The sequence below is a fragment of the Rhizobium etli CFN 42 genome, assembly GCF_000092045.1.
Classification (GTDB): Bacteria; Pseudomonadota; Alphaproteobacteria; order Rhizobiales; family Rhizobiaceae; genus Rhizobium; species Rhizobium etli.
The window spans coordinates 3637672-3694160 of sequence record NC_007761.1 but is presented as its reverse complement, the minus strand read 5'-3'; the positions used below and the strand labels follow the sequence as shown (position 1 = coordinate 3694160).

Here is a 56489-nt window from a genome sequence, read left to right as displayed (position 1 = left end):
TGTATAGGCACGCCATCCTAATGGGAAGCCGTAGCCATCACGACTGCGGCTTCATTTATTCAATCGGTTCGGTGGCCGCAACTGCATGCGGCAAATTGAACTCGGGTATCGCAGGAAGATTGTTATGAAGGCAGGCATCCATCCCGACTATCACATGATCAAGGTAGTCATGACCGATGGCACCGAATACGAAACCCGCTCGACCTGGGGTTCGGAAGGCGCTGTAATGAATCTCGAAATCGATTCCAAGTCGCACCCGGCCTGGACCGGCGGCAACCAGCAGCTCATGGACCGCGGCGGCCGCGTCTCCAAGTTCAACAAGCGTTTCGGCGGCCTCGGCCTCTAATCGCTTCTGCTCGACGGAATTTGAAAGAGCTCGGCTTTGCCGGGCTTTTTTGCGTTGTGCGAATGCTGAGGCACATCGGCAACAAAAAACCGGCCGCGTGGAGCAGCCGGTTTCATATAAAATTCTCTCGGGAACCGGTCAGTTGTTGCCGAAGGCCGTCTGCAGCAGGGAAAGCTGAGCCTGGACGCTATTCTGATTATCATGAACGATCACGGCTTCGGCCGGACGATAGATTTCGCGATCCAGCAGCGCGATGCGGTTCTGCAGGCGCAAGGAGCGCTCGACGAGGTCGCGGAAGGATTCCGGCAGATCGCCCCAGCCGGGTGCTGCGCGATCGACGTTGAAGCCGTCGAGGCGAACCTTGTTCTTCTCGGCCAGCACCTGGTCGCGGGACATCTCGCCATTGTTGACGGCGCGCTGCAGCAGCAGCCAAGAGGCCATCTGCATCAGGCGGGTGGTCAGCCGCATCGATTCAGCGGCGTAGAGGACGGACGCCATGCGCGGCAGAACCTTGGAGGCTGCGCGGCCCTGGCCGTCGAGATAGGCGGCGGTCTCTTCGACCAGCGACATGCCTTCGGCATAGAGTGCCTTGAACTGCGAAGATGCAGCCGCGCGGCCCGCAAAACTGATCGTGTTCAATCCAACTTCCGACATCGCAATAGTCCCTGTTGCACGCAGCTACTTATGGTCAGGTAACGCCGGGGCCGACGGAAAAGTTTCCGTGTCCCGTCTTTATGACTTTAAGATGGTATCATTAGCGCAAATGCGCAAGCCGTTTCTTAAGAAAGGGTTAATCTCCACAGTTTCATGGAAATATGCCGACGGCAGCAAAAAGAAGAGCCGCAAAAGCGGCTCTCAAGGTAAAACAGGGAGAAAAATCAGACCAATTCACCGCTTGGAAAACTGTCTGAGATCCAGAGAAAGCCTGGATGAGTACAGTAATATCTTATAAAGCTTAATATTTTATTACCATTGTGCCGAATGAAGACTTGAGGCTGGCTTCATTTTGCCTGCCTATGGTCTTGTTTCGAAGGCTTTTAGCGGATCACGAGCGGAAGAAGCTTTCAGCGGCCTGCCGCCCGGATGCCTTGCGGGTAGCTTCGGCTTCGAGCCGGGCGATCTCGGTTTTCAGCAATTCCACTCGCGCCTTCAGTTCATCCACCGAAAGCATGGAGAGATCGGCGCCGATCTCGTGGGCGGTTTTCTTCTGCGGTCGGTCGTCATCAATAAAGCTCATCGGTTCTCCTCCTTGCTGCCGGCAACATAATGCCGAAAAATGCGGCTGATAGGGAATCGGAATCTAGGCCGATCCGGCCCAAATCCAGCCTCGCCTCCCATTTTCGTTTTTCGCGAGCCAAGGCAAACACCGCAGCGCGGTTCTCGTAGGAAGGCCTAACCGAACTTTACAGCAGGATCGCCGCTTTCGGGAGACTTGCCGGTGCCGCGATCGGCCAGCGACATGCTTTGCGGTGTCAGCATCGGCGACGTTCCGGTCGGGATCGTCGTATAGGCGTCGCGGTCGCTGGCCGGAACGGCGGCGCGGATGCGGCTTCTGATAATCGCATAAACGGTGATCAGCACATGGGCGACGGCGGTGACCAGGAAAAGCGCGTGCGGGGTGATTGCCGACATGACGGGGCCGCCGAGCGTCGGGCCGATGACTGTGCCGATGCCGTAGAGCAGCAGCAGGCCGCCTGAGACCTTGACGAAATCCTCCGATGCCGCGAAGTCGTTGGCGTGAGCAACCGCGATCGGATAGAGCGTATTGGCCACCGCGCCGTAAAGGACAACGAGCCCGATCAGCAAGGCTGGGGATGTCGGGTGAAGCAGAAAGATCAGCAAGCCGGCGAGGGCGGCGATCGCCGACAAGGCAGCGAGCACGTAACGCCGATCGATACGATCAGAAAGCCGGCCGGCCGGCAACTGCATCATGGCGCCGGCGAAAATCGTAGAGCTCATCATGACGGCGATGCTCGTATCGGAAAGGCCGGCGCCGGCGCCGAAGACGGCGCCGAGAGTGCCGTAAGCGCCGTTGGCGATGCCGACGAGCAGGATGCCGAGGCAGGAGACGGGGGAGTTGCGATAGAGCGCCGGCAGGTCGAGGCGCACGGCCTTCAGCGGCTGCGGCGACGCCGCTGTCGAAAGCGTCGTCGGCAGCATGGCGATGCAATAGAAGATGCCGCAGATCATGAAGAGCACCGGCGTGCGCACGTCCTCCAGCGGGATCATCATCTGGCCGCCGACGACGCCAAGCAGTGTGATGCCGATATAAAGCGAGAAGATCGCACCGCGGCTCTCGTTGCTGGCGCGCTCGTTCAGCCAGCTTTCGATGATCATCGACGTGCCGGCGGTGGAGAAGCCGGTGACGGCGCGCAGGATCACCCACCAGAACGGATCGATGATGATGCCGCTGACCAGCGCGATGATGGCGATGATCGAGATGAAACCGGAGAAGGCTCTGACATGGCCGACGCGGCGCACCAGTTTCGGCGCCACCAGGCAGCCGACGACGAAGCCGCCGGCCCACGAGGTGCCAAGCAGGCCGAGCGTCGTCGTGGCGTAGCCTTCGAGATTGCCGCGCACGGGAAGCAGGATGCCCTGCAGACCATTGCCCATGAAAAGGAAGAGCGTGCCAAAGAGCAACGCAGCGACGGACAGCAGATTTCTCTTCATTTCCCCAGACTCGGTCTCAGCGATTGTAAACGGACATAAGGCGAGACCTGCGCCTGCCCAGTCTCAAGATGATTGATTGTGCCCCGGAATGCCTTTACGGCGTGTGTGATCCTCTTGTTCGCGCGGAAAAATGTCCGTCCTGTGGCATTCCGAAAAACGGAAAAAATAAAGCATGACAAAGCTGATAGCCTTGCCGCTCATCCTTGCCATGGCGATACAGGTGATCAAGCCGCTCGGGCTTCCCGGCCTCAGACGGCGGGTGGATTTCTGGAAGATCGCGCTGATCGCCTTCGGCATATGGGCAGTGGCGCTGCTGTCGCGCGACTTCCTGATGTAGATCCGGGATCCAAGTCCCGGTCGTGATCGTCAGTCCTGCAGGATGATTTCGCCGCGCATGACGGCAACGCAGCTTCCCGAGATGACGACGTCGGTAACGGTGCCGCCGGATTTCGCCACATCAAGAGCAATAATGCTGCGGCGGCCCATTTCGACGCCCTGTTCGATGGAGACGCGAACGTTCATGTCAGTCTCCGGCGCAAGCGTGACGAGATAGGCGGCCAGCGCTGCCGAGGCGCTGCCGGTCGCCGGATCTTCGGGCACGTTGTCGAGGGGCGCGAACATGCGGGCACGAATCTTCCATGGATCGTCGGATGAACGGACATACAGGAAGAGCGAGAAATCGTGACCCCTTGTCGTCTGCGTGCCGGCGGCTTGCTGGAAGCCGGCAAGGTTCGGGCGGGCGGCGGCCAAGGTTTCGATGCCGTTCAACTCTGCGACGGCGAAGTTGAGGCCGACGGAGGCAAAGACCGGGGCGTGGGTGGCCACGGCGACGGCGCCGGGATCGAGAGAAACGCAGCGGGCGATGGTTTCTGCGGCGATGGCATCGCCGACCGTCAGCGGTTGCGGCGCGCGGATGGCAGTGGCCGTAACACGTCCACCGCTGCGCTGTAGGCTGACCTCGACAATGCCGGCCTGTTCCTCGAAGCGCAGCCTGTCGCCGACCGGCTTGCCGAAGATCTCAGTCCGCTGGCCGAGAACATAGGCGGTGCCGACATTCGGATGGCCGGCGAATGGTATTTCCATCGTCGGCGTGAAGATGCGCACGCGGGCCGAATTCCGCGGATCTTCCGGCGGCAGGACGAAGGTGACTTCGGAATAGTTGAACTCGGTGGCAATCTTCTGCATCGCCGCATCGCTCAAGCCCTGGGCATCGGAAATGACGGCAAGCGGATTGCCCTCGAAACGGGTGGAGGTGAAGACGTCGACGGTGACGTAGGAGAGGGTGTTCATGGCGGCTCCTGTTGTGGCGGGCCGCTATGAGTAAGCATGGTTTTTGGGGAATGAAGCGGTTTCTTGTCGCCGTGACAATGAGAGGGTGAGCGTCTTACGCGCCGTATTTATCCACCGGTTCGTTGGTGAAGAAAGCGTCTCCACGAACTCCCTCATTGCTATGCCTGTCACAGGAATCCAGCCACGGCGCGTCTGCGCCGTGAATGAATCAATACATGAGGAGAAGAGTCTATCACGCCCAAGGACTTGGGCGCGCTGGATTCCTGTGACGAGCACAGGAATGAGGGAGAGAGGGAGGGGCAGGAGTGACTACGCTGCGGTTGCCGCCCCCACCCGAATCCCAAGCCCGAAATCAGGCGGCCTGTTCCAGGTCCTTCTTCCAGCTACCCTTCGCGGCAAGGCTGTTCATCTCCGCGCGGTGGGTGAACTCGCGCTGTCCGGCCGCGACGTTCTCCGGCTTGCCATTCCAGGCCTTGAGCGCGCTGTCCTGCAGGGCGCGTCCATAGGAGAAGGTGACGAGCCAGGGCAGGTCAAAACCATTGATGGCGGAAAGATGCGCGGTCGCTTCTTCGGTGGTTTGACCGCCGGAGAGGAAGGCGATGCCGGGAACGGCCGACGGAACCGTGCGCTTCAGCACCTGGACGGTGCGCTCGGCGACTTCGGCGACGGAAGCCTTGCGGGCGTTCTTGCCGTCGATGACCATGTTCGGCTTCAGGATCATGCCTTCGAGGCTGACGCGGGCTTCGGCCAGTTCCTCGAAAACGATTTGAAGCGTGGATTCGGTCACTTCGGCGCAGCGGTCGATGTTATGGTCGCCCGGCTTGCCGTCCATCAGGCATTCCGGCTCGACGATCGGTACGATCTTGGCTTCCTGGCAGAGAGCCGCATAGCGGGCGAGCGCCTGAGCGTTGGCACGGACCGAACCGCGGGTCGGCAGCGACGACGAGATGGCAATGACGCCGCGCCATTTGGCGAATCGGGCGCCGGCCTCATAATATTTGGCCAGGCGTTCGCCGAGGCCGTCGAGGCCTTCGGTAATGGTTTCGCCCGGGAATTTGGCCATCGGCTTGGCGCCGGTATCGACCTTGATGCCTGGAATGGAACCGGCAGCGCGGATGATATCGACGAAAGGCGTACCGTCGGCGGCCTTCTGATAAAGCGTCTCTTCGAACAGGATGACGCCGGAGATATATTTCTTCATCGCCTCGTCGGAGCGGAAGAGCATCTCGCGGTAGTCGCGACGGCTGGTTTCGGTCGATTCGAGATTGATCGTGTCGAAACGCTTCTTGATGGTGGAGGTCGATTCGTCAGCCGCAAGCAGTCCCCGGCCGCCCGCAACCATCTGCACTGCAATGTCTTCCAGTCGTTCGCTCATTCGATCTCTCCACAGCGTTAAACATCGTCGGTTTAAGAATATAGGACGGCGATAACAGAAGTTTATAGTGAGGAAAATGGAAGGCTAAGTCATTGAAACGATTGAAATCAATTCAATCGTTTGAAAGGATGGGATTTTTTTCGACCCCTGGGCAAAAGACCGCGGAAGGCTTCTCGCCAGCGCGGTCTATCCACATGTAAAGCCTGCTAAATTGCCTTTGCGGCGCCGCACCCGCCCGTTGCAAGGTGCGACGCCGAATGCTTTTTTTCGCGCCAAGGCGCTCGGTCTTATCTGGCGGCGTTGAGGACGGCGACGCCGGGAAGTTCCTTGCCTTCCATCCATTCCAGGAAGGCGCCGCCGGCGGTCGAGACATAGGTGAAATCGTCGGCAACGCCGGCATGGTTGAGCGCCGAGACGGTGTCGCCGCCGCCGGCAACAGAGGTGAGCTTTCCGGCTGCAGTGCGCTCAGCGGCGTATTTCGCGGCCGCGACCGTTGCGGTATCGAAGGGCTCAATTTCGAAGGCGCCGAGCGGACCGTTCCAGACGAGCGTTGCGGCGCGCTCGATCCAGGCGTTGATAGCCTCGACCGATTTCGGCCCAACGTCGAGCACCATGGCATCGGCGGGAATGGCGTTAATATCAACCGTCTCGTTGGCGGCACCGGCTCTGAATTCGCGCGCAACGACGCCGTCTTCCGGCAGTATGATGGCGCAGCCTGATGTCGCGGCCTCGATCATGATCTGCTTGGCGGTTTCAGCAAGATCATGCTCGCAGAGCGACTTGCCGACATTGGTGCCCCGGGCGGCGATAAAGGTATTGGCCATGCCGCCGCCGATGACCAGCGCGTCGACCTTCTTCACCAGGTTCATCAGGAGGTCGATCTTGGTCGAGACCTTGGCGCCGCCGACAATGGCGACCACCGGGCGGGCCGGCGCGCCGAGGCCCTTTTCCAGTGCTTCCAGCTCGGCCTGCATGGTACGGCCGGCATAGGCCGGCAGGTGGTGGGCCAGGCCTTCGGTCGAAGCATGGGCGCGGTGGGCGGCGGAGAAGGCGTCGTTGACGTAAATATCGCCATTGGCGGCCAGCGCCTTGGTGAAATCGGGATCGTTCTTTTCCTCGCCCTTGTGGAAGCGGGTGTTCTCCAGCAGCAGGATATCGCCGTTATTCATCCCGGCGACGGCGGCGGTGGCGGCCTCGCCGATGCAGTCGGAGGCGGTCAGCACGGCATGATCAAGCACTTCCTCGACGGAAGGGGCGATCAGCGACAGCGACAGATCCGGCGACGGGCCGTCCTTCGGCCGGCCGAAATGGGCAAGCAGGATCACCTTGGCCCCCTTATCGGAGAGTTCGAGGATCGTCGGTGCCACGCGCTCGATGCGTGTCGTATCGGTGACCTTGCCGTCCTTGACCGGAACGTTGAGGTCGACGCGGACGAGAACGCGCTTGCCGCTGATGTCGGAAAGATCGTCGAGGGTCTTGAAAGAAGGCATGGGGAAGATCCAGTCTTGGTTGGCGGAAGTCGCGCCGACCATAGCAAGGATCATTCGAGACGCAAGGCGTTCAACGGCCGTTTTCGCGTCTGGCTTCGTCGCCTCCGGCCGATGCTTTCGGCATGGTTTCGGAGGCCGCCGCTTCGCGGTTGCGACGTCCGTTCAACCTGTCGCGGATGCGCTGGATAATGTCCTTGAGATTGATGAAGATCGGCAGCGTCGTGGCCGGTTCGACCGCTTCGAGCGACATGCCGACCGAGGTGACGTGGTCGTGCTCGTCGAGATCACGGACGATGAGGATGATCGAGCCGAGACGGACGCGATCGGCATAATCGGCCTTGCCGCCGAGGCGCTGGCGCATCAGTTCGGCGATCGTCAGGCCTTTTTCGGATTCGTTGAGCAGGCCGGGACCGTAAGCTGCATCGAGATCGGCGGCGGGGCGGGCAGGCGAGAGCGCGAAGGCCCCGAAGAATTCGGCATCGTCCTCGTCGACAGGGGCGCGGCTGGCGAAGAGCCGGTCGAGCAGGCGGGAATAGCTCGGCACGATGAAGAGATAGACGAGATCATTTTCGCGCAGCCGTCCGGCATATTGGTAGCGCATCGACTTGCCGTCGCGGATGACGAGCGAAGGGGTTGCCCAGCGCGGGATGCGCTCACCGCGCAGCACCGGACTATCCTTGATCACGCGGTAGGAGAGCAGTTCGTGGTTGGCGGCACCCGGAAGGTCGACCTCGACCTTATCGACGGCGCCGATGCGTGGGGGAATGATCAGGCCGAGCTTCTTGGCGACCGGCTTGATCGTCCAGCCCTGGATGAGCAGCGAGACCAGCACGATGATGAAGGCAGTGTTGAAAAAGATCTGGCCGTTTTCCAGCCGGCCGAGGATCGGCATGATGGCGAGCAGAATGGAGACGGCGCCGCGTAGGCCGACCCAGGCGACGAAACCGATCTCCTGCTGGGTGTAATCGAAGGGAAGCAGCGACAGCCAGACCGCCAGCGGCCGTGCGACGAAGATCAGGAAGAGGGCGAGCAGGATGGCCGGCACGATGATGACGGGAAATTGCGACGGCGTGGCGAGCAGGCCGAGCACCAGGAACATGATGATCTGCGCCAGCCAGGTCATGCCGTCCTGGAATCGCTTGATGGTGCCGATCGCCTGCATCTTGCGATTTCCGGCGTAGATGCCGGCGACGTAAACGGCAAGGAAACCACTGCCACCGACCGCGCCGGTGAAGGAGAAGACGAGAAGGGCGAGAGCCAGCACGAAGATCGGCGTCAGGCCGCGGTCGGTGTCAAGCTTGCTGACGATCAACACGATCATCATGCCGCCGAGCAGGCCGAGGATGACGCCAAGCCCCATCTGCTGGATGAACATGGCGAGCATGCCGATGTTGATGCCGGCATAACGCTCCCCACTCGCCAGGACTTCGACGAGGGCGATGGTGAGGAAGATCGCCATCGGATCATTGGTGCCGGATTCGACCTCGAGCGTCGAGCGCACCTTGTCGCGGATGTTGATGCCGCCGATGCGCAGCAGGAAGAAGACGGCGGCGGCATCCGTCGATGCGACGATCGAACCGAGCAGCAGGCCTTCGAGCCAGGTGAAGTTCAATAGCCACATGGCAGCGACGGCAAAGAGCGAGGCGGTGATCAGAACGCCGACCGAGGCGAGCGTCAAAGAAGGCACTGCCGCGAGCCGGAAAGCCTGCATCGGCGTGCCGAAGCCGGAATCGAACAGGATGACGGCGAGCGCGATGGAGCCCAGGATATAGGCGAGATAGTTGTTGCTGAACTCGATTCCGAGGCCATCGACGCCGGCGGCAAGGCCGATCATCAGGAAGAGCAGCAGCAGCGGCGCGCCGAAGCGGAAGGCGAGCAGGCTGGAAAAAGCGGCCATAAGCACGAGCGCCGTCGCAACCAGCACCACGATATAGAACGCTTCCATGCCCGCCCCTTTCCACCGACTGCTTCGCGGATATGCCACCCTCCGGCCGATCCATTTGTTTCAACCCTCCACCGCCCGCGTCGGTCCATCACTAAACGGCAAAACGGCACAGAAGGGTAGGCCTTGCGGCTTAACCTCGCCTCGTGCTGCATCATGCTGCTGAGCGGCCGCCGGGACGACGCCCGACACGGAAATGCTACGGGAGAAACTCTCTACAAGGAATGTATAGGAAAATCAGGCAAGAGCAGGGCGAAAGGCAGGAAGATGGATTTTTCCTGCCGGGATCTGCAACCGCGACAGGATAAGGCACGCTCCTTCGTTCACGCGGGCCGTTCATCCTGGCAACGACGGGAAGAGGGGATTGCAGCGGCGGATCGGCGCTATCCCAGCACTGCCTGAAGTATGATGACGGCGAGAAACGAAACGCCGATTGCCGCGGCTACCCGGATCACCAGACGATCAGCCTTTGCCAGCACGGCGGGTCGGACGTCCCGCTTGGGATGAAACCGTTGCCGCCGCTTAAGGGTGGTATGGGACAAGCGTTTCTGCGGCCCTGCCATTTATCGCCTCCGCTACGATCATTTCAGCCTTTGTGCAGCGCTATGCATTTCCCAATCTATCACGTTTGGCTGGCGGATTGCCAACCGCGATTTCATCCTTGCGGCCACACGGAACTCGTCGCTTCGAAGCGGCTTTCAAAGCGGGAGACGATGCGGATCGACTGTCAATCTTCGGTGTCTTCGCCGTCGTCGGTCAGATCCTCGACCGGAACCAGGAAAACGACGAATTCGTCGTCGATGGTCCTTTGCGGATCGTCGTCGAATTCATAGGCGTGCTCGACTTCGCTGGCTTCCTCGGCGGTCGCCTTGCGCAGGCTGAGCGTCGCCTTGCGGTCCCACAGGGGCTTGCCTTCGGATTCCAGGATGGTCAGGTCGTCGCGAAAATCTTCCGCCTCGAAGAAATGCGTCGCTTCCTCATGGTTTTTGGAGCGAAAGCTGGCAACGGCGCGGCCGGCGATCTCAACGGTAAAGTAATCCATCGATCTCTCTCTATCCCCCGGCGGTGATGCCGTTCGGGCTTGGTGCACCGTATCAGGTTTCGCAATCGATTTGGCGCAGTAATCATAGCAAAACGGCCCGGTTTCCCGGGCCGCTTGCGAATATTCAGTCGTCAGGCCCTCAGATGAGCTTGGCGAGGGCGACGGCCGTGTCGGACATGCGGCTGGAGAAGCCCCATTCGTTGTCATACCAGGACAGGACGCGCACGAAGTTGCCTTCCATGACCTTGGTCTGATCGGTCGCGAAGATCGAGGAGTGGCTGTCGTGGTTGAAGTCGCGGGAGACGAGCGGCTCGTCGGTGTAGCCGAGGATGCCCTTCAGCTTGCCGTTGGAGGCAGCCTTGATGGCTTCGTTGATTTCGCCGACCGTGGTGGCCTTCTTGGAGACGAATTTGAAGTCGACGACCGAAACGTTCGGGGTGGGAACGCGGATCGAGGTGCCGTCGAGCTTGCCCTTGAGATGCGGCAGGACGAGGCCGACGGCCTTGGCTGCGCCCGTCGAGGTCGGGATCATCGAGAGGGCGGCTGCGCGGGCGCGATACAGGTCCTTGTGCATCGTGTCGAGCGTCGGCTGGTCGCCGGTGTAGGAGTGGATGGTCGTCATGAAGCCGTGGTCGATGCCGACGGCGTCGTCGAGAACCTTGACAACGGGCACCAGGCAGTTGGTGGTGCAGGAGGCGTTGGAGATGACCGTATGCTCCTTGGTGAGCTGGTCATGGTTGACGCCGTAGACGACGGTGAGATCTGCGCCATCGGCGGGAGCCGAGACGATGACGCGCTTGGCGCCGGCCGTCAGGTGGGCGGCGGCCTTGTCGCGGGCGGTGAAGATGCCGGTGCATTCCATGGCGATGTCAACGCCGAGCTCGCGGTGCGGCAGCGTTGCCGGATCCTTGATCGCGGTAACCTTAATCGGCTTGCCGCCGCCAACGATGATCGTGTCACCTTCGACCTTCACTTCGGCCGGGAACTTGCCGTGGATCGAGTCGTAACGCAGGAGATGGGCATTGGTCTCGACCGGGCCGAGGTCGTTGATGGCGACGACCTCGATGTCGGTGCGGCCGGATTCGACGATAGCGCGCAGGACGTTACGGCCGATGCGGCCGAAACCATTGATGGCAACCTTGACTGTCATGTTCATTCACTCCCGATAGAATAGGGCCCGATAGAGAGGGCCTGGAATTGAGGAGATGGAGAGCGCCTCAAGGCGCCCTCTTTAAAGCTTTGCTTCGGCAGCCGCAACGACGGCGTCGGCGGTGATGCCGAAATGCTTGTAAACGTCCTTCACCGGACCGGAAGCGCCGAAGCTCTTCATGCCGATGAAAGTGCCTTCCGGTCCGATGAAGGCGTCCCAGCCCTCGCGGACGGCGGCTTCGACGGCGATCTTGACCGGGGAGTTGCCGAGCACTTGCTTGCGATAGGCTTCCGGCTGTTCGAAGAACAGTTCGGTGCAGGGCACCGAGACGACGCGGACCGAAACCCCCTTGGCTTCAAGAGCGGCGCGAGCGGCCACGGCGATTTCGACTTCCGAGCCGGAAGCGAAGATCGTCACCTTGGCGTCGGCATTACCGGCGAGCGTATAGGCGCCCTGTTCGCAGAGGTTCTTTTCGCTGTATTCGGTGCGGGCCGGGCTGAGGTTCTGACGCGTCAGGGCAAGGCCCGACGGACGGTTGTGAGTCTTGATGGCGATTTGCCAGCATTCCGCCGTTTCCGTGGCGTCGGCCGGACGGAAGACCAGCAGGTTGGGGATGGCGCGCAAGCCGGCGAGCTGTTCGACGGGCTGGTGCGTCGGGCCGTCTTCTCCGACGCCAATCGAGTCATGCGTCAGAACGTGGATGACGCGGATGCCCATCAGTGCAGCGAGGCGGATCGGCGGGCGGCAGTAATCCGAGAAAATCAGGAAGCCGCCGCTATAGGGAATGAGGCCGCCATGCAGCGCAATGCCGTTCATGGCTGACGCCATGCCGTGCTCGCGGATGCCCCAGTGCACGTAACGGCCGGCGAAATCCGTCGGCGTGATCGAGTGCATCTGGCTGGTCTTGGTGTTGTTCGACGGCGTCAGGTCGGCGGAACCGCCAAGCGTCTCCGGCACGAAGCCGTTGATGATCTCCAGCGCGTCTTCGGATGCCTTGCGGGTTGCGACCGTCGGCCTGGTCTCGGCCAGCTTCTTCTTATATGCGCTGATCGCGGCATCGAAACCTTCCGGCAGGTCGCCTGCCATACGGCGGGAGAATTCCGCTCTGGCCGGCGATCTGGACAGAGTTTCTTCCCATGCCTTGACGAGATTGTCGGAACGGGTGCCGGCTGCGCGCCATGCATCGAGAACGTCCGAGGGAACGACGAAGGGCTCGTAATCCCAGTTCAGCGCCCTACGGGTGGCGGCGATCTCGTCGGCGCCGAGCGGGCTGCCGTGAACCTTGTGGCTGCCGGCCTTGTTCGGGGCGCCGAAGCCGATCACCGTCTTGCAGGCGATGAAGGTCGGGCGATCAGACTTGTGGGCGGCCTCGATTGCATCGGCGATGGCGGCCTGATCGTGGCCATCGATCTCAATCGTGTTCCAGTGAACGGCCTTGAAGCGGGCGATCTGATCGGTCGAGTCCGACAGCGAAACGGCGCCGTCGATGGTGATCGAGTTGTTGTCCCAGAAGAGGATCAGCTTGTTGAGCTTAAGGTGGCCGGCAAGGGCGATGGCTTCATGGCTGATGCCCTCCATCAGGCAGCCGTCGCCATTGATCACATAGGTGTAGTGGTCCTGGAGGTCCGCGCCGAATTCGTCGCGCAGCTTGCGTTCCGCGATCGCCATGCCGACGGCATTGGCGATGCCCTGACCGAGGGGGCCGGTGGTGGTCTCGATGCCGGTTGCGTGGCCGTATTCAGGGTGTCCGGCGGTCTTGGAGCCGACCTGACGGAACTGCTTGAGGTCCTCGATCGTCATGTCGGGATAACCCGTCAGATACAGCAGCGAATAGAGCAGCATCGAGCCATGGCCGGCCGACAGCACGAAGCGGTCGCGGTTCGGCCAATGCGGCTTCTTGGGGTCGAAGCGCAGATATTTGGTGAACAGGACCGTCGCCACGTCAGCCATGCCCATCGGCATACCAGGGTGGCCGGAATTCGCCTTTTCAACGGCGTCCATGGCGAGGAAACGGATCGCGTTCGCCATCCGGTCGTTTTGTTGGAGAGAGGTCATAGCTTTTCTGCAAGCTCCGGGTGTCGGGGGATGGCCTCGAGCCTCCAAGACCATCGGGTGAAAGCGGCTGACACATAGCAGTTGGGGCTGGCGAGTCAATCAATGGCGGGCCAAATCCCAGCGGCTTGCGGCAATTTTTTGACATTTGATCGTGTGACTTTACAAAAGACCAAACCGGCGCGGCGGGCCTGTCCAACACGTTCATCCACAGATAGGCAGGCTGCCGGGTGACGGGATTTATTGACGGGCCGTTGGCGAGCTGCATATCCTCTTGAAATCACAAGATCGGCAGATGTGGCCGATTCGCAGGTCCTGCACGGGAATCGGAAAGGCATGATGCCCACAGGCAAAACCATGGAAGCAGCGCTCGACGAATTGAGACAAGCGATTTCGAGCCTCGAAAACGCCGTCGACATGCGCATTGAGCGACAGCGAGAGCAGGGTGAGATCGAGGGCGAGGTGCGACGTGTGCATGCCGACCGCTCCCGTCTGGCCCAGGAGCTCGACCAGGCCGAATTTCGCGCCAACCGGCTGGAAGAGGTCAATCGTGAGGTATCGCGGCGGCTGGTGACGGCCATGGAGACGATCCGCGCGGTTCTGGATCGCTGATGAGAGAGAATTTGATATGGCGCAGGTGACGGTAACGATCGACGGCAAAGCCTATCGCATGGCCTGTGAAGAAGGGCAGGAGGATCATCTGACTGATCTCGCCACCCGTTTCGACCGCTATGTCGGCCATCTCAAGGGCCAGTTCGGCGAGATCGGCGATCTCAGGATCACCGTCATGGCCGGCATCATGATCATGGACGAGATTGCCGAGCTGACGCGCCGCATCGCGGGGCTGGAGTCCGAGCTCGAGTCGCTGCGCGGCAACCGCGACACCGTGCTTGCCGCGACCGCCCGCACCGAGGAAACGCTGGCGGCGGCGCTCGGCGAGGTTTCGAGCCGCATTCGCGGCATCACCGACAAGCTGAATGGCCGGGCCGCTCCCGAACTCAATTGATGTCAATTAAATAAAAACGGGCTGTCGTCGCCACTGGCGCGTCGATGCAAACGACCTTATATATCGCGATGCGGTCTGCGCCTCTCGACAGGAACCACAATCCCTGGGGCCATACTCGATCCAAAGGGAGCTGTCCCTGTCTGGGCTCGTGGGCCTGGACACACGGTGCCCACCTACGTTTGTAGGCGCCCAGGATCGTAAACATCCATCGGTCGTCGTGGATCGCACCTTTTTCGTTCATCGTTGAGAAGAAGCCCTCTGCCGGGCGAACGCGACTTGTGCGTCCGGCGTCTGCCCGCCCACAATCTGTTCCCCTATTCCGGTCAACCGTCCAGGATCGGATCGTGATAACTGGATGAGAGCCTACAACCAGCTCATTGTCCTAATCGACCGGATAGGGTCCTTCGGCGAACACCTCCTCGTGGTAGCCCTTGGAGCCGACATCGAGCGCCAACGGGCTTCGCCATTCGCGACGCTCGCGCAGGCGATCGAGCACAAAGCGGAAGTCATAACGCGGCTGCCAGCCAAGTTCGCGTCTTGCGCGTTCGTTGACATAGACGCGATCGAGCGTCGGGAACATCTTCCAGCCGCGTTCGGCGTAAAGGGCGTTCGCAGCTGGAAACAGCCGCTCGACGACAGCAGGCGCATCACGTCTGAGCTCGGCGAGATCACCCGGCAGAAAAGGCGTCGTGGCCGAGACGATATAGCGGCCGAAGCCGATCGCCGGCGCCTTTTCGAGCGCCAGCAAATGCGCGCCGACCACGTCGCTGACGTCGACGCGGCGATGAAGCAACTCGTTGGCCTGCGCGTTTTCCGCCGAATAGCCGTTGCGAATGTCCGGATCGTCATCGCTTTCGGGAAAGAAGCGCGACGTCCTGAGGATGACAACAGGCAGGCGGGATTTGCGGGCGAACAGTTCCGACATTCCTTCGGCAGCGAGCTTTGTCACGCCGTAGATATTCTTCGGGACAGGAAGCACGTCCTCGGTGACCCACGCCGCGGGTTCGCCGATGGCCGGCGTCAATGCCGCGCCGAAAGCGCTGGTGGTGCTGGTGAAGACGAAGCTCGCAACACCCGCCGCGATCGCCTCTTCGAGCAGGTTCAGCGTGCCGCCGACATTGGTGTCAAGGAAATCGCGATTGCCATGGGTCGCCACATGCGGCTTGTGCAGCGTGGCGGCATGGATGACGTGGCTGATGCCCGACATCGCCTGCCGGATGAAGCCGCGGTCACCGATGGAGCCGACCATATCGGTAAAAGCCGATGGCTTGATGTCAATGCCGCGCGCCCACCGGCTCTGAGCTCTCAAGCTGCGCATCAGCGCCTCGCCGAGATGGCCGGCGCTTCCCGTCACCAGTATCGTCATCGCATCGTCTCCTGACCATGTCGGCGGTGGACGCTATAAAGACCGGTATCTTGGCACAACGCATAAATTATGCATGGGCATGCAGGAAAGCTGAAGGCTCAGCGGATTGTGGTGACGAGGCGGCCGGCGCTGCCGTCGGAAAGCCTGATCCGCTCCCAGGTGACGCGGCCGGGGGCAATCGGCAGGCGCACATTGCCGTTGGCGCCGGTATCGAAGGTCAACGTCAGGAGCCTGCCCTCATGCCAGCCGCACTCCTCCAGAGACTGCTCGGCGGCAGCGATTTCGGCGGAGGCGTAGGAAAAAAGAGAGCGGCCGAGAAAGGCGCCGAGCGGTGCGCGCCATTCCGCCTGCCGCGGTCGGGAAGCAGACATAAGCTGATGGGTGCTATCGCAGATCAGATGCACAGGCCGGACGGAATCCTCGACCAGCCGCTTTAAAGCCGCATCGGCCGCAGCATATTGCGGCGAGGCGAAAATCCGTTCCAGCTTGACGGCTTGGTCGGGCGAGGGAGCAAGCTGGCCGCGCTCCCAGCGCGAAACGGTCGCCTGGTTGAGGCCGAGGAGCTCCGCGAGGTGCTGCTGCTTCATGCTGCGCAACAACCGCATGCGGCGTATGCCGGCTCCTGATATCGTCATCTGTCCTGAGCTCCCGCGCTTCTTTTGCCAGGATAGGAGTTCGGCGGGCCGGAAGGCAAGCCGATCCTCGCGCCGCATCATTGTTCCGGCTGGCCCTCGAGATCGCTTCTCAGCCGATCGAGGATCGACAGGGCATGACCTGCATAGGCGCTGATCCAGCGGTCGTAGATGTGCTTGATCGGCAGGCTGTTCAAGTGGTTCCAGCGTTCGCGGCCCTCCTTTCTGGCGACGATCAGATCCGCTTCCTCCAGCACCTTCAGATGCTGCATCACCGTGCAGCGGTCCATCCCGGGAAACATCTCGCAGAGCGCGCCCGTGGTGCGGGGCGCGTCCTTGAGCAGATCGAGAATCTCGCGGCGGCGATGATGCGCCAGCGCCTTGAAGACAGGGTCGTCGGTTGATTTGCTTGACATGTTATATTTTTATAACATAATGATATCGGACACAATGGAGAAGAGGAGAAGTACCATGTCTCTCGGAATCCGCGTTTCCGGCCGTATCGGCCGCCCCGTTGCCGAAGTATTCGACGCCGTCGTCAATCCGAAGAAGCTCAGCAGCTATTTCACCACGATCGGCGGGGCGAGCGCGCCGCTCGTTCAAGGCACGACAGTAACCTGGTGGAAGGATGCGCCGGTCGAGGTTGTCGAGCTTGTGCCGGAAAGCCGCATCGTGCTTCGCTGGGACGGCGGCACTGCTGAGGACAAGACAAGGTATAAGACGCTAGTGGAAATGAATTTCAAGCCGCTGGAGGATGGCGGCACGCTGGTGACGATTGCCGAGAACGGCTGGCGCGAGGACGAGGCCGGCCGGCGCGGCACCTATCTCAACTGCGAAGGCTGGACGCAGATGCTTTGCAGCATGAAGGCTTTCGTCGAATACGGGATCAACTTGCGCGAGGGCATGTATCTCAGCGAGATGAAGGGCGAGCCGGCCAGCGCCCCGGATATCTGACGAGGCCTGCCCTCGAAGGAGATCGGCGGCCCATCGCCAGACTTTGCTTGCCTGTCACACTGCGGGTGCTAGTTTCCGGAGTCGATACTTCATCTCGGTTTCCAGGAGATTCATTATGCAGCTTGGTATGGTCGGTTTGGGCCGCATGGGCAACTATATGGTCCAGCGCCTGATGCGGGGCGGTCACGAATGCGTCGTTTACGACACCAGGCCGGAAAGCGTTGCCGATCTCGCAGGTCTCGGCGCAACCGGCACCGCTTCGCTGGAGGAATTCGTCTCCAAGCTCACGCATCCGCGTGCGATCTGGCTGATGCTGCCGGCGGCGATCGTCGACAAGGTGCTGGCGAGCCTGGTGCCGCTGCTGCAGAACGGCGATATCGTCATCGACGGCGGCAATTCCTACTACCATGACGACATCCGCCGCGGCGCTGAGCTCATCACCAAGGGCATCCATTATGTCGACGTCGGCACCAGCGGCGGCGTCTTCGGCCTCGAGCGCGGCTATTGCCTGATGATCGGCGGCGAGAAGGGCATCGTCCAGCACCTTTCGCCGATTTTCGCAACGCTGGCGCCTGGGGCCGGCACGACGGAAGCCTCGCCGAACCGCAGCGCCGAGGCGGCTGCGGCCAGCACCGCCGAGCAGGGTTATTTGCATTGCGGCCCGCATGGCGCCGGTCACTTCGTCAAGATGGTGCATAACGGCATCGAATACGGCCTGATGGCCGCCTATGCCGAGGGCCTCAACATCTTGAAACGCGCCAATATCGGCGCTGCCTCGCATGAGGCCGATGCGGAAACCGCGCCGCTCGCACATCCCGAACATTTCCAATACGACTTCAATCTGCAGGATGTCGCGGAAGTCTGGCGCCGCGGCAGTGTCATCACCTCCTGGCTGCTCGATCTCACCGCCGATGCCCTGCATGTTGACCCCGCACTTTCGAAATTTGCGGGCCGCGTCTCGGACAGCGGCGAGGGCCGCTGGACGATCATGGCGGCTATCGACGAAAGCGTGCCGACGCCGGTGCTGAGTGCGGCGCTCTATGGCCGCTTCTCCTCGCGCGACAATGACGAGTTTGCCAATAAGGTGCTGTCGGCAATGCGCGCTGGTTTTGGGGGCCACGTGGAAAAGCCGGCGCCGAAATCTTGAAGGCCAAATTATTCCCTTCATTGAGCAGAATGGGACCTTCACCCCGTAATTGGAAGGCGGTCGGCATGGCTCGAGCAGGCGGCGAAAAGCGGTCCTTCCTAGCCGTCGGTATGGTTTTCCTACCGCTTGCTGGCGGCGGCAGTCGCGAGTATCCATTGCAAGATGTCGGCCTGGTTTAGTGCAGGCGTCGACACTTCGTTGGAGGGCGGTCGTGAAGCGTGACAGGGCAGGAGGCTTGACGGCCGCCATATCAGGCATATTGGCATTCATTGCGCTTCTTTCCGTGGCTTGGCCCAGCTTTGCCCAGACGCAGCCGGCACAAGCGCCGGCCGTGGCTAGCCCGCCGGCGCAGGTGCGCGAGATGATGCAGCTCATGCAGACGCCCGAGGTCAAGCAATGGATGTCGACCCAGATGGCGGCGACATCTGCGGGCGATACAGCGGCGGAAAACCAGATGTCCGTCTTGTCGGGTTTGCTCCAGCATTCCCGTCGTCATGTCTCGATGGTTTCCGATGCCGCGATGACGCTGCCCTTGCAGATCGGCAATGCATCCTCGCTGCTTTTCGGTGAAATCGCCGCCACTGGGCGGGTTCGCATGATCGTCCAATACCTGGCGATCTTTCTGCTGGGCGCGATCGTCGAAAGCATTGCCCGCTATGCCTTCCGCCGCCGCCGTCGCCGTCTGGCTGCGATGGCAGGCATGCATCTGGCGCCACGCGTCATCCCGGCGCTGATCTTCGCGGCGGCGACAGTGCTGACGCTTCTCAGTCTCAATTGGCCGCCGCTCAGCCAGAGTATCGCGATCGTCTGTGTCGTTGCGCTGATCGTCCAGCGTTTTACAATCTGCCTCGGCGGTGTGCTGGTCGATCTCATCGGACTCTCGCGAGCCGAGGAGGAGCGGCAGGGTGTCTCCGCTCCAATCATGCCGGGACGCTCCGTCGCGCTCTTCTGGTATCGCCGTTGCGCGATCTTCGTTATCTATTTCGCTTTCGGCTGGGCAGTGATCCAGTCGATGGCGCCGCTCGGCTATACACCGAGCGCTCGGCTTCTCGTCGGCTACATCCTCGGTATCGGCCTGCTGCTGATCGCGGTCGAGGCGGTCTGGTCGCGGCCGCATAAGGACGAGAAGCGTGGTTATGGAATCTCCTGGGCACTCACCATTTATTTCCTGCTGCTTTGGGGACTGTGGGTCGCGGGCTTCAACGGGCTGCTCTGGCTCGGCATCTATGTGCTGCTGCTGCCGCGCGTGCTCGCGGTTTCGACGCTTGCGGTGAAATCGCTGCAGCAGACCGAAGCGAGCTTCCTTGCCAGTCGCCGTATCGCGACAGTGCTGCTCGACCGTGGCGTGCGGGCGCTGATTATCGCCTTTGCCGCCATCTGGCTCGGGCGGATGCTCGGCGTCGGCGCCGATACGATGGCTGCTGGCGATCGGATGACTGACAAGATCGCGCGGGGGGTCATCGGCGGGATTGTCATCCTGCTCGCTGCTGATTTGCTCTGGCACGTCGTCAAGGCCTATATCGACGGCAAGCTGCTCGATTCACCCCTGGACGTTACCGCGACGGACGAGGAGAAGGCCAAACATGCGCGGATCCAGACGCTGCTGCCGATCTTCCGCAATATCCTCGCCGTCGTGATCGCGGTCATCGCCGTTCTGATGGTGCTCTCGGGCCTCGGTATCGAGATCGGGCCGCTGATCGCGGGTGCCGGCGTCGTCGGCGTTGCGGTGGGCTTCGGCGCCCAGACGATCGTCAAGGATGTCATCAGCGGCATGTTCTACCTCTGGGACGATGCTTTCCGTGTCGGCGAATATATCGAAAGCGGCAGCCACAAGGGTGTCGTCGAAGCGTTCAGCCTGCGATCGGTGAAGCTCAGGCATCATCGCGGGCCGTTGACGACCGTGCCGTTCGGCGAACTCGGCGCGGTGAAGAACTTGAATCGCGACTGGACGATCGACAAGATCAGCCTCAACGTCAAATACGACACCGATCTCGTCAAGGCCAAGAAGGTGATCAAGCAGATCGGCCAGACGTTGCTCGAAAACCCGGAATTCGGCCCGCACATCATCGAGACGCTGAAGATGAAGGGTGTCGAGCAGTTCGGCGAATTCGCGATTGAGATCCGGCTGTCGATGATGACGAAGCCCGGCGAGCAATTCGTCATCCGACGCAATGCACTGGCAATGATCCGCAACGCCTTCAAGGAAAACGGCATCGAGTTCGCCGTGCCGACGGTGCAGGTGGCGGGCGATCGCGAGGCCGATTTGGAGGCTGCCGTCGCGCGTTATGCTTCTCATATGCGAGCCAACGGCGAACCGGCTGCATGAATGCCGCCACCTGAATCTCATTATCGCGACAAGGCATTCGCAAGCTTACGAAAATGCAATGTGCGATCACATATTCCTGCGCAAATTCGCCCCAATTGAGGATGATTGAGGCGCAGACGGCAGGGTTGGTAGCGTCGGGCACGGCTTCATAGAGCTTATATGCCTGTCGTGTTACGTCTTCGAAAAATGATTCCCGTCGAATTGGAAGCTGCGCAGGTACGAGATGTCGGGTCACGGCAATTTGGAAGAGATCGAGGCGACGGACGGGTTTTCTTTTCGCACGCTTTTCAGACGTTACAGGACGCCGCTCACTGCAGCCGCGACGCTCATCGTCTTCTGTCTTGTCGGTTACGCCATCATGCAGCTCACCAACGAGGTGCGCTATGACGATGTCGTCGCAGCACTAGCGGCTACCGGGCCGAGCGCGATCCTGCTTGCTCTGTTCTTCACGGCGCTGAGTTTCCTTTCGCTGGTCTTCTACGATCTCAATGCGATCGAATATATCGGCAAGAAGCTTCCCTTTCCGCATGTGGCGCTAACGGCATTCAGCGCCTATGCGGTCGGCAACACCGCCGGCTTCGGTGCGCTGTCGGGCGGCGCAATCCGCTACCGCGCCTATACGCGTCTGGGGCTCTCACCCGAGGATATCGGCCGCATTATCGCCTTCGTCACGCTCTCCTTCGGCCTCGGGCTCGCGGCCGTCGCGTCGATCGCCCTCATCATCATCGCCAGCGAGATCGGCCCGCTGATCGGTGTCAGTCCATTCCTCCTCCGGCTGATTGCCGGCTCGATCATCGCCATTCTCGGGGCTGTAATGATCATAGGCCGCGAGGGTCGTGTGCTCAATTTCGGCGCCGTGGCGATCCGCCTGCCGGATTCGCGCACCTGGTCACGCCAATTCCTCGTCACTGCGTTCGACATTGCCGCCTCCGCGTCGGTGCTCTACGTGCTCTTGCCGCAGACGGCCATCGGCTGGCCGGTCTTCCTCGCCGTCTATGCGATCGCCGTCGGTCTCGGCGTGCTCAGCCACGTTCCGGCCGGGCTCGGCGTGTTCGAGACCGTGATCATCGCTTCGCTCGGCAGCGCGGTAAATATCGACGCGGTGCTGGGATCGCTGGTGCTCTACCGGCTGATCTACCATGTATTGCCGTTGTTGATCGCCGTGCTCGCGGTCTCGGCGGCGGAGTTGCGCCGTTTTGTCGACCACCCGGCCGCCTCCAGTGTCCGCCGTATCGGCGGACGGCTGATGCCGCAACTGTTGTCGACCTTGGCGCTGCTGCTCGGCGTCATGCTGGTGTTTTCGAGCGTCACGCCGACGCCGGACCAGAACCTGGAATTCCTCTCCAACTATCTGCCGCTGCCGATGGTAGAAGGCGCGCACTTCCTCTCCAGCCTGCTCGGCCTCGCGCTGGTGGTTGCGGCGCGCGGCCTCGGTCAGAGGCTCGACGGCGCGTGGTGGGTGGCCGTGTTCTCGGCCGTTGCCGCATTGACCTTGTCGCTCCTGAAGGCAATCGCCCTCGTCGAAGCCGCATTTCTCGCATTTCTCATCTTCGGGCTCTTCGTCAGCCGGCGGCTCTTCACCCGGCATGCGTCGCTGCTCAACCAGGCAATGACGGCATCCTGGCTGATGGCGATCGCCGTGATCGTCGTTGGCGCGGTCGTCATCCTGCTCTTCGTCTATCGCGATGTCGAATACAGCAACGAACTCTGGTGGCAGTTCGAATTCACCGCCGAGGCACCGCGGGGACTGCGCGCCCTGCTTGGCATCACCATCATCTCGTCCGCAATCGCCATTTTCAGCTTGCTCCGGCCGGCGACCTTTCGGCCGGAGCCGGCGACGGAGGAGGCGCTGACGCGTGCCGTCGAGATCGTCAGGAAGCAGGGCAATGCCGATGCCAATCTGGTGCGCATGGGCGACAAAAGCATCATGTTTTCGGAAAAAGGTGACGCTTTCATCATGTACGGCCGGCAAGGCCGTTCATGGATCGCACTGTTCGACCCGGTTGGCGATCATGGTGCCGTGCAGGAACTCGTCTGGCGCTTCGTCGAAGCGGCGCGAGCTGCCGGCTGCCGCGCCGTCTTTTACCAGATCTCGCCGGCGCTGCTTTCCCATTGCGCCGATGCGGGCCTCCGCGCCTTCAAGCTCGGCGAACTGGCGGTGGCCGACCTCCGGACCTTCGAAATGAAAGGCGGCAAATGGGCGAACCTTCGCCAGACGGCGAGCCGGGCCCAGCGCGACGGGCTGGAGTTCGCGGTCGTCGAACCCGAGAATGTGCCTGATATCATCGATGAACTCGCCGCCGTTTCCACGGCATGGCTCGAACATCACAATGCCAAGGAAAAGGGCTTCTCGCTCGGTTCCTTCGATCCCGATTACGTTTCCGCGCAACCGGTCGGCATCCTGAAGAAGGATGGCAAGATCGTCGCCTTCGCCAACATCCTCGTCACTGAATCCAAGGAGGAGGGCACGATCGATCTCATGCGCTTCTCGCCGGACGCGCCGAAGGGCTCAATGGACTTTCTCTTCGTGCAGATCATGGAATATCTGCGTAATCAGGGTTTCACCCACTTCAATCTCGGCATGGCGCCTCTCTCCGGCATGTCGAAACGCGAAGCGGCGCCCGTCTGGGACCGTATCGGCAGCACCGTCTTTGAGCACGGCGAGCGCTTCTATAACTTCAAAGGCCTACGGGCATTCAAATCCAAGTTTCATCCGCACTGGCAACCGCGCTATCTTGCGGTTTCCGGAGGAGGCAATCCGATGATCGCGTTGATGGACGCGACATTTCTGATCGGGGGCGGATTGAAAGGGGTAGTGAGAAAATGATCAAGACAATCCTTCTTGCCACGGCATGCGTCTGCATGCTCGCGGCCGCACCGGCTGATGCCGCCGAGGAAACCACGCAGAGCTTCGAAAGCGGGCTCATCCCGTCGCCGCACATCTTCCTGCCGGAAGGGGAGGTGAAGGGCACCGTGATGCTGATCTCGAATGCCGCCGGCTGGGGCGATTATGAGAAAGCCGAGGCCGACAGGCTGGTCGCCGAAGGCGCCGTCGTCATCGGCGTCGACTTTCCCTCTTATGTCCAGGCGCTCAGCGGCTATGACGTCAGTCTCAACGACGGCTGCATCTATATGGTCTCGGACATCGAATCGCTGAGCCAACAGGTGCAGCGCGCGACCGGCAACAATGCCTATCATTTGCCGATCGTCGCGGGCATTGGCGAGGGCGGGGCCCTGGCGCTGGCGATCGCAGCGCAGACGCCCGATGCCACGATCGGCCAGACGCTTGCCGTCGATCCGCTGGCCGGCATTCCGTTGACCAAGGAGCTTTGCACGCCGGCTTCCAAGAAGGTAATTGGCGAACGCACGGTCTACGGCCTCAGCGACGGCGCCCTGCCGGACCCGATCATAACGGTCTTCACGCCCAAAGCTGACAAGGACGGCCGGGCGCATGCCGAGGCGCTGCAGAAAGCCCATTCCGAGATCGAGATCCGCGATTCCACAGACGATGCACAGACGGTATTCGGCGATACCCTCGACGACCTCGTCACCGCTTCCGGCGCCTTCGGCAATCCGCTCGGCCTGCCGCTGGCGGTGCTCGAGGCAACCCCTGCCTTCGATACGATGGCGGTGATCTATTCCGGCGACGGCGGTTGGCGCGACATCGACAAGGAGGTCGGCGGCACGCTGCAGAAGGAAGGCATTCCCGTCGTCGGCGTTGATTCACTTCATTATTTCTGGTCGGAGCGCAAGCCGGAGGAGACGGCCAGCGATCTTTCGAAGATCATCGATTTCTATCGTAAGCAGTGGAAGGTGAAGCATGTTCTGCTCGTCGGCTACTCTTTCGGCGCCGATGTCGTGCCCGCAACCTATCAGTTGCTCAAACCGGCCGAGAAGTCCTCGGTGGTGCAGTTGTCTCTGCTGTCGCTCTCGCACCAAGTGGACTACGTCATCTCCGTTCTAGGTTGGCTCGGCCAGAAGACGGAAGGGGCGGGGGGCGATCCCGTCGCCGATCTGAAGAACGTCGATCCGAAGCTCGTGCAGTGCGTCTATGGCAAGGAGGACGACGACGATGTCGCCTGTCCGGCGCTGAAGGATAGTGGTGCCGAAGTCGTTGAACTGCCTGGCGACCATCACTTCGACGAGAATTACGACCTTCTCACCAAGACGATCATCGACGCGCTGAAGAGACGTCTGCAGGATTAATCGCTGCAGCCTTGCGGTATGCTTTGACGGTGATTGGCGCATAACCCGAAAATCGATTTCGATTTCGGGTTATGCGTTCAATGCATCAGCTTTTCTTCGCGCCAGCCGAGTTCGGCGAGTTCCTTGCCGCGAAATCGCGCATCGTCGGCGACGATGAATTCGTCGAGCTGCGGCGGGGCAACGCTGGTGCCGGCAAGCATCGCATGGACCTGGCCGCGATGATGGGTCTGATGCTGGAAAAGGTGGGCGAGCACGTCGTCCATCCGCTCCTGCTGAATCCGATTGCCGCGATGGAGACTGACGGTCGAGATCAGCCTTTCCGGCGTCAGTGCTTCGCAAAGGTCGATCAGGCGCTGATCGACCTTTGCCTGCGCTTGCGTCAGTGACTCGACATCATCGAAGGGTTCGTCCACCTCGAAGGCCTGGAAGCCGAGCGTGCCACCTTCCATGCCGTCGACATAGAACCAGTCGACCGTGATGATGTGATTCAGCGTCTCCTTGATCGACGGAAAGAAGCTCGTGCCCGGCGCTTCGAATTCGCCCGGCTTCAATACCGCGCAGGCGTGAAGCAGCCGGTGGTTGGCAAGGGCGTTGTTATAGGCAAGCTTGCGAAAGGTCCTGGCGGGATCGAAGGTCGACATCGGCGGCTTTCCTCTTTCAGCACTCCGGAATGTTTGCGTCAGGCATCGAGATTACCGTCGCGCCAGACGAGATGACGTGGTGCCCCGGGCAGCTTCTCGATCATCAGCGATGAAATAGGGCGGGATGTCGAGCGCGGTCAGGGCCGCGCCCGTTGCCGGCAACCCATTTGAATTCGAGATGGTTGTCGCCATCTTCGACGCGTCCTCCGATTTCCGCCCGACCGCCGGGAAAGGTCCAGAAGGGCTCGTGCACAGGGCGATGAACAAGCACGTGCCCATCGCGAAAGCCGAGGCCGGCAATGCGGTAGTTGAAACGCTCAGCGCTTTCAGTCAGGCGAATGGCAGTGCGCTTGCTCATGTCATTCTTATCCAAGATCGATTACGACGATTTCCGGCGGCACGCCGAAGCGGACCGGGGCAATGGAGCAGCCGAGCCCTCCGGAAACGATGATATTACGCCCCTCCTCGACGATATGGCCGTAGGCGTAGCGATCGCCGTAACGCGAGGGGACGATTGGTGAACGGCCGAAGAAGCGGATCTGTCCGCCGTGGGTGTGACCCGAGAGCGTCAGCGAGACACGCTCGGGCACGCGGGGAAAGATATCGGGCTCATGGGCAAGCAGGATGACGGGCGCGTCATCAGTGACCTGAGCCATCGTTCCATCGAGATCGTCGAGACCGGTCATGCGCGTGCGACCCCATTTCCTGCCGGGGAGCAGCGCCAGCTGATCTTCGAGGCCTGCGAGCCAGAAGCCGTAGCCATCCTTTTCGAGCCGAACGGCGCGGTTGCCGTAGACCGGGATGCAGACGTTGGCAAGCGCCCGGTGTCCGAATGTTTCCATCCCGCCGTCCTTCTGGGCAGTCCTGTCCTCCCACCAGTCATGATTGCCCATGATCGCATGGACGCCGAGACGGGCTTTCAGAGTGGCCAGCGCCTTCGACCACTGGCTCGAATGCACGTATTGCGTCACCATGTTCATGCCGGAGGCATAATCGCCGAGCAAAACGGTGACATCGCCTTCGAGTTCATTCGCCCTGCGGCAGATCGCTGTGATGCGGCTTGCCGACATCCAGGGTTCGCAGGCATGGATATCGGCGAGGGCGACGACGCGGAGCTTCAGCCCCGGCGTCCATCCCGGCGGTGTCAGTTGGTAGCGGGTGATTCTGAGCCGGGCGAGCGATTCATAGGCGAAGGCGTAACCGCCGAGCGACATGACGCCTGCGATACCGCCGCCAAGAACCTTGAAAAATCCGCGGCGGGTGATCACTCAGTCGTCCTCCTGGAACAGCCGGAACTGCGCAGCCTCCATTTCCTTGGGCGGTTGCATTCCCAGATGTTTCCACGCGATTGCGGTCAGAACACGGCCGCGCGGAGTGCGCTGAATGAAACCCTGCTGGATCATATAGGGCTCGATGATGTCCTCGATCGCGTCGCGCGGCTCGGAAAGGCCGGCGGCGATGGTTTCGATGCCGACGGGGCCGCCGCCGAAATTGACGGCGATCATGTTGAGGTAACGTTTGTCGAGCTGGTCAAAACCGACATTGTCGACCAGCAGGCGGGTCAGCGCTTCGTCGGCGATCTCGCGGGTGACCGCCTCGGCCCTTGCCACTTCGGCGAAATCACGCACGCGCCGCAGCAGCCGGCCGGCAATGCGCGGCGTACCGCGGGCGCGCCTGGCGATCTCGCGGGCGCCCTCTTCGGTCATCGGCAGGTTCATCAGCCGCGCGCCGCGGCGCACGATCAGCTCCAGTTCCTCGACGGTATAGAAGGTGAGCCGCACCGGGATGCCGAAACGATCGCGCAGCGGCGTCGTCAGCAGGCCGAGGCGGGTGGTAGCGGCGACAAGCGTGAATTTCGAGAGGTCAATCTTCACCGAGCGCGCGGCAGGGCCTTCCCCGATGATGAGGTCAAGCTGGTAATCCTCCATGGCGGGATAGAGGATTTCCTCAACGGCCGGGTTGAGGCGGTGGATCTCATCAATGAAGAGCACGTCGCGCTCCTCGAGATTGGTCAGCAGCGCGGCAAGGTCGCCGGCCTTGGCGATGACAGGGCCTGACGTCGAGCGAAAATTGACGCCGAGTTCCTTCGCCATGATCTGCGCCAGCGTCGTCTTGCCGAGACCGGGCGGGCCGACGAAGAGCACATGGTCCAGCGCCTCGCCGCGGTTCTTCGCCGCCTCGATGAAGACCTTGAGATTGGCGCGCGCTTCCGCCTGGCCGGTGAATTCGTCCAGCGATTGCGGGCGCAGGGTAATGTCGAGATCTTCGCCCCGCTTTTCCGGCGATATCAGGCGGGCGGGTTCGCTCATGCTCTTATTCCGTTTTGAAACCTGTCACAGCAATACACCAAAAATCGGACCACTCGACATTCAATCATCGGTTTTCCGGCCCTCACCGCGCGAGTTCCTTCAATCCCAGTCGGATCAGCTTGGCGCTGTCGGCTCCTTCGCCGGCCGTCTTCATCGCGGCGGCAACGGCATTTGCGGCTTGATCTCTACTGTAGCCGAGGTTGGTCAGCGCGGACACCGCATCGGCGACCGGCGCGGCCGCCACACCTTCGCCGAGCTCCCGCTTGAGGGCGATGTTGATCGCCTCTCCGGCATAGGCCGGCGCACGGTTCTTCAGTTCGGTGACGAGACGCATCGCCACTTTCGGGCCGACGCCCGGCGCGCGGGAAACGGCTGCGCGGTCCTGCAGGGCGATCGCATTGGCGAGCTCGCCCGGCGTCAGCGTCGAGAGCACGGCGAGCGCCACCTTGGCGCCGACGCCCTGGACGCTTTGCAGCAAGTTGAACCATTCCCGCTCCAACGCGGTCATGAAGCCGAAGAGCTTCAGCTGATCCTCGCGAACATAAGTCTCTATGAACAGTACGCAGGCCTCGCCGGCCGAGCCGAGCTTCGACAGGGTGCGGGCCGAGCAATAGGCGACGTAGCAGACGCCCTGCACATCGACGAGCACGTAGTCTTCGCCGATCTCGTCAATGGTGCCTTTCAGCTTGCCGATCATGGGTCGCGGTCTCTCAAGGGTGCGTTTCGGGAGAAATGATGTCCAATTCCGGGAAATAAGAGCGGTAGCGCGCGCCATCGCGTGTCAGAAGACGATGCGATCGAACAACGGCGTGCGCACCGATGAAAAAATCCGGCAGGGTGCGCTCGCGCAGGCCGCCGCTCCTCCGATACCGTGCGTGCGCCATGCCGGCCCGGTAAGCGGCGGAAAACGGCAGGGCCTCGCGGATCAGGTTTAACCGCGACAGGAGAAACGCAAGCGTTTCCTCGCGCGGGGTCATGCTTGCCAGCTCCGCCCAGACGACGGGTGTCATGATGAATTGTGAATCCGGACGCAATGCGCTCAAGGCGCGTGCGGACCATTCCCTGAAAGGATTGTCCGGGCCGAAGATATCGACGAAGATGTTCGTATCAACGAGGACCGAGGTCATCGCGTGGTCCCCTCAGCCATTCCATGAATTCATCGGTCGTCATGCCGTTGGTGTCGAAAGTGCCGCTCATGCTGCCGAGCCAGGATTCAAAATCGTCCTGCGATGGTTCCGTGCGGTTGGACAGAACGACGAGCCGGGCGCCCTTTTCATCAGCAATGAAATCGACCTCGGATCCCGGGCCGATCTTCAAGCGATCCCTGATGTCCTTGGGGATAGTCACCTGGCCTTTTTCGGTCACGCGCATGGTAATACCTCTGCGGTATTACTTATCATGGGAAAAGAACAAGTCAAGAACGGATTATCCGGCCAGCGCTTGGCGCATCCGGTGGCCGCCGCGATTGTGGGCATGACAAATTGCGATCGCCAAGGCGTCGGCGGCGTCATCGCCCTTGAACTCGGCCTTCGGCATCAGGATCTTCAACATCATGTGAATCTGCTGCTTTTCGCCGTGACCGACGCCGATGACCGCCTTCTTCACGGCGTTGGGCGCATATTCGGAGACCGGCAGTCCGGCGCGTGCCGGTACCAGCATGGCGATGCCGCGAGCCTGGCCGAGCTTCAGGGTCGCCACGGCGTCCTTGTTGACGAAGGTCTGTTCGACAGCGGCTTCATCGGGCTTGTGAGCGTGGACGATATCGGCGAGTCCGTCATGCAGCTGGCAGAGGCGGGAGGCGAGGTCCATCTCGCCGTCGGAGGTCACCGTTCCCGATGCCACGAATTTCAGGGAATTGCCTAACGTGTCGATGATTCCCCAGCCGGTGCGACGGAGACCGGGATCGATGCCAATGATGCGAATCGTATTTTGCATTGGTTCAACCTATAGCGATGGCGAATTATGTGCCATCGATATGTGAACAAAACAAAAACACCCTTGGTTTTAAGGCGCGCCATTTACCGCGAATTAAAAGAGATGCCTGAAATCTAGTTCATCGAATGTGCGAGGGCTTCATTTCATAAGAATAAGCCCCCGATGTTCTGTTGACAGGTCAGCCGGCCGGGGATGCACCGCGTGCCTGGGCTGGCAGGCGCCGTTCAGAGGGTTCGTCGTATATGGCTCAGAGATTTCAGTCCCTGTCCTTCAAGGTCATTGCCACATTCATCCTGATGACCGTGCTATCGATTGCCGTCATCAATGTGCTTGCCTATTTCGCCAGCAGCCGGATATCCGACGAGCAGGCGCTGAAAGCCAAGGAAAGCGTGCTGATCTTCCGCGGCGATATGTTGCAGGATCAGCTGGCGCAGCTTGAGAACCAGGCCAATTCCATCGCGCGCATCGAGGCGCTGCAGATGTCGATCACCAGCTTGAAGAGCGGCTGGAAAACAATCCAGAAGACTTCGGGGGATGCACGCGCCGAGCTGAAGAAGGTTTTTATCACGGGCAATCCCAACCCGCCCGACCGGCGTGAGAAGCTGATGAAGCCGGAAGGGCCGAGCGGGTTCTATTATTCAAATCATGAGCAGACGCAGGGCGAAGTTGCCCGCGACCTCGAAAACACCGCTTTCAGCGATCTGCTGATCGCCGATCTCGACGGTAGCGTGCTCTATTCCTACAAGAAGGACGACGACTTCGCGGAGAATCTGAAGTCGGATGCCTGGAAAACAGCCGGCGCCGGCGTCGCTTTCGCCAAGGCGATCGAGAATACCGCCAAGGCGACGGATGACGCCGCACCGACGGGCTTCTCCGGCCTCCGTGTCGATGCGGCAAGCGGCAAGCCCGCGATCTTCTATGCCGTGCCGATCGTCAAGCTCGGAGCAGCCAAGGGCATCATCCTGTTCAAGGTGCGCGACGACATCATCTCGAGCATCCTTTCCAAAGGCATCGTCCAGGGCAGCACCGCGCGGGCTGCGATCGTCTCCAGCGATGGCTCCGCTATCGCCCTCGATGGCGGCGGCAAGCTTGCGATGCTCGATGCCACCCCCTTCACTTTTATCAAGGACGCGCTCTCCAGCTCCGCGATGATCGTGGCCGATTTCGACCGGGCGGATGGCGCGGCCCGCGCCTATGTCCGTGGCATCGACTATCGCGGCGACCGCTTCCTGGTGGTCGAGAGCGTGCTGCTCAGCGAGCTCAATGCCGGCTCGATCGAGATCGCCACTTTGCTGACGATGATCGGCATCGGCGTGCTCGTCGTCATGGCCATCGCGACCGGGCTGGTCACCAATCTCCTGTTTTCGCCGCTGGCGCGGCTTGCCGGTGTGACTCGCGACGTCGCCGACGGCAAGCTCGACAGCGAGATCGGCAGCCTGAACCGCAAGGATGAGATAGGCACGATGGCCAACGCGCTTGCCCGCTTCCGCCAATCGCTGATCGAAAGCCGCGAACTCGAAGCCGCCAGCGAAGAGACGCGCCTGCAGGCCGAGCACGACCGTCAGCAGAACCTCGCCGAGCGCGAGGCCGAAGCGAAGACGCTGCAGCAGGTGGTCGAGGCCATTGACGAAGGGCTGCATCATCTGGCTAGCGGCGATCTCGCCTATCAGATCGACAGCCGCTTTCCGAACGAACTCGAAAGTCTGCGTGTCAATTTCAACGAGGCGCTCGCCACACTCAGCGAAACCATGACGGCGATCGGCGGCAACTCGATGGCGGTGCGTGCCGGCTCCGAGGAGATGCGCACGGGCGCCGACGAGCTTGCCGGGCGCACCGAACGTCAGGCTGGCTCGATCACCGAGACGGCGAATGCGATCAGCGCCATTACCCAGTCCGTTCGCCGCCAGATCGAGCGGGCAGAACAGGCCGAGCGCATCGCCCGCGACGCCAAAAAGGAGACGACCGGCTCCGGCCAGATCATGCGCGAGACGATCGCGGCGATGGAGGCGATCCAGACCTCCTCGCGCCAGATCAACACGATCATCTCTGTCATCGACGACATTGCCTTCCAGACCAACCTCCTGGCGCTCAACGCCGGTGTCGAGGCGGCGCGCGCCGGTGAATCGGGCAAGGGCTTTGCCGTGGTCGCCATGGAAGTCCGGGAGCTTGCCCAGCGCTCGTCGAGTGCGGCCAAGGAAATTTCCAGCCTGCTGCAGAAGTCGACGCATGAGGTCGAAAGCGGCGTCGCGCTCGTCGAAAAAGCGGGCGTCGCGTTGACGGGCATCGGCGCCCATGTCGAGGCGATCAACGGGCAGATCAACGAGATCATGGAATCGACCCGCGAGGAAGCAACTACGCTGCGCGAGATCAACAACGCCGTGGCCGAACTCGACGCGATGACGCAGCAGAACGCGTCAATGGTCGAGGAGACGACGGCGGCGATCCACCGGCTGGCGACGGAAGCTTTGGAAATGGACCGCCAGCTCGGCAATTTCACGCTGCCGCAGGGGCATCACCGGCCGAGCGCCGAGTTGCATGTATTGCGCCGTCGTCAGTGAGGCGTCGCTTGCGATATTCGACAAGGGCCGCCATCGCGCGGCCCTTTTGTTTGCGTGCACGGTTTGGAATGGGCGGGCGCCAACCTACATAGACGGCATCGTTCAACTGCCCGGCAGGTTTCCATGGTTCCCTTCTCCATACTTGACCTTTCTCCCGTTGCCGAAGGCAGCACCGTGCGCCAGTCGCTCGAAAGCTCGGCGCGAATGGCTCAGAAGGCTGAAGAATTCGGCTACAAGCGCTTCTGGCTTGCCGAGCATCACGGCATGCCTGGCATTGCCAGTGCGGCGACCGCCGTTGTCATCGGACATGTCGGGGCTGCGACAAAACGCATCCGCATCGGTTCCGGCGGCATCATGCTGCCCAACCATTCGCCGCTCGTCATCGCCGAACAGTTCGGCACGCTGGAGGCGCTCTTTCCCGGCCGTATCGATCTTGGTCTCGGGCGGGCGCCGGGAACGGACATGCGCACGGCACAGGCGCTGCGGCGCAACCTCGAGGCCGGCGCGAACAGTTTCCCGAACGACGTGGTGGAATTGCAGCAGCTTCTCGGCACCCCGGTCGAGAACCAGGCGATCCTTGCGGTGCCCGGCAATGGTTCGCATATTCCGATCTGGCTGCTCGGCTCCAGCCTCTACAGCGCCCAGCTTGCGGCGATGCTCGGGCTTCCCTATGCCTTCGCCTCGCATTTTGCCCCTGATATGCTGCTCGACGCCATCGCGATCTATCGCAACCGCTTCCGGCCCTCGGCGGTGCTCGACAAGCCCTATGTGATAGTCGGCGTCATGGGCGCGATGGCGGCGACGGACGAGGAGGCGCGCTACCATTTCACTTCCGCCCAGCAGCAGTTCGTCAACCTGCGCCGCAATGTCCGCGGTCCGTTCCCGCGCCCAGTCACCGATATGGAGAGCTTCTGGTCGCCGATGGAGAAGATGAACGTCGAACACACACTGCGCTACGCCGTGGTGGGATCGCCGAAGACTGCGGACGCGAAGCTGACGGAGTTCCTCGGGGAAACGCAGGCCGACGAGGTGATCATCTCGATGCCGATCCATGACATCGAGGCGCGGCTGAGGTCGGTGGAATTGTTTGCGGGTCTTGGGAACTTCATGCGGGCCGCCGCCTAAGATTTTCCGAGCAGTCGCCAGAGATGGAAAAACCCGGCGCGAAAGCCGGACTCCGATTGTTGACAACATCTCCGCCGTCAGCTTCCAACCACGGCAATTGCTTGACAGGAAAATATTTATTTTCCGATATTTAATCAGACCGTCGCAGATCCTCGGCACTAGGCTGCACTAGGCCGAGGATGACGTCGCGGGTTTTGCCGATGCTTGTCTGAGCGACTCAGGCTGAAAGCTTCGCCAGAACCTCTTCCGAGACTTCGAAGTTGGAATAGACGTTCTGCACGTCGTCGTCGTCTTCGAGCGAGTCGATGAGCTTCATCAGCGACTGGGCCTTTTCCTCGTCCACCGGCACGTTGTTCTGGGCGCGCCAGACGGCCTTGACGGTTTCAGCTTCGCCGAGGCTTGCCTCCAGGGCTTTCGACACTTCGCCAAGGGCTTCGAAAGCGCAGGTGATGTAATGGCCCTCTTCGTCGGTCTCGACGTCATCCGCGCCAGCTTCGATCGCGGCTTCCATTACCTTGTCGGCGTCGCCTGCGGCAAGCTTGTAGGTGATTTCGCCAACATGATCGAACGAGAAGGAAACGGAACCGGTTTCGCCAAGAGCGCCGCCTGCCTTGGTGAAGATCGAGCGGACGTTGGAGGCGGTGCGGTTGCGATTATCGGTCAGGGCCTCGACGATGATCGCCGTGCCGCCAGGACCATAGCCCTCGTAGCGGACTTCGTCATAGTTTTCGCCGTCGGCGCCGGCTGCCTTCTTGATGGCGCGGTCGATGTTGTCCTTCGGCATGGACTGGGCCTTGGCATTCTGGATCGCCAGGCGAAGACGGGCGTTCATCGTCGGGTCGGGCAGGCCGGCCTTGGCGGCAACGGTGATTTCGCGCGCAAGCTTGGAGAACATTTTCGACCGCACGGCATCCTGACGGCCCTTGCGGTGCATGATGTTTTTAAACTGTGAATGACCAGCCATGGCACCCCTGTTCACGTCTCATTGTTCGGAATGGGCCGCCTTATAAGAGCGAAACGGCAGCCGTTCAAGGGGAAAGCAGTTCGGAACAAAGGCGAGGGGATGACGTTTCAACCGAACTCCATTCAATGGAAAGGAACGGTCATGGCAAGTCTCAGCGAGGCGCGGGAGCAACCAGCACGTCAGCTTTGGGATCAGGTCAACGGTGTTCATGCCGGCATGCTCGGTATTTCCGGGCTTGATATGCACATGCAGCCGATGGCGCCGCATGCCGACCCGACCACCAACACCATCTGGTTTTACACCAAGACCGACGCCGACATCGTTCGCGCCATCAAGCCCGGCAGCCGCGCGCATTTCTGCGTCATCGGCAAGGATCACGACTATCACGCCTGCCTTTCCGGCGTGATCGAGGTGCGTAACGACCCTTCCAAGATCGAGGAATATTGGAGTTCGATGGTGGCGGCCTGGTATGACGGCGGCAAGAAAGATCCGAAACTCACCATGCTTTCGCTGCATGTCGACGATGCCGAGATCTGGGTTTCGACAGGCAGCACGCTGAAATTCGGCTGGGAAATCGCCAAGGCCAATCTCGACGACGACAAAATGCCCGACGTCGGCGTCAAACGCCACCTGCAATTTGCTTGATCAGCAAGGTTTGGAGGGACCCGCCGGGCTTTACTGCACGCCCTTCATCACATAGATCAGCGGCTTCTTTGGAAGCGTGCGCATGGAGACGGTCAGGCTGTCATCAGGCGCATAAGTGATATCGAAGTCCTTTCCGAACATGGAGACGAAGGCATTGACCGGCGGGCCACGGCGATGCATCGGCAGGATCAGCGACGAGCGCAGCCGCTTGATGACGCGGCTCATGCTGTCGGCGCCCATGGTCAGGCCGCCGTCGACGGGCACCATCACGACGTCAAGGCGGCCGATTTCGGTATAATGGCTATCCGTCAGCTCGTAATGCAGATGGCCGAGATGGCCGATACAGAGACCGGCAATTTCGAAGATGAAAATGGAGTTTCCATCCTCCTGCGAGCCGCCAAGGCCGTAGCTGAAGCGGATATCCGTCGTGACGTTGCGGATATAGGCATCGCCGACGACGAGATTGATGCTGGCCTTCTCGCCCGGCACGTCGCTCCAGCCGTGGAGCACATGCTTGATGTCGGGCTCAGGCGTCAGGGTGAAGTGGGTCGTATGAGCCTTGTTCATCGTGACGACATCGGGGGTCGTGGCCGGCCTGTACCAGCCATTATAATCTGTCGCGATGATGATGCCGCCGGGTGTCTCGATTTCGAAGGTGGAATGGCCGAGATAGGTGAATTTCACATCCTCGCCCTCGGATGCGGCCCGCATCGGCGCCGGGGCACCGGAAAAACTGGCGAAGGTCGCCTTGGGCATATTCTCAGCGATTGCCTGGCACTGGCTGGCTGGCGGGTGCTGCTCCTGTGCCTGGGCCGGATGTGATGCGGCGAAGGCCGGCAGGCATGTGATAGCGAGGATAAGATAATGCGGCTTCATGCCACCCCCTCCGGCGCTTTCATATAGCGGCGGAGGATGCGTCATGAGGTCGCAGCGGTCCAGATCAGCGATGCTCACAATTGCGTGTTGGAGCGGCTGGATTACCGCCAAAACTCCGGCACCGTTTCGGCCAAACGCGGCCCGAGCCGCAGCGGGGCGATCTTTTCGGCCAGTCCGGTGGCATCGGAAATCTCTACGCCGACGCCGCAGATCGTCGCCGGGCCGCTTGCCGCTTCCATGCGGCCCTTCGGCATCTTGGAGATGAAGCGGTTGAGTGGCTCCTCCTTGTCCATGCCGAGGGAGGAGTCGTAATCGCCGCACATGCCGGCATCCGACATATAGGCGGTGCCGCCGTTCAGGATCTGCGCATCGGCGGTCGGCACATGGGTATGGGTGCCGACGACAAAACTGGCGCGGCCGTCGACGAAATGGCCGAAGCATTGCTTTTCGCTGGTCGCTTCTGCGTGGAAATCGAAAATGATCGCATCGGCCTGCTCCTTCAGCGGGCACGCGTCGAGGATCGCTTCCGCCGATTTGAAGGGATCGTCGAGCTCCGGATGCATGAAGACGCGGCCCATGACATTGGCGACGAGCACGCGCGCGCCGTTCCGGGCATAGAAGAGGCCGGAGCCGCGGCCGGGCGTGCCTTGCGGATAATTGGCCGGCCGCAGGAACTGATCATGCCGTCCGGCAAAGACGACGGCTTCCTTCTGGTCCCAGACGTGATTGCCCGTCGTCACCACATCGGCGCCGGCATTGATCGTTTCCAGAAAGATATCCTCGGTGATGCCAAAACCGCCGGCGGCATTCTCGCCATTGACGACGACAAAATCGAGCCCGAGGTCGGAGATCAGGCCGGGGAGGCGGTCCCAGACCGCCGTGCGTCCCGTCTTGCCGACCATGTCACCCAAAAAAAGCAGCCGCATTCCCTATCCAATCCAAGAGGCAAAAAAGCGAAGGCCGCTTTCTGTCAGGATGGCATCCAGGCTTATGTCATGCGGCTCGTCGGGCACATGTGCCACTTCCTGGCAGTCGAATGCAATGCCGATCAGCTTGGGATGCAGGCCTTTCTCTCTGAGCCGGCTGATGGCGCGGTCGTAGTAGCCGGCGCCGTAGCCGATGCGATGGCCTCTGATATCGAAGGCCGAAAGGGGCACCAGCATGATCTCGGGGTCAAGGATAACGACGTGCTCGGCGGGGCCGACAGTGCCGAAACCGGTAGCGACAAGCGGTGCGTCTTCCGCCAGCTCACGAAAGACGATGGTCTTCTTGTCGAGAATCGCCGGAACGCAGAGCCGCGCGCCGCGTGCTGCAAAGCGCGCCATCAGCGGCCTGAGATCGGCCTCCGACCGGATCGGCAGGAAGCCGGAGATGATGGTGCCTGGCTCGAAGGCGACCGCCTCGCCGGCGTGATCGGCCATCGCGAGGCTTTTGGAGATGCGCTCTTCAGGAGCGATGGCGTCTCGGGCGGACAGCCGTTCGTTGCGCAACTGCGCTTTCAGTTCTTTTGCGGTCATACGATTTGCCGGATTGAGAGGTTCGGCCGAGCATAGCCGGCTGGAGACCCGATGCAAATGCCGGCTGCGACAGGGCTGCGCCCGTTTCACGTCGTACCGGTCTGCGGTTGCCGACCGCCAGACGAGGATGCCTGTCGATCCTGCGCGGATCTGTGTCGCGGCGACACCGGCAGCGCGGCGGCCAGCCGCCGCATTGTTTCCTCGAACAGCGGAGTTCCACCTGGCATCCAGCCGAGCGCGCGGATTTTCGCCGTGCTCATCGGATTGAGGGCAGCCTTGTCGGCGGGGGGCGGCAAGGCGTGAGGACCGCTCGTTTCACGGCGGATAGGCGCGAGAATGTCCTGCGTATCGACTGTTATGTCCGATATGTTGAAGACCTCGCCCGAGATGCGGGTGCTTTCCGTCTCCAGCATCAGCCGCACCGCGCGGCCGAGGTCGCGGCCATGAACCTCCGTCCCAGCGCGAGCAGCGACAGGCCGGCCGGCGAGATAATCGGCGATGAGATCATCCCATTTGCCCGGCGTGAGATCGCCATAGACACCGGTCGCCCTCAGGCTTACGCCGGCAAAACCCGGTGCCGAGAGATGGGTGAGCGCACCTTCCGCGTCGAGTTTGATCTGGCCATAGAGCGTCTCGGGCTTTGGCAGCATCGTTTCGACAAGCTCGATTCCCGGCGGGTAGTCGCCATAGGCAGCGCGGCTGGACAGGAAGACGCAACGGCGCGTGCCGGCGCGTTTGGCCGCTTCGAAAAGCCGGACCGTGCCGTCCAGGTTCAATCTGTGGAAGCTCTTGGGATCGTCGCCCTCGCCGCCGCGATATTTGCCGGGAACATGGCTGAAGGCGGCGTGGACGAAGAAATAGGCGTCGTCGAAGACGTCGATCGGATCCTTTTCGGGATCGAGGGAGAGTGCTGCGAACTCGACCGGGCGTGAGAAGAAGCGGGGTAGCGGCGCTCGGCGCCCACCGACAATCACCTGATAGCCGGCGGCCAGCAGCTCCTCGACGACGTACCGGCCGACGAGACCCGTTCCCCCGGATACCAATACTTTCATGCCGTCCCTTCCGGTTTTTTCAGCGCCGTGATCTCGGGCATATCGCCGCTCTCGTGCAAACGGTGCCATAGATCGATCAAGGGTTGTAGCTGTTTTGCTCTAGGATGATCCTTTTCCCACGGTTTTTCATACTGGTAGTGCACGATCGAAATGCTCTTCCAGTCCCAAAGCTCCGGCATGGTGAACCATACATATTGCAGCATGTTGAAATAGACTGGTAGGCCGTGCCATTCCGGGAAGAACGTTTCGAGAAACGTCTGGTCTGTCCGTCGCCAGAAGGCGTCCGGCCCGTCGAGGCTTTCGAGCATTTTTCGGAATGTGTCATGCGAGGGCTTGGCGACGAAGACGCCGGAGTTCATCCGGTGAAAATCGGCGAGGCTTTCGTAGACGTTGGGAGCGGCGGAAAACTCCGGATAGAGGAAGAGCTTGTCGACGTTCTTCAGTACAAGGGCGTCGGCATCGATGAAGACGCAGCGCTCGTATTCGACGAGCTGCCAGAGCCTGAGCTTGCAGAAATTGTCGAGCGGCGAATGGAATTCCGGCTTGCGGCCTTTGGTGAATGGGGCGGCGGAATGGAGATGGCCGCGGGCGTGGCGGTCGTTGAAGGCATCGGAGAGCGGCAGGTGCTCGACCTGCATCAGGCGGCAGTCGAGGGTCTTGAGCGGGGCGAGAGCGGCTGCGTCAACGCCGCCGGTGTGGAGGACGACAACGTCGGCGCTGGTGCCGGTGCGGCGCAGAGACCGGGCGAGGGCGGTGGCGCCTATCGCGTAGTCAGCGTTGGTGATGAGGGTGACGTAGGCGAAGGCGGGCGACAGATTCATCGGACTCGACTGCCCCGGCCTAAACCCTCATTCCTGTGCTTGTCACAGGAATCCAGCCACGGCGCGTCCGCGTCGTGAATGACTCTCGTTCTCATGGGTATGATTCTCCCGCGCCCAAGGACTTGGGCGCACTGGATTCCTGTGACAAGCACAGGAATGAGCGAGTTTCCGTTGAGCCTTCCAACACACACGCGCTCATGACACCGACTTCAACCGCTTGCCTTCCGGATCGTGATCAATCGTCGCGGCGATGTCCTTGGTCCAGGCGGACACGGCCGGCACGCGGGAGCGGTCGACGCGGTAGGCGAATTTCTTCGCCACGTCGACGATCTCGCCCAGCAGGCCGGCTTCCAGCGTGGTCGGTTCGAGGCCAAGGTCGAGAAACTTTTCGTTCCGGACGATCAGCTCGTTTTCGGCGGCCTCCTTGCGCGGGTTGGGCAGCCAGGCGATCTTGGCGCCGCTCATCCTGGCGATCATCTCGGCCAGGTCGCGCACCCGGTGGGTTTCCGTCATTTGATTGAAGATCTCGACGCGAGCGCCGCGGGCGGGCGGGTTGTTTAGCGCCAGCTCGATACAGCGCACTGAATCCTGGATGTGGATGAAGGCGCGGGTCTGGCCGCCGGTGCCATGCACAGTCAGCGGATAACCGATTGCTGCCTGAATGAGGAAACGGTTCAGCACAGTGCCGTAATCGCCGTCATAATCGAAACGGTTGATCAGCTGCGCGTGGCGGCGTGTCTGTTCGGTATGCGTGCCCCACACGATGCCCTGATGCAGGTCGGTGATCCTCAGGCCGTCATTCTTTGCGTAGAACTGGAAGAGCAGCTGATCCAGGCACTTGGTCATGTGGTAGATCGAGCCCGGATTGGAGGGGTAGAGTATCTCCTGGCTGAACGTTTCGCCGTCCGCAGTCTCGATGCCGACCGGCAGATAACCTTCGGGAATAGCAGCTCCGACCGTCGAATAGCCATAGACGCCCATGGTGCCGAGATGGATCAGATGAGCGTCGAGGTTCAGCTCCGTCAGCGCGTTCAGCAGGTTGTGCGTGGCGCTGACATTGTTGTTGACTGTGTAGTTCTTGTGGCGGTCGCTCTTCATCGAATAGGGCGCGGCGCGCTGTTCGGCGAAATGGATGATGGCATCCGGCCGGTGTTCCGAAAGCCATTTCTTCAGAAGTTCGTAATCCTTGGCGAGATCGATCAGATTGAAGTGGATGCGGCGTCCTGTTTCGGCATGCCAGATGCGCGTGCGCTCCTGGATCGAATCCATCGGGGTGAGCGACTGAACGCCGAGTTCGGTGTCGATCCAGCGGCGCGAGAGATTGTCGAGGATATGGACGTCGTGACCGGCATCGGAAAGGTGGAGCGAGGTGGGCCAACCAATGAAACCGTCTCCGCCCATAACCGCAATCTTCATCGCATCGTCTCCTGATCGGTCGCTTATTATCGGGAATAGTTAGGAATTGTGACAATCATTCAATGCCTGACTGCGGCGCATTCAATGCCCGCCGGCCGGGCATTCAATGCTTGCCTGCCGCGAAGCGTTGCGCCAAAGAGGGCACCTCACTTTGGAGAAAATTATGACGGAACGCCCTTTTTCCATTTCGGGAGAGCTGACGGAGGCAGGACACCGCCTCATCCAGCGGGTCTATTATGAAGATACGGATTTCTCCGGCCTGGTCTATCACGCCCGCTACCTGCACTTCCTCGAGCGCGGCCGTACCGACTATCTGCGCTGCCTCGGAGTGGAACAGCGCGAGCTCGTCAGCGCCGACGAGGAGGGGCTTGTCTTCGTCGTCCACCGCATGGAGATCGACTTCAAGAGCCCGGCGCGCATGGACGACGTGCTGACGATCCTGACGCATACGGAAAGGGCCGGAGGCGCCAAGATGGTGCTCAACCAGCAGATCCGTTCCGGTGAAACCCTGCTGATTGCGGCCAAGGTGATCATTGCCGTCATCAACGCCAAGGGGCGGCCGCGGCGGTTGCCGGAAACGCTGGCGGCAAAATTCCTGGAAGGAAGCCGGCCTCTGTAGTTCCGAATCGGGCCTTGTCAAAACTTGAACTTTATGTGAAGGAATTCCCGCGCCGCAGGATGAGCGCTCTTTCGGCAGCCGGACCATGTCCCGGTCAAGTAATCCATGGAACAAAATCTTCCGAACGCAGGCTTGCTGTCATAGTCCGGCACTAACGATCTATTAACCATAATAGTGTCTTACTGGGAAAGTCGGAGTTTGTGCGGTGCACGCCTTCCTTTGACCAAATTTGACGGCAAGAAGGCGGAAGAAGAGCTTGGAAGCTTGACCAGGGCTTTGGGCGGCGGTCGCCGGACACTTCTTGCGAGATCATTTTGTGCCGCCCGGTCCAGCGCCGGGCGTTTGGATTCGGGGATTTTGGATCAATGGAACAAGTAGGATTGGCAGCAGCCACGACGGACGTCAGCCTCTGGTCGCTTTTCATGCAGGCCGGCATCGTCGTCAAGCTCGTCATGCTCGGGCTCATCGCGGCCTCGGTCTGGACGTGGGCGATCGTCATCGACAAATACCTGGCCTATGGCCGCGCACGGCGCCAGTTCGACAAATTCGAGCAGGTTTTCTGGTCGGGCCAGTCGCTGGAAGAGCTTTACCGCTCGCTGTCGGAACGCAACAACACCGGCCTGGCGTCGATTTTCGTCGCGGCCATGCGCGAGTGGAAGAAATCCTTCGAACGCGGTGCGCGCTCGCCGATCGGCCTGCAGATGCGTATCGACCGCGCCATGGACGTGACGCTTGCCCGTGAAACCGAATATCTCGGCGCCCGTTTGGGATCGCTTGCGACCATCGGTTCGGCCGGTCCGTTCATCGGCCTGTTCGGCACGGTCGTCGGTATCATGACCTCGTTCCAGGCGATCGCCGGCTCGAAGTCGACGAACCTCGCGGTCGTCGCACCCGGTATCGCCGAGGCGCTGCTCGCCACCGCGATCGGCCTCGTCGCCGCTATTCCGGCGGTCATCGCCTACAACAAATTCTCTGCCGATGCCGGCAAGCTCTCGGCCCGCATGGAAGGTTTCGCGGACGAATTCTCCGCCATACTTTCGCGCCAGATCGACGAAAAGCTGCAGCCGCGCGCTGCCGCTCAGTAACCAACGGAGTATTCTCAGATGGGTATGGCTGTTGGAGGCAATGGCGGCGGAGGCGGCGGGCGCCGCCGTCGCGGCGGTCGGAACAAGGCCGTCATTTCCGAAATCAACGTGACGCCGCTCGTCGACGTCATGCTCGTGCTTCTGATCATCTTCATGGTCGCGGCTCCGATGATGACGGTCGGCGTGCCGATCGACCTGCCGGAAACGCAGGCCAAGGCGCTGAATTCCGAGACGCAGCCGATCACGATCTCGGTCAAGAATAGCGGCGAAGTCTATCTGCAGGAAACGCCGATCCCGGCCGCCGAGATCGCCGCCAAGCTCGAGGCGATCGCCACCACCGGCTACAATGAACGCATCTTCGTGCGGGGCGACGCGACGGCGCCCTATGGTGTCATCGCCGACGTGATGGCTCGCATCCAGGGGGCCGGTTTCAAGAATATTGGCCTCGTGACGCAGCAGAAGAAGGACCAATAGCGCTCAAAATGAAGGCCAGCGTCGTCACATCTGCTGTTCTGCATTGCCTGGTGCTGACCTGGGCGATGGTGTCTTTGAGCGCGCCGGAATCCTTCAAGGTCGAGGATTTCGAGGCGATGCCGGTCGATCTCGTGCCGGTGGAATCCATCACCCAGATGCAGCAGGGAGAAAAGACGGCTCCGAAGAAGGAAACGTCCGCGCCCGTGCCGACGACTCGGCCGCCGATCCCGCAGCTGGCGGAGAACGCCGGCGACAACAATATCGACCTGAAGACGCCCCCGGTTCCGAACGCAAAGCCGAGCAATACCGAGGCTGCGGCAGCGAATTCGAGCGAAAAACCGCTGCCGACGACTGATCCGAAGCCGAACGACGTCAAGGAAGTCAACAAGGAAGAGACCGAGGTCGAGCAGCCGAAGGAGGTCGCCTCCATTCCGCCGCCGAAGCCAGTCGAAGTGACGCCGCCGAAGCCGGAGGAAAAGCCGCCGGAAGAACAGGCCAAGCCTGAAGAACCGCCGAAGCCCGATGCGGAAGCATTGCCGGACAAGGTGCCGACGCCCGTCGTCAAGCCGCAGGTAAAGCCCCCGGAGCCCCGAAAAGCTGCCGAGAAGCCGCCTGAAAAGCCGGCGGATGAGCCAAAGGCCGCTGAAAAACCGACGGACAAGAAGAAGGCCGACAAGAAGCAGGAAGTGGCGAAATCGGCTTCGACGATGAAGAGCGATTTCAACGCCGACGAGATTTCGGCTCTGCTGAACAAGACCGATCCATCCGCTGGCGGCGCCAAGCGCTCAACGCAGGAGGCTTCGCTGGGGAATAAAAAGAGCAACAGCGGAGCCAAACTCAGCCAGAGCGAGGAGGATGCTGTACGTAGCCAGATTTCCAGCAACTGGAGTGTTGTTTCAGGGCTAGCAGGCGCTAGCGAAGTGCAGCTTCAGGTTCGTTTTCAACTCGATCAAGCTGGGAATGTAGTTGGCGATCCAGAGGTCATTGCGACAGGTGGGCCGGAATCGACACGTCAAGCTCTTAAGAGCAGCGTTTATCGCGCTGTCATGAAATCATCTCCTCTCAAGAATTTGCCAGCAGATAAGTATGAAGGCGAGAACGGCTGGAACGAAATGCGACTTACCTTCGACGCAAGCGATTTGGGAATCTAGATGCTGCGAAGCTTATGCCATCTCGCGAAGGCCGTCGGAATCCTGACGATGTTCATGGCCACTTTTGCGTTTCCGCTCAGCGTGTATGCGGAGAGGAAAAGCCGCGAAGACAGCGATCAAAAAGCACCGGTTTTAACCGAGGCAGCTATCAATGCGATGCGAAATGCCATTCAAGATCGCTTCTTCCTGCCCGGCGACTTAAAGGATGCGGGAAGCGTTCATCTAATGTTCCATGTGCGTCTTGATAAGGACGGTCGCGTTATAGGCTCTCCTGAGGCGGAGGTCAGTGGCGGTAGCGAGCGCACACGGAAAATCATTACCGACGCCGCTCGTCGCGCAATCATCCGTGCAGCTCCTTACACGATGTTTCCAAAAGACAAATACGATGCCTGGAAGGAAGTGATTTTGAACTTCGACGCCAGCCAACTGAACCTATAAAGTGCTGAAAGGCTTGTTTGACATGGTCAAGTGTTCCCTCATCCGCGCCCTGATGGTCGTCGCCGGTCTGGTCGGTGCCGCAGCCTTTACGACTCCGGCGAACGCTCTTGTCGAGCTCAATATCAACAAGGGTAATATCCAGCCGCTACCAATCGCGGTGACGGACTTCCTGCAGGGCGATATGGGCGCGCAGGTCTCGCAGGTCATCGCTGCCGACCTGCAACGTTCCGGTCTGTTTGCGCCAATCAACAAGACCGCCTTCATCGAGAAGATCTCCAATCCGGATGCTGCGCCGCGCTTCGAGGACTGGAAGGTCATCAACGCCCAGGCGCTGGTAACCGGCCGTGTCACGCAGGAAGCGGATGGGCGTCTTCGCGCCGAATTCCGTCTCTGGGATACCTTCGCTGGGCAGCAGATGACTGGTCAGCAGTTTTATACGCAGCCGGAGAACTGGCGGCGTGTCGCCCATATCATCGCCGACGCAATTTACAAGCAGATCACTGGTGAAGAGGGGTACTTCGACACCCGCGTCGTCTTCGTCTCCGAATCCGGCACCAAGCAGCAGCGCAAGCGCCAGCTGGCGATCATGGACCAGGACGGTTTCAACGTGCGGACGCTGACCGATGGCAGCGACCTCGTGTTGACCCCGCGCTTCTCTCCGAGCCGGCAGGAAGTCACCTACATGTCTTTCGCCAACCAGCAGCCGCGCGTCTATCTGCTGCAGCTCGAAACCGGGCAGCGCGAGGTCGTCGGCAACTTCCCCGGCATGACCTTCTCGCCCCGTTTTTCACCGGATGGGCAGAAGGTGATCATGAGCCTTCAGCAGGAAGGCAATTCCAACATCTATACGATGGACCTGCGCTCGCGCACGACAACGCGGCTGACCTCGACGGCGGCGATCGACACGTCGCCTTCCTATTCGCCGGATGGCGCGCGCGTCAGCTTCGAAAGCGACCGCGGTGGCAAGCCGCAGATCTATGTGATGAACGCCGACGGCTCGGGCCAAACCCGTATTTCCTTCGGCGACGGCTCCTATTCGACGCCGGTCTGGTCGCCGCGTGGCGATCTCATCGCCTTCACCAAACAGTCCGGCGGCAAGTTCTCGATCGGCGTAATGAAGCCGGATGGCTCGGGCGAGCGCATCCTGACATCCGGCTTCCACAATGAGGGCCCGACGTGGGCGCCGAACGGCCGCGTGCTGATGTTCTTCCGCCAGGCGGCGGGCGCAGGCGGTCCGCAGCTCTACTCGATCGATCTGACCGGTTATAACGAGCAGCTGGTCAAGACGCCGAGCTATGCTTCCGACCCGGCCTGGTCACCGCTGCTGGAGTAGCGGGGTGCAGAAATGCCTTCATGTCGCCTTAAAGTCGTGGAAACCCGGCGATACGGGACAAATCAGTAAATTGTTAACCATAATCTTTGAGGGGCGGTTAACCGAGTGCGGTTACTGTCCGGAAACCCTGAAATCGCAAGGAGACCCGGCCATGAGCCGAATTCACACCCCGGCAATGAGCCGCATGCAGAATTTCGCCCGCAACCCCGTCATGATCGCGCTTCTGGCCGGTCTCGCGCTTGCAAGCTGCGCGAACAAGAAGAACGGCGGCATGCCGAACAGCGCCGGCGACATGGGTCTCGGCGCAGGCGCCGCGACGCCGGGCTCGACCCAGGACTTCACGGTCAATGTCGGCGACCGAATCTTCTTCGATACCGACTCCACGTCGATCCGCGCCGATGCCGCCCAGACGCTCGACCGTCAGGCACAGTGGCTCGGTCGTTACCCGAACTACCAGATCACCGTTGAAGGCCATGCCGACGAACGCGGCACCCGCGAATACAACTTGGCACTCGGGGCCCGTCGTGCTGCTGCTACCAAGGACTACCTCGCTTCGCGCGGCGTTCCGGCGCAGCGCATGAAGACGATCTCCTACGGCAAGGAACGGCCGGTCGCCGTCTGTGACGATATTTCCTGCTGGTCGCAGAACCGCCGCGCGGTCACCGTGCTCGGCGGCGCCGGCATGTAATTTCCAGCTATAATTGGTTTTACCGAGGCGGTCCCATCAGGGGCCGCCTTTCTTTTTGACCACACTTTGGCCAGACTCCGTTGCTTTTTGACAGCAATTGGAAAAATCTCCTGTTCGTGCCTCAAGGCGCGAAGAATCACCTGGGACAGGACGATACATATGAAGAAACTTGTCGTGGCAGGCATGCTGTGCCTGGCGGCTATGACCGGGAGCGAACGAGCGGCGTATTCGGCCTCGTTCTTCGGGCTGCACCTCGGCGGCCGATCGGCGGAAAACCAGGCAGCGCCGCCTGTCGTCAAGGTGCAGAGCGGCGACGCTGAGATTCGTGTGCAGCAGCTCGAAGAGCAGATGCGGCAGCTGAACGGCCGAATCGAGGAGATGAGCTTTCAGCTCCTGCAGATGCAGGAGACGATCCGCAAGCAGCAGGAAGACAATGAATTCCGCTTCCAGCAGCTCGAAAAAACCGGCGCCGGCGGCGGTGGCGCCAAGGCTCCGGTCAAAAAGAGCGAGACAGATGCCGCTCCTGCCGCGTCGGGGAGCGATGATGTTGCAAGAGTGATCCAAGCACCGCAGGGAGCCGAAACGGCTCCCTCCACCGACGTGCCTGATAATACCGGCCTCGGCCAGCCGCCGAAGCAGCTCGGCTCGATCGAGTTCGACCAGAACGGCAATGCGATCGGCGGAAGCGTCGACGAAAATGCCACCATCGGTTCCGGCCCGATTCCCAGAGCCAACAGCGGCACGCCGCAGCAGACGGCCTCGCTCGGCAGCGAGGCGGATCAGTACAAGGCCGCTTATGGCCACGTGCTGTCAGGCGATTACGGCACGGCCGAGGAGGAATTCAACCAGTACATCGCCCGTTACCCGAGCAGTGCGCGGGCGGCGGACGCCAATTTCTGGCTCGGCGAAGCGCTCTATTCGCAGGGCAAATACAACGAGGCGGCCAAGACTTTCCTCAACGCGCATCAGAAATACGGCAGCTCGGAAAAAGCGCCGGAAATGCTCTTGAAGCTCGGCATGTCGCTTGCGGCCCTCGACAATAAGGAGACGGCCTGCGCGACCCTGCGTGAAGTCTCGAAGCGTTATCCGAAGGCGTCGCGCGCCGTCATAAGCAAGGTTGCGAGCGAACAGAAACGCCTCGCCTGCTGAGGGCTTCCGGAATGTCTTCGGAGGCCACATCGCCTCGAGAGGCGATTGTCCAGTTTCTTACGTCGCTTCAAAGCCCCGCGTGCATTCTCGTCGCGATCTCGGGCGGCAGCGATTCTACCGGCCTGCTTCTCCTCCTCGCCGAAGCCATGAAGGCCGCACCTGATCTTGAAATGTCTCTCTGTGCCGCCACCGTCGATCACGGGCTACGCGCCGGCTCCGCCGACGAAGCGCGAGAGGTCGCAGCCCTCTGTGCATCCCTCGGCATTCCCCATATGATCGCTAGATGGCAGGGCGAAAAGCCGAAAACCGGCATCATGGCCGCTGCCCGCGAGGCCCGTTACAGCCTTCTGGCTGACGCAGCGGAAGCGCTCGGCGCCAACCTGATCGTCACCGGCCATACGCTGGACGACCAGCGCGAAACGCTGCGGATGCGCGGGATGCGAACGGAGCAGCTTTCGAGCGGCATCGCCGACGCCGTGCTCTTCGACCGGCGCCTCTGGATCCTGCGGCCGCTTCTTTTTGCCACCCGGGCGGATATCCGCGCTTTCCTGCGGGCGCGGGGTGTGCGATGGATCGACGATCCGAGCAATGAAGATATCAGGTACGAGCGTGTGCGGACGCGCCGGCAGCTATCTGCGGGTCCTGCGATGCCGACGGATATTCGCGCAGTCTGGGAAGAGCGGCTCACTCTCTCGTCTCGCGCCGGCGAATGGCTGGATCGTCATTTCCAGCTTCACGGCGGCGTGCTTGGGCAGGTGATGCCCGAGGGGTTGCGGCAGGACCGTGCGGTCCTCGATTATACCCTCGGCCGTCTGACGGCGGTGTTCGGCGGGCAGCCGTTCGTGCCGGGCAGGGTGCAGATGGACCGTATTCTCGCATTCGCCTCCGGCAGCGGGCTGGGACGGATGACCGCCGGCAGGGTAGTGTTCGATCTCAGGCGCGACGGGCTTTATCTGGCACGGGAGAACCGGGGGATAATGCCGCTGGTATTGCGGCCGGGGGAGGCTGGAGTTTGGGATGGGAGGTTCCGCGTTGAAAACCGGTTAGGAACGACCATCAGCGTGGAAGCTCAGACCACGCGCTCCTCCCTCATTCCTGTGCCCGTCACAGGAATCCAGCCACCGCGCGTTGGCGCGGTGAATGACTCATCGATGCGTAACGAGTCTTGTGCGCCCAAGAACTTTGGCGCACTGAATTCCTGTGACAAGCACAGGAATGAGGGAGGGTGGGGCAAGCACCTGCCCAAGGCGGCGTGGAAACGCGCCATCGCCTCGGCGCCCGCCTTATCCTCAGATGGAGCCTATTTATCCTCAAAATCCGCTTTAACGGCTGAACTGACGCCCTATTTCGCCCCCTTCGACCGCTTTTTGACACGATTTGATTTCATCTTTGCCGACAGGCTTTCGGCGGTTTTCGCGATGGCGCCCTATGCGGGGCTGCCTTTAAGAAGTATTGACGGAAAAACCATCTGACTTGGGGGATTGCCTTGGCAATAGCGCGGCGCAACCCTATGTTAGAACCTAATAAGACGGTCGCCATGAGGCGGCTGTTGCAGTGCTGGGGAGTTCAATGAACCCTAACTTACGTAATTTCGCATTGTGGGCGATCATCGCGCTTCTGCTGATCGCCCTTTTCAGCATGTTTCAGACGGCGCCGGCGCAGACGGGCTCCCGCGATATCCCTTATTCGCAGTTTCTGCGTGAGGTCGATGCGGGCCGCGTGAAGGAGGTCGTGGTCACGGGCAACCGAGTCTCCGGAAGCTATGTTGAAAATGGCTCCACCTTCCAGACCTATTCGCCTGTCATCGACGACAGCCTGCTCGATCGCCTGCAGCAGAAGAATGTGCTGGTTTCCGCCCGTCCCGAAACGGATGGTTCTTCGGGTTTTTTGAGCTATCTCGGCACGCTGTTGCCGATGCTTCTCATTCTCGGCGTCTGGCTGTTTTTCATGCGGCAGATGCAGGGCGGCTCGCGCGGCGCGATGGGTTTCGGCAAGTCCAAGGCCAAGCTCCTGACGGAAGCGCATGGCCGGGTGACCTTTGATGACGTCGCCGGCGTCGACGAGGCCAAGCAGGACCTCGAGGAAATCGTCGAATTCCTGCGTGATCCGCAGAAGTTCCAGCGACTCGGCGGTAAAATTCCGCGTGGCGTGCTGCTCGTCGGTCCTCCGGGCACCGGTAAGACGCTGCTCGCCCGCTCGGTCGCCGGCGAAGCCAACGTGCCCTTCTTCACCATTTCCGGTTCCGACTTCGTCGAAATGTTCGTCGGCGTCGGTGCAAGCCGCGTGCGTGACATGTTCGAGCAGGCGAAGAAGAATGCGCCCTGCATCATCTTCATCGACGAAATCGATGCCGTCGGCCGTCATCGTGGCGCCGGTCTCGGCGGCGGCAATGACGAACGCGAGCAGACGCTGAACCAGTTGCTCGTCGAAATGGATGGCTTCGAGGCGAATGAAGGCGTGATCCTGATCGCCGCTACCAACCGCCCTGATGTTCTCGATCCCGCACTGCTGCGTCCCGGCCGTTTCGACCGCCAGGTCGTGGTGCCGAACCCAGATATTGTCGGCCGTGAGCGCATCCTCAAGGTGCATGCCCGCAACGTTCCGCTGGCGCCGAATGTCGATCTCAAGGTTCTCGCCCGCGGCACGCCGGGTTTTTCCGGTGCCGATCTGATGAACCTCGTCAACGAAGCGGCCCTCATGGCTGCCCGCCGCAACAAGCGCGTCGTCACCATGCAGGAGTTCGAGGACGCCAAGGACAAGATCATGATGGGCGCCGAGCGTCGTTCTTCGGCAATGACCGAAGCGGAGAAGAAGCTCACCGCGTATCATGAGGCCGGCCACGCCATCACCGCGCTCAACGTCGCCGTTGCCGATCCGCTGCACAAGGCGACGATCATTCCGCGTGGTCGTGCGCTCGGTATGGTTATGCAGCTTCCCGAGGGCGATCGCTACTCGATGAGCTACAAATGGATGGTCTCGCGCCTTTGCATCATGATGGGCGGCCGCGTCGCCGAGGAACTCACCTTTGGCAAGGAGAACATCACTTCGGGCGCGTCTTCCGATATCGAGCAGGCCACTAAGCTTGCCCGCGCCATGGTCACGCAGTGGGGCTTCTCCGATCAGCTCGGTCAGGTCGCCTATGGCGAGAACCAGCAGGAAGTCTTCCTCGGTCACTCGGTTTCGCAGTCGAAGAATGTTTCGGAAGCGACCGCGCAGAAGATCGACAATGAAGTGCGCCGCCTGATCGACGAAGCCTACACGCAGGCCCGAACGATCCTGACGGAAAAGCACGACGAGTTCGTCGCCCTTGCCGAAGGTCTGCTCGAATACGAGACTTTGACCGGGGATGAGATCAAGGCGCTGATCCGCGGTGAGAAGCCCTCCCGCGATCTCGGCGACGATTCGCCGCCGAGCCGTGGATCGGCCGTTCCGAAGGCCGGCGTGCGGCCTGCCACCAAGGGCGATGAGCCCGAAGCCGGTCTCGAACCGCAGCCGCATTGAGTTGCGACGCGATCTCGAAAACAGGCCGGATTTCCGCTATGGGAGATCCGGCCTTTTTCATTGGTAACGGGATATAATCATTTTTCTCGCTAATTTACGTGCCGATTGCCGCAATTTGTGGCATTCCGCTGAAGAGAAGCAAGCATGAATCACGCTCCTGGACTGACGACAATCCACTGAAGCCGGATTTGCTTGGAACGATGCGCTGCCTTGAATGGCGCGCCAAAGCGCAGGAGTGCAGATGAAAAGACGCTATTTCGGTACGGACGGTATTCGCGGTCAATCCAACGTCTTTCCGATGACGCCGGATCTCGCCATGCGGGTCGGCATCGCCGCCGGCACGATCTTCCGCCGGGGCAACCACCGTCATCGCGTCGTGATCGGCAAGGATACGCGCCTTTCCGGCTATATGCTTGAGAATGCCATGGTGGCGGGCTTCACGGCTGCGGGCCTCGACGCCTTCATTCTCGGCCCGATCCCGACGCCCGCCGTCGCCATGTTAACGCGTTCGTTGCGCTGCGATATCGGCGTGATGATCTCCGCTTCGCACAATCCTTATGAAGATAACGGCATCAAGCTTTTTGGGCCCGACGGCTACAAGCTTTCAGACGACATCGAGGCCGAGATCGAGGATCTGCTCGAAAAGGATCTGAACGCGCAGCTTGCTAAATCCGACGATATCGGCCGGGCCAAACGTGTCGACGGCGTGCATGACCGTTATATCGAACATGCCAAGCGCACGCTGCCGCGCGACGTGACGCTGCAGGGGCTGAGGGTCGCGATCGATTGCGCCAATGGTGCTGCCTACAAGGTCGCGCCGGCCGTGCTCTGGGAGCTCGGCGCCGATGTCGTTACCATCGGCAATGAACCGAACGGCACGAATATCAATCTCAATTGCGGTTCCACCAGCCCCGTCGCTTTGCAGAAGAAAGTCGACGAGGTGCGCGCCGATATCGGCATCGCGCTCGACGGCGACGCGGACCGCGTCATCATTATCGACGAGAACGGTTCAATCGTCGACGGCGACCAGCTGATGGCCGTCATCGCCGAGAGCTGGGCCGAGAGCCAGCAGCTGCGCGGCAATGGCATCGTCGCCACTGTCATGTCCAATCTCGGCCTCGAGCGTTTCCTCGATGAACGCGGCATGGCGCTTGCCCGCACGAAGGTCGGCGACCGCTACGTTGTCGAGCATATGCGCCAGCACAATTACAATGTCGGCGGCGAGCAATCGGGCCACATCGTGCTTTCCGACTACGGTACGACAGGCGACGGTCTGGTCGCGGCGCTGCAGATCCTTGCGGCGGTCAAGCGCACCGGCCGCACCGTCAGCGAAGTCTGCCGCCGCTTCGAGCCGGTGCCGCAGCTTCTGCGCAATGTCCGCATCAGCGGCGGCAAGCCGCTGGAGGATATTCAGGTACAGAAGGCAATTGCCGATGCCGAAGCCGAGCTCGCCAGAAACGGCCGCCTCGTCATCCGGCCTTCCGGCACCGAGCCGCTGATCCGCGTCATGGCCGAGGGTGACGACCGCGCCCAAATCGAGCGTATCGTCAACGAGCTGATCGGCACGATCTCGAATGTCCGGACCGCTGCCTGACCCTGCGAGAACAAACAATCAAAAGGCCGGTGCATGAGCGCCGGCTTTTTTTATTGCGCACATCGGTGGTGTCTATCTCCGCTCCAACCACTTCACGCGGCGGTCGATCTTCTGTTTCATGCGACCGAGATGCTTGAAATCAAAGTAAACAAGCGTGGTTAAGCAGCTTTTAACGTTTCCAATTCATTATCCATGCAAAGCGTATCAGATTGGCAGCGACTGAGCCTGCCGACGCAACGGGATTTTGGAGTGAAATCCATGAAAAGAAGCTTGTCCGGCGTGCTCGCCGCATTCTTGATAGCGACAAATGCCTATTCTGCGGATCTCGCCCCTGCCGAGCCCATTCCGGAGCAGCCGCCGGAGGTGACCGTCAGCGAAGCGACCGGCTGGTATCTGCGCGGCGATGTCGGTTATGCCTTCACAGACCTGCGCGGCGCGCGCTATTTCCAGGGCAGCAATGCCACGGAGGTCGATTTCGACGACGCCGATCTCGACGATGCATGGACAGTTGGCGGTGGTGTCGGTTATCAGATCAACAGCTATCTGCGCACCGATCTGACCTTCGACTATCTCACCGAGGCGGATTTCAAGGGCTCGACATCTGGGCAGTGCGGCTTCCCGCTGGTGGATTGCACCTCGCGCGACCGCTCTTCGCTGACAGCCTATACGCTGCTGGCCAACGCCTATGTCGATCTCGGCACCTACGGCTATGTGACGCCGTATGTCGGCGCCGGTATCGGCGGTTCCTACGTCAAGTGGAAAAACCTGCGCAACGTCGCCTGCGCCGATGACGGCAGCTTCTGCGACGATGAGGTCACCCATGGCGGCAGGGGCAACTGGCGCTTCACCTATGCGCTTATGGCCGGCGCCTCGATCGACGTGACCTGCAACATCAAGGCCGATGTCGGCTACCGCTACCTGCATATCGACGGCGGCAACATGTTCGGCTATGCCGAAAACGGTGGTCCGGGCCGCGACAGGGGCCTCAGCGCTCATGAAGCCCGCGTCGGGGCCCGCTACCTCTTCGGTGGCTGCGCCCAGCCGGTCGCCTACGAGCCGCCGCCGGAAATCCCGCTGCAGCAGCCGGTCTACAAGTAAGGCCGATCAAACCATCGCATCAGAAAGCCGCCCTTGCTCCGGGTGGCTTTTTCATTTTCGCCACCTTGTCTGCGTCAAAATATCTACAGCTTGCGACAATTCGATCTTGACTATGACGCTTCCGATCCATACACACGGCGGCGGGACACCCTTCCCCAACGAAGGGCTTTCTATCTGAGAGGATAGCATTATGGCGAAGACCGCAAAGCCGGACATCCGTCCGCACAATACCCATTTTTCTTCTGGCCCCTGCTCGAAGCGCCCCGGTTGGTCGCTCGAAGCCCTTTCCGACGCGGCCCTTGGCCGTTCGCATCGCGCGAAGGTCGGCAAGGCCAAGCTTAAGCAGGCTATCGACCTCACCCGTGAAATTCTCGCAGTGCCGGCGGACTACCGCATCGGCATCGTGCCGGCTTCCGACACCGGCGCTGTCGAAATGGCGCTCTGGTCGCTGCTCGGCGAACGCGGCGTCGACATGCTCGCCTGGGAAAGCTTCGGCGCCGGCTGGGTTACCGATGTGGTCAAGCAGCTGAAGCTCAGGGATGTGCGCAAGCTCGAAGCAGATTACGGCGAGCTTCCGGATCTTTCCGCCGTCGATTTCGACCGCGACGTCGTCTTCACCTGGAATGGCACGACCTCGGGCGTGCGCGTGCCGAATGCCGATTTCATTCCCGCCGACCGCAAGGGTCTGACGATCTGCGACGCCACCTCGGCCGCTTTTGCCCAGGAGCTCGATTTCGCCAAGCTCGACGTCGTCACCTTTTCCTGGCAGAAGGTGCTGGGCGGCGAGGGCGCCCACGGCGTCATCATTCTCTCGCCGCGTGCCGTCGAGCGTCTCACCACCTACACGCCAGCCTGGCCGTTGCCGAAGATCTTCCGCATGACCTCGGGCGGCAAGCTGACAGAAGGCATCTTCCAGGGCGAGACGATCAACACGCCGTCGATGCTCTGCGTCGAGGACTATATCGATGCGCTGCTCTGGGCCAAGGAGCTCGGCGGCCTCCAGACGCTGATCGCGCGTGCCGATGCCAATGCCAAGGTCATCCACGATTTCGTCGCGGCAAACGACTGGATCGCCAATCTCGCCGTCAAGGCGGAAACGGCGTCCAACACCTCCGTCTGCCTGAAGATCGTCGACAAGGACATCACGGCGCTCGATGACGATGGCCAGGCGAATTTCGCCAAGGGCCTCGTCGGCCTCCTGGAAAAGGAGGGTGTCGCTTATGACATCGGCCATTACCGCGACGCGCCGTCGGGCCTGCGCATCTGGGCCGGCGCCACGATCGAGGCATCCGACATGCAGAAGCTGATGCCTTGGCTTTCCTGGGCTTTCGAAACGCAGAAGGCGCAGCTCGCTCAGGCGGCCGCTTGACGTGATCGCATCCGGCTCCGCCACAAGCGGAGTCCAATATTTCGATTTCATCCATCGCTGAACATTTTTGAAGGAGGCCCGCATGGCACCTCGCGTTCTCGTATCCGACGAATTGTCGGAAACCGCCGTCCAGATCTTCCGCGACCGCGGCGTCGAAGTCGATTTCGAACCGCAGCTCGGCAAAGACAAGGACCGTCTACTCGAAGTCATCGGCAGATATGATGGTCTGGCCATCCGCTCCGCCACCAAGGTGACGGAGAAGATCATCGAAGGGGCGAAGAACCTCAAGGTCGTCGGCCGCGCCGGCATCGGCGTTGACAATGTTGATATCCCGGCCGCTTCGCGCCGCGGCATCATCGTCATGAACACGCCTTTCGGCAATTCGATCACGACCGCCGAACACGCGATCGCGCTGATGTTTGCGGTCGCTCGCCAGCTTCCGGCCGCCGATACCTCGACACAGGCCGGCAAGTGGGAAAAGTCGAAGTTCATGGGTGTCGAGATCACCGGCAAGACGCTCGGCGTCATCGGCGCCGGCAATATCGGCTCGATCGTCTGCGCCCGTGCCATCGGCCTCAAGATGCATGTCGTCGCCTATGATCCGTTCCTTTCCAAGGAGCGCGCAGAGGAGATGGGCGTCACCAAAGTCGAGCTGGAAGAGCTTCTCGCCCGCGCCGATTTCATAACGCTGCACGTGCCGATGACCGACAAGACGCGCGGCATCCTCAACAAGGAAGCGCTGGCCAAGACCAAGCCCGGCGTTCGCATCATCAATTGCGCCCGCGGCGGCCTGGTCGATGAGGCAGCCCTTGCCGAGGCTATCAAGTCCGGCCATGTCGCCGGTGCTGCCTTCGACGTCTTCGAAGTCGAGCCCGCGAGGGAAAGCCCGCTCTTCGGCCTGCCAAACGTCGTCTGCACGCCGCATCTCGGCGCTTCGACGACCGAGGCGCAGGAAAACGTCGCGCTGCAGGTCGCCGAACAGATGTCGGATTACCTTGTCAAGGGCGCGGTCTCCAACGCCATCAACATGCCGTCGATCACCGCGGAAGAGGCGCCGATCCTGAAGCCGTTCATTCGTCTTGCCGACGTTCTCGGCGCCTTTGTCGGCCAGGTCACCGAAGAGCCGATCAAGGA

55 protein-coding genes, 1 other RNA gene and 1 pseudogene (1 of these 57 running past the window's edge) are annotated in these 56489 nt (G+C 61.1%); 27 read left to right on the top strand and 30 right to left on the bottom strand.

Translation table 11 applies throughout. The annotated features are described in order from the left end of the window. Window positions 1-124: 124 nt before the first annotated feature. On the top strand, window positions 125-346 hold the full coding sequence (rpmE, locus tag RHE_RS17920) for a 50S ribosomal protein L31 (RefSeq protein ID WP_003566413.1): 222 nt from the start codon (window positions 125-127) through the stop codon (window positions 344-346). 138 nt (window positions 347-484) lie between these two features. Here rpmE and rcdA read toward each other — a convergent pair whose 3' ends face one another. The 4 genes from rcdA to RHE_RS35105 all read right to left on the bottom strand — a co-directional run bounded on the left by rcdA (window position 485) and on the right by RHE_RS35105 (window position 3198). Further along, on the bottom strand, window positions 485-1000 hold the full coding sequence (gene rcdA, locus RHE_RS17915) for a protease adaptor protein RcdA (protein ID WP_004679442.1): 516 nt from the start codon (window positions 998-1000) through the stop codon (window positions 485-487). A 391-nt stretch (window positions 1001-1391) separates the two neighbouring features. After that, on the bottom strand, window positions 1392-1583 hold the full coding sequence (locus RHE_RS17910; RefSeq protein WP_011426727.1) for a DUF1192 domain-containing protein: 192 nt from the start codon (window positions 1581-1583) through the stop codon (window positions 1392-1394). Window positions 1584-1738: 155 nt separating this feature from the next. Then, window positions 1739-3019, bottom strand: a complete 1281-nt coding sequence (locus tag RHE_RS17905; protein WP_011426726.1) for an MFS transporter — start codon at window positions 3017-3019, stop codon at window positions 1739-1741. Next, complete coding sequence (locus RHE_RS35105; protein ID WP_157700418.1) at window positions 3016-3198, bottom strand: hypothetical protein; 183 nt, start codon at window positions 3196-3198, stop codon at window positions 3016-3018. The genes RHE_RS17905 and RHE_RS35105 overlap by 4 nt, the downstream gene beginning before the upstream one ends. On the opposite strand from RHE_RS35105, the gene RHE_RS33270 reads away from it, so the two are divergent. Further along, window positions 3192-3356: a hypothetical protein gene (locus tag RHE_RS33270; RefSeq protein ID WP_011426725.1), complete on the top strand. Its 165-nt coding sequence runs from the start codon at window positions 3192-3194 to the stop codon at window positions 3354-3356. The two genes, RHE_RS35105 and RHE_RS33270, sit on opposite strands and share 7 nt — an antisense overlap. A 29-nt stretch (window positions 3357-3385) precedes the next feature. Here the strand turns inward: RHE_RS33270 and RHE_RS17900 are convergent, their stop codons facing one another. From RHE_RS17900 to tkt, 8 genes are all read right to left on the bottom strand, one after another. After that, a complete protein-coding gene (locus RHE_RS17900) occupies window positions 3386-4309 on the bottom strand; it encodes a PhzF family phenazine biosynthesis protein (RefSeq protein ID WP_011426724.1) in 924 nt (307 codons plus the stop codon). Window positions 4310-4661: 352 nt separating this feature from the next. Beyond that, window positions 4662-5684, bottom strand: a complete 1023-nt coding sequence (locus tag RHE_RS17895) for a class I fructose-bisphosphate aldolase (RefSeq protein WP_011426723.1) — start codon at window positions 5682-5684, stop codon at window positions 4662-4664. 287 nt (window positions 5685-5971) lie between these two features. Next, a complete protein-coding gene (locus RHE_RS17890; RefSeq protein WP_187331697.1) occupies window positions 5972-7174 on the bottom strand; it encodes a phosphoglycerate kinase in 1203 nt (400 codons plus the stop codon). Window positions 7175-7244: 70 nt separating this feature from the next. After that, window positions 7245-9119 (bottom strand): potassium/proton antiporter, encoded by a 1875-nt coding sequence (locus RHE_RS17885; protein WP_011426721.1) that lies wholly within the window; start codon window positions 9117-9119, stop codon window positions 7245-7247. A gap of 380 nt (window positions 9120-9499) precedes the next feature. Further along, the gene (locus RHE_RS34385) at window positions 9500-9679 is read right to left on the bottom strand and encodes a hypothetical protein (protein WP_041678751.1); all 180 of its coding nucleotides are present in this window, start codon (window positions 9677-9679) and stop codon (window positions 9500-9502) included. Window positions 9680-9843: 164 nt separating this feature from the next. Continuing rightward, window positions 9844-10158, bottom strand: coding sequence for a hypothetical protein (locus RHE_RS17875; RefSeq protein WP_011426720.1), 315 nt, complete (start codon window positions 10156-10158; stop codon window positions 9844-9846). Between the two features lie 139 nt (window positions 10159-10297). Beyond that, a complete protein-coding gene (gene gap, locus RHE_RS17870; protein WP_011426719.1) occupies window positions 10298-11308 on the bottom strand; it encodes a type I glyceraldehyde-3-phosphate dehydrogenase in 1011 nt (336 codons plus the stop codon). Window positions 11309-11389: 81 nt separating this feature from the next. Beyond that, the gene (tkt, locus tag RHE_RS17865; protein WP_042118992.1) at window positions 11390-13363 is read right to left on the bottom strand and encodes a transketolase; all 1974 of its coding nucleotides are present in this window, start codon (window positions 13361-13363) and stop codon (window positions 11390-11392) included. A 333-nt stretch (window positions 13364-13696) separates the two neighbouring features. On the opposite strand from tkt, the gene RHE_RS17860 reads away from it, so the two are divergent. The 3 genes from RHE_RS17860 to ssrS all read left to right on the top strand — a co-directional run bounded on the left by RHE_RS17860 (window position 13697) and on the right by ssrS (window position 14594). Continuing rightward, the gene (locus tag RHE_RS17860; protein ID WP_011426717.1) at window positions 13697-13972 is read left to right on the top strand and encodes a DUF4164 domain-containing protein; all 276 of its coding nucleotides are present in this window, start codon (window positions 13697-13699) and stop codon (window positions 13970-13972) included. A 16-nt stretch (window positions 13973-13988) separates the two neighbouring features. Then, window positions 13989-14366 (top strand): cell division protein ZapA, encoded by a 378-nt coding sequence (locus RHE_RS17855; RefSeq protein WP_011426716.1) that lies wholly within the window; start codon window positions 13989-13991, stop codon window positions 14364-14366. 69 nt (window positions 14367-14435) lie between these two features. Continuing rightward, window positions 14436-14594: non-coding RNA, 6S RNA (gene ssrS, locus RHE_RS31255), on the top strand. A 154-nt stretch (window positions 14595-14748) separates the two neighbouring features. Here the strand turns inward: ssrS and RHE_RS17845 are convergent. From RHE_RS17845 to RHE_RS17835, 3 genes are all read right to left on the bottom strand, one after another. Next, window positions 14749-15732: an NAD-dependent epimerase/dehydratase family protein gene (locus tag RHE_RS17845; protein ID WP_011426715.1), complete on the bottom strand. Its 984-nt coding sequence runs from the start codon at window positions 15730-15732 to the stop codon at window positions 14749-14751. A 98-nt stretch (window positions 15733-15830) separates the two neighbouring features. Next, complete coding sequence (locus RHE_RS17840) at window positions 15831-16367, bottom strand: helix-turn-helix domain-containing protein (RefSeq protein ID WP_011426714.1); 537 nt, start codon at window positions 16365-16367, stop codon at window positions 15831-15833. A gap of 77 nt (window positions 16368-16444) precedes the next feature. Continuing rightward, entirely contained in the window at window positions 16445-16780 is a 336-nt protein-coding gene (locus RHE_RS17835; RefSeq protein ID WP_011426713.1) for an ArsR/SmtB family transcription factor, read from the bottom strand. A 55-nt stretch (window positions 16781-16835) separates the two neighbouring features. On the opposite strand from RHE_RS17835, the gene RHE_RS17830 reads away from it, so the two are divergent. The 5 genes from RHE_RS17830 (at window position 16836) to RHE_RS17810 (ending at window position 24997) form a co-directional block, all read left to right on the top strand. Next, complete coding sequence (locus RHE_RS17830; protein ID WP_011426712.1) at window positions 16836-17318, top strand: SRPBCC domain-containing protein; 483 nt, start codon at window positions 16836-16838, stop codon at window positions 17316-17318. A 115-nt stretch (window positions 17319-17433) separates the two neighbouring features. Further along, window positions 17434-18465, top strand: a complete 1032-nt coding sequence (gene gnd, locus RHE_RS17825) for a phosphogluconate dehydrogenase (NAD(+)-dependent, decarboxylating) (protein ID WP_011426711.1) — start codon at window positions 17434-17436, stop codon at window positions 18463-18465. Window positions 18466-18676: 211 nt separating this feature from the next. After that, on the top strand, window positions 18677-20791 hold the full coding sequence (locus tag RHE_RS17820; protein ID WP_041678750.1) for a mechanosensitive ion channel family protein: 2115 nt from the start codon (window positions 18677-18679) through the stop codon (window positions 20789-20791). Window positions 20792-21014: 223 nt separating this feature from the next. Beyond that, window positions 21015-23618: a bifunctional lysylphosphatidylglycerol flippase/synthetase MprF gene (gene mprF, locus RHE_RS17815; RefSeq protein ID WP_011426709.1), complete on the top strand. Its 2604-nt coding sequence runs from the start codon at window positions 21015-21017 to the stop codon at window positions 23616-23618. Continuing rightward, window positions 23615-24997 carry a virulence factor family protein gene (locus RHE_RS17810; RefSeq protein WP_011426708.1) on the top strand — a complete coding sequence of 461 codons (1383 nt, stop codon included), beginning with the start codon at window positions 23615-23617 and terminating at the stop codon, window positions 24995-24997. Before mprF ends, RHE_RS17810 begins: the two co-directional genes overlap by 4 nt. Before the next feature lie 77 nt (window positions 24998-25074). Here RHE_RS17810 and RHE_RS17805 read toward each other — a convergent pair whose 3' ends face one another. The 8 genes and pseudogenes from RHE_RS17805 to ruvC all read right to left on the bottom strand — a co-directional run bounded on the left by RHE_RS17805 (window position 25075) and on the right by ruvC (window position 29882). Beyond that, window positions 25075-25638, bottom strand: a complete 564-nt coding sequence (locus tag RHE_RS17805; RefSeq protein ID WP_011426707.1) for a DinB family protein — start codon at window positions 25636-25638, stop codon at window positions 25075-25077. A gap of 38 nt (window positions 25639-25676) precedes the next feature. After that, a pseudogene (locus RHE_RS17800) lies at window positions 25677-25996 on the bottom strand (hypothetical protein). 7 nt (window positions 25997-26003) lie between these two features. Continuing rightward, the gene (locus RHE_RS17795) at window positions 26004-26906 is read right to left on the bottom strand and encodes a metallophosphoesterase (RefSeq protein WP_042118990.1); all 903 of its coding nucleotides are present in this window, start codon (window positions 26904-26906) and stop codon (window positions 26004-26006) included. Then, entirely contained in the window at window positions 26907-27947 is a 1041-nt protein-coding gene (gene ruvB / locus RHE_RS17790) for a Holliday junction branch migration DNA helicase RuvB (protein ID WP_011426705.1), read from the bottom strand. It abuts the gene before it with no gap. 82 nt (window positions 27948-28029) lie between these two features. After that, complete coding sequence (gene ruvA, locus RHE_RS17785) at window positions 28030-28644, bottom strand: Holliday junction branch migration protein RuvA (RefSeq protein WP_011426704.1); 615 nt, start codon at window positions 28642-28644, stop codon at window positions 28030-28032. Window positions 28645-28657: 13 nt separating this feature from the next. Beyond that, window positions 28658-29074 (bottom strand): type II toxin-antitoxin system VapC family toxin, encoded by a 417-nt coding sequence (locus RHE_RS17780; RefSeq protein WP_011426703.1) that lies wholly within the window; start codon window positions 29072-29074, stop codon window positions 28658-28660. Beyond that, entirely contained in the window at window positions 29055-29318 is a 264-nt protein-coding gene (locus RHE_RS17775) for an AbrB/MazE/SpoVT family DNA-binding domain-containing protein (protein ID WP_011426702.1), read from the bottom strand. Before RHE_RS17775 ends, RHE_RS17780 begins: the two co-directional genes overlap by 20 nt. A gap of 54 nt (window positions 29319-29372) precedes the next feature. Next, window positions 29373-29882 (bottom strand): crossover junction endodeoxyribonuclease RuvC, encoded by a 510-nt coding sequence (gene ruvC / locus RHE_RS17770; protein ID WP_011426701.1) that lies wholly within the window; start codon window positions 29880-29882, stop codon window positions 29373-29375. 242 nt (window positions 29883-30124) lie between these two features. Here ruvC and RHE_RS17765 point away from each other — a divergent pair, with 242 nt between their 5' ends. Together RHE_RS17765 and RHE_RS17760 are read left to right on the top strand one after the other, a co-directional pair. Beyond that, window positions 30125-32440, top strand: coding sequence for a methyl-accepting chemotaxis protein (locus RHE_RS17765; RefSeq protein ID WP_011426700.1), 2316 nt, complete (start codon window positions 30125-30127; stop codon window positions 32438-32440). Window positions 32441-32563: 123 nt separating this feature from the next. Beyond that, entirely contained in the window at window positions 32564-33565 is a 1002-nt protein-coding gene (locus RHE_RS17760; RefSeq protein ID WP_011426699.1) for an LLM class flavin-dependent oxidoreductase, read from the top strand. A gap of 217 nt (window positions 33566-33782) precedes the next feature. On the opposite strand, the gene RHE_RS17755 is transcribed toward RHE_RS17760, so the two are convergent. Beyond that, window positions 33783-34529, bottom strand: a complete 747-nt coding sequence (locus tag RHE_RS17755) for a YebC/PmpR family DNA-binding transcriptional regulator (RefSeq protein WP_011426698.1) — start codon at window positions 34527-34529, stop codon at window positions 33783-33785. A gap of 141 nt (window positions 34530-34670) precedes the next feature. Between RHE_RS17755 and RHE_RS17750 the strand changes: the two genes are divergently transcribed. After that, window positions 34671-35174 carry a pyridoxamine 5'-phosphate oxidase family protein gene (locus RHE_RS17750; protein WP_042118987.1) on the top strand — a complete coding sequence of 168 codons (504 nt, stop codon included), beginning with the start codon at window positions 34671-34673 and terminating at the stop codon, window positions 35172-35174. Window positions 35175-35204: 30 nt separating this feature from the next. Here the strand turns inward: RHE_RS17750 and RHE_RS17745 are convergent, their stop codons facing one another. The 6 genes from RHE_RS17745 to RHE_RS17720 form a co-directional block, all read right to left on the bottom strand. Next, a complete protein-coding gene (locus RHE_RS17745; RefSeq protein ID WP_020922204.1) occupies window positions 35205-36050 on the bottom strand; it encodes an MBL fold metallo-hydrolase in 846 nt (281 codons plus the stop codon). Between the two features lie 101 nt (window positions 36051-36151). Further along, window positions 36152-36976, bottom strand: a complete 825-nt coding sequence (locus tag RHE_RS17740; RefSeq protein WP_020922203.1) for a TIGR00282 family metallophosphoesterase — start codon at window positions 36974-36976, stop codon at window positions 36152-36154. A gap of 3 nt (window positions 36977-36979) precedes the next feature. Continuing rightward, window positions 36980-37567, bottom strand: a complete 588-nt coding sequence (locus RHE_RS17735) for a 5-formyltetrahydrofolate cyclo-ligase (RefSeq protein WP_042118986.1) — start codon at window positions 37565-37567, stop codon at window positions 36980-36982. 86 nt (window positions 37568-37653) lie between these two features. Then, complete coding sequence (locus RHE_RS17730) at window positions 37654-38619, bottom strand: NAD-dependent epimerase/dehydratase family protein (RefSeq protein ID WP_042118985.1); 966 nt, start codon at window positions 38617-38619, stop codon at window positions 37654-37656. Continuing rightward, entirely contained in the window at window positions 38616-39440 is an 825-nt protein-coding gene (locus tag RHE_RS17725; protein WP_011426692.1) for a glycosyltransferase, read from the bottom strand. Before RHE_RS17725 ends, RHE_RS17730 begins: the two co-directional genes overlap by 4 nt. Window positions 39441-39635: 195 nt before the next feature. Continuing rightward, entirely contained in the window at window positions 39636-40856 is a 1221-nt protein-coding gene (locus tag RHE_RS17720) for an NAD-dependent epimerase/dehydratase family protein (RefSeq protein WP_011426691.1), read from the bottom strand. Between the two features lie 163 nt (window positions 40857-41019). Between RHE_RS17720 and ybgC the strand changes: the two genes are divergently transcribed. From ybgC to serA, 14 genes are all read left to right on the top strand, one after another. Next, window positions 41020-41475 carry a tol-pal system-associated acyl-CoA thioesterase gene (gene ybgC, locus RHE_RS17715; protein WP_011426690.1) on the top strand — a complete coding sequence of 152 codons (456 nt, stop codon included), beginning with the start codon at window positions 41020-41022 and terminating at the stop codon, window positions 41473-41475. Window positions 41476-41840: 365 nt separating this feature from the next. Beyond that, window positions 41841-42560, top strand: a complete 720-nt coding sequence (gene tolQ / locus RHE_RS17710) for a protein TolQ (RefSeq protein ID WP_004671617.1) — start codon at window positions 41841-41843, stop codon at window positions 42558-42560. An 18-nt stretch (window positions 42561-42578) separates the two neighbouring features. Further along, entirely contained in the window at window positions 42579-43034 is a 456-nt protein-coding gene (gene tolR / locus RHE_RS17705; RefSeq protein ID WP_008536277.1) for a protein TolR, read from the top strand. Window positions 43035-43042: 8 nt separating this feature from the next. Further along, window positions 43043-44185 (top strand): hypothetical protein, encoded by a 1143-nt coding sequence (locus RHE_RS17700; protein WP_011426689.1) that lies wholly within the window; start codon window positions 43043-43045, stop codon window positions 44183-44185. Between the two features lie 48 nt (window positions 44186-44233). Continuing rightward, on the top strand, window positions 44234-44623 hold the full coding sequence (locus RHE_RS17695; protein ID WP_244425748.1) for a hypothetical protein: 390 nt from the start codon (window positions 44234-44236) through the stop codon (window positions 44621-44623). A 22-nt stretch (window positions 44624-44645) separates the two neighbouring features. Further along, a complete protein-coding gene (gene tolB, locus RHE_RS17690) occupies window positions 44646-45956 on the top strand; it encodes a Tol-Pal system beta propeller repeat protein TolB (RefSeq protein WP_011426687.1) in 1311 nt (436 codons plus the stop codon). 151 nt (window positions 45957-46107) lie between these two features. Continuing rightward, window positions 46108-46644 carry a peptidoglycan-associated lipoprotein Pal gene (pal, locus tag RHE_RS17685; protein ID WP_011426686.1) on the top strand — a complete coding sequence of 179 codons (537 nt, stop codon included), beginning with the start codon at window positions 46108-46110 and terminating at the stop codon, window positions 46642-46644. Window positions 46645-46803: 159 nt separating this feature from the next. Then, window positions 46804-47793: a tol-pal system protein YbgF gene (gene ybgF / locus RHE_RS17680; protein ID WP_020922193.1), complete on the top strand. Its 990-nt coding sequence runs from the start codon at window positions 46804-46806 to the stop codon at window positions 47791-47793. 11 nt (window positions 47794-47804) lie between these two features. Beyond that, window positions 47805-49265, top strand: coding sequence for a tRNA lysidine(34) synthetase TilS (gene tilS / locus RHE_RS17675; protein ID WP_011426684.1), 1461 nt, complete (start codon window positions 47805-47807; stop codon window positions 49263-49265). Between the two features lie 97 nt (window positions 49266-49362). Then, window positions 49363-51294 (top strand): ATP-dependent zinc metalloprotease FtsH, encoded by a 1932-nt coding sequence (gene ftsH, locus RHE_RS17670; protein WP_011426683.1) that lies wholly within the window; start codon window positions 49363-49365, stop codon window positions 51292-51294. Between the two features lie 241 nt (window positions 51295-51535). Next, window positions 51536-52888 carry a phosphoglucosamine mutase gene (glmM, locus tag RHE_RS17665; RefSeq protein ID WP_011426682.1) on the top strand — a complete coding sequence of 451 codons (1353 nt, stop codon included), beginning with the start codon at window positions 51536-51538 and terminating at the stop codon, window positions 52886-52888. A gap of 258 nt (window positions 52889-53146) precedes the next feature. Continuing rightward, on the top strand, window positions 53147-53986 hold the full coding sequence (locus RHE_RS17660) for an outer membrane protein (RefSeq protein WP_011426681.1): 840 nt from the start codon (window positions 53147-53149) through the stop codon (window positions 53984-53986). A gap of 190 nt (window positions 53987-54176) precedes the next feature. Beyond that, on the top strand, window positions 54177-55355 hold the full coding sequence (locus tag RHE_RS17655) for a phosphoserine transaminase (protein ID WP_011426680.1): 1179 nt from the start codon (window positions 54177-54179) through the stop codon (window positions 55353-55355). Window positions 55356-55437: 82 nt separating this feature from the next. Next, on the top strand, window positions 55438-56489 hold the 5' portion of the coding sequence (serA, locus tag RHE_RS17650) for a phosphoglycerate dehydrogenase (protein WP_011426679.1). It continues 544 nt past the right edge of the window; 1052 of the gene's 1596 nt are visible here — the first part of the coding sequence; it begins with the start codon at window positions 55438-55440; its stop codon lies off the right edge, out of view.

Excerpts from the sequence above, each read along its gene's own strand:
- gap (WP_011426719.1), bottom strand. The coding sequence starts at position 11,308 with ATGACAGTCAAGGTTGCCATCAATGGTTTCGGCCGCATCGGCCGTAAC.
- RHE_RS17875 (WP_011426720.1), bottom strand. The coding sequence starts at position 10,158 with ATGGATTACTTTACCGTTGAGATCGCCGGCCGCGCCGTTGCCAGCTTT.
- RHE_RS17725 (WP_011426692.1), bottom strand. The coding sequence starts at position 39,440 with ATGAATCTGTCGCCCGCCTTCGCCTACGTCACCCTCATCACCAACGCT.
- RHE_RS33270 (WP_011426725.1), top strand. The coding sequence starts at position 3,192 with ATGACAAAGCTGATAGCCTTGCCGCTCATCCTTGCCATGGCGATACAG.
- RHE_RS17755 (WP_011426698.1), bottom strand. The coding sequence starts at position 34,529 with ATGGCTGGTCATTCACAGTTTAAAAACATCATGCACCGCAAGGGCCGT.
- RHE_RS17750 (WP_042118987.1), top strand. The coding sequence starts at position 34,671 with ATGGCAAGTCTCAGCGAGGCGCGGGAGCAACCAGCACGTCAGCTTTGG.
- glmM (WP_011426682.1), top strand. The coding sequence starts at position 51,536 with ATGAAAAGACGCTATTTCGGTACGGACGGTATTCGCGGTCAATCCAAC.
- RHE_RS17855 (WP_011426716.1), top strand. The coding sequence starts at position 13,989 with ATGGCGCAGGTGACGGTAACGATCGACGGCAAAGCCTATCGCATGGCC.
- RHE_RS17735 (WP_042118986.1), bottom strand. The coding sequence starts at position 37,567 with ATGACCGCAAAAGAACTGAAAGCGCAGTTGCGCAACGAACGGCTGTCC.
- tolQ (WP_004671617.1), top strand. The coding sequence starts at position 41,841 with ATGGAACAAGTAGGATTGGCAGCAGCCACGACGGACGTCAGCCTCTGG.
- RHE_RS17740 (WP_020922203.1), bottom strand. The coding sequence starts at position 36,976 with ATGCGGCTGCTTTTTTTGGGTGACATGGTCGGCAAGACGGGACGCACG.
- RHE_RS17885 (WP_011426721.1), bottom strand. The coding sequence starts at position 9,119 with ATGGAAGCGTTCTATATCGTGGTGCTGGTTGCGACGGCGCTCGTGCTT.
- RHE_RS17745 (WP_020922204.1), bottom strand. The coding sequence starts at position 36,050 with ATGAAGCCGCATTATCTTATCCTCGCTATCACATGCCTGCCGGCCTTC.
- tolB (WP_011426687.1), top strand. The coding sequence starts at position 44,646 with ATGGTCAAGTGTTCCCTCATCCGCGCCCTGATGGTCGTCGCCGGTCTG.
- RHE_RS17890 (WP_187331697.1), bottom strand. The coding sequence starts at position 7,174 with ATGCCTTCTTTCAAGACCCTCGACGATCTTTCCGACATCAGCGGCAAG.
- RHE_RS17655 (WP_011426680.1), top strand. The coding sequence starts at position 54,177 with ATGGCGAAGACCGCAAAGCCGGACATCCGTCCGCACAATACCCATTTT.
- RHE_RS17805 (WP_011426707.1), bottom strand. The coding sequence starts at position 25,638 with ATGTCGACCTTCGATCCCGCCAGGACCTTTCGCAAGCTTGCCTATAAC.
- ftsH (WP_011426683.1), top strand. The coding sequence starts at position 49,363 with ATGAACCCTAACTTACGTAATTTCGCATTGTGGGCGATCATCGCGCTT.
- ruvA (WP_011426704.1), bottom strand. The coding sequence starts at position 28,644 with ATGATCGGCAAGCTGAAAGGCACCATTGACGAGATCGGCGAAGACTAC.
- tkt (WP_042118992.1), bottom strand. The coding sequence starts at position 13,363 with ATGACCTCTCTCCAACAAAACGACCGGATGGCGAACGCGATCCGTTTC.
- tolR (WP_008536277.1), top strand. The coding sequence starts at position 42,579 with ATGGGTATGGCTGTTGGAGGCAATGGCGGCGGAGGCGGCGGGCGCCGC.
- RHE_RS17830 (WP_011426712.1), top strand. The coding sequence starts at position 16,836 with ATGTCTCTCGGAATCCGCGTTTCCGGCCGTATCGGCCGCCCCGTTGCC.
- RHE_RS17905 (WP_011426726.1), bottom strand. The coding sequence starts at position 3,019 with ATGAAGAGAAATCTGCTGTCCGTCGCTGCGTTGCTCTTTGGCACGCTC.
- RHE_RS17840 (WP_011426714.1), bottom strand. The coding sequence starts at position 16,367 with ATGACGATATCAGGAGCCGGCATACGCCGCATGCGGTTGTTGCGCAGC.
- RHE_RS17720 (WP_011426691.1), bottom strand. The coding sequence starts at position 40,856 with ATGAAGATTGCGGTTATGGGCGGAGACGGTTTCATTGGTTGGCCCACC.
- ruvB (WP_011426705.1), bottom strand. The coding sequence starts at position 27,947 with ATGAGCGAACCCGCCCGCCTGATATCGCCGGAAAAGCGGGGCGAAGAT.
- RHE_RS17900 (WP_011426724.1), bottom strand. The coding sequence starts at position 4,309 with ATGAACACCCTCTCCTACGTCACCGTCGACGTCTTCACCTCCACCCGT.
- RHE_RS17895 (WP_011426723.1), bottom strand. The coding sequence starts at position 5,684 with ATGAGCGAACGACTGGAAGACATTGCAGTGCAGATGGTTGCGGGCGGC.
- RHE_RS17810 (WP_011426708.1), top strand. The coding sequence starts at position 23,615 with ATGATCAAGACAATCCTTCTTGCCACGGCATGCGTCTGCATGCTCGCG.
- RHE_RS17860 (WP_011426717.1), top strand. The coding sequence starts at position 13,697 with ATGATGCCCACAGGCAAAACCATGGAAGCAGCGCTCGACGAATTGAGA.
- RHE_RS17760 (WP_011426699.1), top strand. The coding sequence starts at position 32,564 with ATGGTTCCCTTCTCCATACTTGACCTTTCTCCCGTTGCCGAAGGCAGC.
- ruvC (WP_011426701.1), bottom strand. The coding sequence starts at position 29,882 with ATGCAAAATACGATTCGCATCATTGGCATCGATCCCGGTCTCCGTCGC.
- RHE_RS17700 (WP_011426689.1), top strand. The coding sequence starts at position 43,043 with ATGAAGGCCAGCGTCGTCACATCTGCTGTTCTGCATTGCCTGGTGCTG.
- rpmE (WP_003566413.1), top strand. The coding sequence starts at position 125 with ATGAAGGCAGGCATCCATCCCGACTATCACATGATCAAGGTAGTCATG.
- pal (WP_011426686.1), top strand. The coding sequence starts at position 46,108 with ATGAGCCGAATTCACACCCCGGCAATGAGCCGCATGCAGAATTTCGCC.
- rcdA (WP_004679442.1), bottom strand. The coding sequence starts at position 1,000 with ATGTCGGAAGTTGGATTGAACACGATCAGTTTTGCGGGCCGCGCGGCT.
- RHE_RS17660 (WP_011426681.1), top strand. The coding sequence starts at position 53,147 with ATGAAAAGAAGCTTGTCCGGCGTGCTCGCCGCATTCTTGATAGCGACA.
- gnd (WP_011426711.1), top strand. The coding sequence starts at position 17,434 with ATGCAGCTTGGTATGGTCGGTTTGGGCCGCATGGGCAACTATATGGTC.
- RHE_RS17775 (WP_011426702.1), bottom strand. The coding sequence starts at position 29,318 with ATGCGCGTGACCGAAAAAGGCCAGGTGACTATCCCCAAGGACATCAGG.
- ybgF (WP_020922193.1), top strand. The coding sequence starts at position 46,804 with ATGAAGAAACTTGTCGTGGCAGGCATGCTGTGCCTGGCGGCTATGACC.
- RHE_RS17780 (WP_011426703.1), bottom strand. The coding sequence starts at position 29,074 with ATGACCTCGGTCCTCGTTGATACGAACATCTTCGTCGATATCTTCGGC.
- RHE_RS17730 (WP_042118985.1), bottom strand. The coding sequence starts at position 38,619 with ATGAAAGTATTGGTATCCGGGGGAACGGGTCTCGTCGGCCGGTACGTC.
- ybgC (WP_011426690.1), top strand. The coding sequence starts at position 41,020 with ATGACGGAACGCCCTTTTTCCATTTCGGGAGAGCTGACGGAGGCAGGA.
- mprF (WP_011426709.1), top strand. The coding sequence starts at position 21,015 with ATGTCGGGTCACGGCAATTTGGAAGAGATCGAGGCGACGGACGGGTTT.
- RHE_RS17835 (WP_011426713.1), bottom strand. The coding sequence starts at position 16,780 with ATGTCAAGCAAATCAACCGACGACCCTGTCTTCAAGGCGCTGGCGCAT.
- RHE_RS34385 (WP_041678751.1), bottom strand. The coding sequence starts at position 9,679 with ATGGCAGGGCCGCAGAAACGCTTGTCCCATACCACCCTTAAGCGGCGG.
- RHE_RS17910 (WP_011426727.1), bottom strand. The coding sequence starts at position 1,583 with ATGAGCTTTATTGATGACGACCGACCGCAGAAGAAAACCGCCCACGAG.
- RHE_RS17845 (WP_011426715.1), bottom strand. The coding sequence starts at position 15,732 with ATGACGATACTGGTGACGGGAAGCGCCGGCCATCTCGGCGAGGCGCTG.
- RHE_RS17695 (WP_244425748.1), top strand. The coding sequence starts at position 44,234 with ATGTTCATGGCCACTTTTGCGTTTCCGCTCAGCGTGTATGCGGAGAGG.
- tilS (WP_011426684.1), top strand. The coding sequence starts at position 47,805 with ATGTCTTCGGAGGCCACATCGCCTCGAGAGGCGATTGTCCAGTTTCTT.
- RHE_RS17765 (WP_011426700.1), top strand. The coding sequence starts at position 30,125 with ATGGCTCAGAGATTTCAGTCCCTGTCCTTCAAGGTCATTGCCACATTC.